The sequence below is a fragment of the Olivibacter sp. EAT-5 genome (genome assembly GCF_044784325.1).
Taxonomy (GTDB): domain Bacteria; phylum Bacteroidota; class Bacteroidia; order Sphingobacteriales; family Sphingobacteriaceae; genus Olivibacter; species Olivibacter oleidegradans.
Genome location: NZ_CP173028.1, coordinates 5,188,228 through 5,245,898, shown reverse-complemented (window position 1 = coordinate 5,245,898; position 57,671 = coordinate 5,188,228). Strand labels below are relative to the sequence as shown.

Below are 57,671 nucleotides of genomic sequence, written 5' to 3'. Positions count from 1 at the left end.
GCGTGTCTAGAAAACAATGATAGGCTGTTTGAACAGCAAGATCACTCGTGATTTTATAATCAAAGACATAGTTAACCATGTCAGTAATGACTTGATCTACAGGTGGACGTATGTTAGAATGGTGCATTTTTTAAAGTAAAAAGTAAAAAGTAAAAAGTAAAAAGTAAATTTTACTAACAACTAACAACTAACAACTAACCTTACCGTTTATCAAGTGGCACAAAGGCTCTGTTTTCCGGTCCGATATAATTGGCGCTGGGGCGGATGATTTTACCGTCCAACCGTTGTTCAATAATGTGGGCGCTCCAACCACTCACTCTTGAAATAACAAATAAGGGCGTGAAAAACAAAGTAGGGACGCCCATAATATGATAAGAGACGGCAGAGAACCAATCGAGGTTGGGAAACATTTTTTTCTTTTCCCACATCAGGGTTTCGATTCGCTCCGCTATCTTATACAGTTTGAGATCGCCAACTTCTTCCGATAGCGATTTGGCTACTTTCTTAATAACAATATTGCGTGGATCGGCAATGGTGTACACGGGATGACCGAAGCCGATGATCACTTCTTTTTGTTCCAGTCGAGCTTCAATATCTCTTGCCGCTTCTTCTTCATTGGGATACCTACTTTGTATGTCATACGCCACTTCATTGGCACCTCCGTGTTTTTGACCACGTAAAGCACCGATGCTTCCCGTAATGGCCGAATAAATATCCGAACCGGTACCCGTGATAACCCGGCCGGTGAAGGTTGAAGCATTAAACTCGTGCTCGGCGTAGAGATTTAAAGAAATCTGCATTGCCTTAATCCATGATTCGCTCGGTTCTTTTCCGTGTAAGAGATGTAAAAAGTGTGCGCCAATACTGTCGTCATTCGTTTCCACCTCGATGCGTTTGCTGTTGTGCGAATAGTGGTACCAATACAGCAACGCAGAAGGGTAGGAGGCCATTAGTTTGTCGGCGATATCTCGAGCACCCGAGATGTTATGATCGTCTTTTTCGGGCGATATGGTGCCTAAAAGAGAAGTGTACGTACGGAGGATATCCATCGGGTGTGCCGCAGCGGGAATCTGTTCCAATACATTTTTTGCAATAATGGGCAAACCACGCAAGGCTTTTAATTTCGCCTTGTAGATATTAAGTTCTGCGGCATTTGGCAATTTTTCATGGATGAGCAGATGAGCGACCTCTTCAAAAGAAGCACCCTCTGCGAGATCTAAAATGTCGTATCCCCGATAGTGGAGATCATTACCGCTTCGTCCGACGGTGGATAAGGCTGTATTTCCCGCTAGGACGCCTGATAAGGCAACTGACTTTTTTGGTTTAAATGGTTGGTTCTCTTCTGTTGTCATAATTATGGGTTTTTCATGTTTATAGGTGACGATAATGCTGTCTCAGCCAAAATTACAGCTCTTCATGTCTTTTTGAATAGCTTATCAAGTTTCGTCTCGAAATCATAATATCCAATACTTTGATAAAGTTCCTCCCGTGTTTGCATATCTGCTATGACCGCTTGCTGCGAACCATCCTGCAGCAAATGTGTATACACTTTTAAGGCCGCTTTATTGGCCGCCCGAAAAGCGGATAAGGGGTAAAGAATAAGACGAACATCGGCGGCATGCAATTCAGCAACTGTCCATAAGGGTGTCATACCAAATTCGGTTATATTGGCTAATATAGGCAAACCGCTCGCTTTGGCGAATTCTGCGTATAGCCGGATTTCGTGTACAGCCTCTGCAAAAATAAAGTCGGCCCCGGCCTCTTGATACTTATTTACTCGATCTAGTGTTTTTTCAATTCCTTCTGTCGCAAGCGCATCCGTGCGCGCACCGATCAGGAAGTTGGGGTCAGTCCGCGCATCTACGGCCGCTTTTATCCGATCGACCATTTCGTCCGTACTCACGACTTCCTTACCTGGGCGATGGCCGCAGCGTTTGGCTCCTACCTGATCTTCGATATGAAGGGCCGCCGCGCCGGCCTTAATCAAGGACTTTACCGTACGGGCAACATTAAAGGCCGAAGGTCCAAAACCCGTATCCACATCCACCAACAAGGGCGTGTCGGTAACATTGGTAATCCGATTGACATCAATTAAGATATCTTCGAGGTTGGTGATTCCTAAGTCAGGAATGCCTAAAGAACCTGCAGCTACACCACCTCCTGATAAATACAATGCCTGAAAACCAGCTTGTGTAGCCAATAAAGCATGATTGGCGTTAATGGCGCCGGCAATCTGTAAAGGTCTATTCTTTTCCATCGCTTCTTTAAAGCGTAATCCCGCAGAAGAATTGTTCATAATAGGGTGTTTAAAAGATTGGCCACCGAACACAAGGTAAGGTGGCCAAACAAGTTACAAATTTTATTTAAGAAGCGTATAAGCTAATTATAATTGTCAAGAATTTTACGCTTATAAAAGGAACGATTTTTTTAATCAACTTTTTTCATCACTCGTTAGTTTTTAAAGGCATTTAACTTTTGGTTTGATCCAAAAGTTACAAAAGATCAAGGCTGTGTAGGCTACCTCGCAACCGATGGCAAAGCATTCGTGGCGCGTATTGGAGCCGTTTCACTTCCTCAATCCGCTTGTGTGCTGCAAGATGAACAGGCGTGCAAATGCTATACTGCTCGTTGCTTCGGTATCCTCCAAGGCCGTTCTTCCGACGCACAAGTCTATAGTACTAAGCTAAGGCTAATACGTCGGGTTAAAAGTAGAAGCCTTCCGTTCTGCTGAAATATCGCCTAGGAAATTTGCGGTTTGCACGTTACGGTGAGGCACTACCTTTAAAGCAAAGTTCCAAGCGATGAGTTTATTCGCGTTCTGTCCATTTTTGGTACTCATGAGCTCCCTACGGTCGGTTTTGGTTACTTTTTTCATCACTCGTTCGTTTTTTAAAGGCATTCAAGCTACTTCGTGGTCTGCGGAAGAAAGTGACAAAAAAAAATCGTTCTTTTAATCTAAACACCTTCATCTATATGTTAAAGGCGAAGCTGACCAACAGGGATTCACCGAAGGTAATCCCTGTTATAACTGCTTGATTTTGATGTTTCTGAAAGAGACGACATTCCCATGATCCTGTAAGGCAATTTTTCCTTTAGGATATTTAGCGAATCCTTCCCAATCGTGGAATTTACTTTTGGCAATCAATTGATTCCATTCTTCAGAACCTTTTTTGACATGAGCAGTTTGTACCCCGTTTAACCACAGAGTAATTTCTCCTTGATTATACAGAATACGCGCTTGGTTCCATTCGCCAACTGGCTTTGGTTTGGAAACATCAGGTCCGCCGATTAAATCGTATAATGAACCTGCTAAGTGATTGGGAATAAAGCGATCACCCGCATTGATGTTGTCCAATACTTGCATTTCTATTCCTGTTTGGTAAGTTGCACCATATTTTGGATCTTCATGGATACCAAATATAACACCACTGTTTCCGCCGTCACTTATTTTCCACTCCAAGGTCAGATCGTAATTTTCATATTCGGCGTCGGTTACCAAATCGCCTTTTTCCGCCTTATCAACGGTTGGATCGAAAACTAAGGCACCGTCTTTGACAGACCATGCGGCAGTGGCCTTGTCTTTTTGATAGGTGTGCCATCCTGTAGTGGACTTTCCATCAAATAGAAGCACCCATCCATCTTTCTTTTCTTTAGAGCTTAAGGCATTTGGCTTTTGCGCAAAGGTAGCTGTAGCCAGGAATAAACAGGCACAGATACTTAGTGAAATCTTCTTCATTTGTTTTTTCTTAATGTTTTTGTTGTTCTTTAGTTCTGATTCGTTTACTGTGGTTAACTGTTAAAACGTTTTTGCGCAAGATATAAAAATCTCCGGAAAATTGAAGTTGTTTTGTCATATTTAAGGATTCATTAACAACTTTGTTTCATTCACCTTGACTGATATTTTCAATTTGTATAAGTTTGGCTCTTCTTCATGAGCTTACGATCGATCAGCCATACGCAAGTCCTATTGATGGGCGTGTGTATTTTTTTATGTTTAATTGCGTATAAAGGACGTGCGCAGACTGAACTGTTACATGAATTGTCTATTCATAGTGATAACGATGCCTATTTGTTCATTAATCAGGACCAATACTATACTAACGGAATATCCTTTAGCTATCGTCAATTAGTCGACAAGGATTTTAGTGCTGCGAGTGCTAAGAAGAAGATCTGGGGAATAGCGATAGGCCATAAACTATATAATGCATATAACGGTTTCAGCGAGTTGGTATTGATGGACAGGCCTTTTACAGCCTACTTATATGGAAGAGCAAGTAAGGCATGGCTCTATCGGGACGAATCGAGCTTAAACCTTGGTGCAGAAGTGGGCTTATATGGTAAAGGTGCTTTTGGCGAGGCGCTACAGGAAGGTTTTCACAATCTGTTCGGCTTTTATGAAATCAGCGGTTGGGAGTATCAATTGCGCGATCATGTAACACTGGATTTGCGGGCGAAGTATAGTCGACTGCTACTACGAAGTACCTCCGGTAAAATGGATCTGCAGCTTCAATCAAGCATGTCTCTGGGCTTAAATCAAAGTTTTATCGGTGCGGGCCCGGTATTGCGGCTTGGCAAATTGAACGCTTTGTACGCGTCTGCTTATAACGGGAGTCGGTTATTTCGAAAAGGCGAGGTCGTCAATAAAGAGCGTTACTTTTACTATCGGCCAATGCTGTTTTACCGATTATACGATGCGAGCATACAGGGAGGGATGTTACTGGATGACAAAGGACCTGTTACCTTTGGCATTAAGCCTTGGATGCTTAGTCAAATTGTTGGCTTCACTTATGCGCATCGTCACGTAACGATCGACGCGCATCTCCAGTTTAATACCAAAGAAGTTAAAAGTAATGCCACTGCCCATCAGTTTGGCTCCATTTCGATTGGATATGCCTTTTAATACGCACAATAAATTTGTAATTTATTTGTAACATTTTAAAGTGCCCTGCGTCTATGTGGAATAAAGTGCACGCAAAAAAGCTCATAAATTCATATTAAACGCAAGGCCTTGAAAGCTTTTATTTTATCAATTACTATTTCTCTCTATTTCTTTTCCTTTTCCTTCGCCCAACAAATAACGCTTAGTGGCACCGTGAGAGACGCTTCCAGTGGTGAGACATTGATCGGCGCCAGCATCAAGGTGAAAGAGAGCGCTTCCGGTGTTAGCGCCAATTCGTATGGCTTTTACTCATTAAGCCTGGCAAAAGGAAGGTACACCATTCAGGTATCCTCGGTAGGCTATACCATGCAAGAACGAGCGGTTGAATTAAGCGGGGATCTCCGCCTGGATTTTTCACTGGAGCCGGCTAATCAACTCGAAACAGTCGAAATCAATGCCGTTTCGAGTAGGGAGCAAATCGAAAGCCCGCAAATGGGTGTCAACAAAATTAGCATTAAGGAAGTGAATAATGTGCCCGTATTGTTTGGGGAACGCGACGTGTTAAAAACCATTCAATTGCTCCCGGGAGTGTTAAGTGCGGGCGAAGGGAATAGCGGTTTTTTTGTGCGGGGAGGAACAACCGATCAAAATTTGATTTTACTTGATGAAGCCATGGTTTATAATGCATCCCATTTGATGGGCTTCTTCTCCACCTTTAACTCCGATGCGATCAAAGATGTTAACCTGTATAAGGGTGGAATGCCTGCGCAATACGGTGGGCGCTTGGCGTCGGTACTGGACGTCAATATGCTGGATGGTAATAATCAACGTTTCGGTATGGATGGCGGCATCGGCCTAATTGCTTCTCGATTAAAGGTGGAGGGCCCCATAAAGAAGGGCAAGGGGTCTTTTATGTTAAGCGGTAGGCGTACCTACGCTGATTTATTTCTGAAGCTTTCTTCGGACACTTCGGTAAACAGCAGCGTTCTGTATTTTTATGATTTGAACTTAAAAGCCAATTATCAGCTTGATCAAAACAATACACTCTATCTTTCAGGTTATTTCGGAAAGGACGTGCTGGGCTATGCAAACGACTTCGATTTCGATTGGGGAAATGCTACCGGAACCTTACGGTGGAACCATGTCTTCAACAGTCGACTTTTCTCAAACACCTCATTTATTTACAGCGACTTTAAGTACAATGTGGGCGTGTATACCGATAACAATGATTTGAAAATCAACTCGCGTATACAGAATTTGAACTTGAAACAGGATTTTCATTACTTTTCAAGTAGTCGCAGCAATCTACGTTTCGGATTAAACCTAATGCGGCAGGAAATCTCACCGGCGGGTATCGACGCCTCGGAAGAATCGGATATCAATTCGTTGCGAATTGAAAATAGGCAAGGCTATGAGCTGGCGGCGTACCTCTCGCATGAATGGAAACCTAGTAATCGGCTCAGCTTTATTTATGGCTTGCGATTGAATTCCTTCTTATTAATGGGGCCCGGTGAATTTAATACTTATGATTCAGAAGGTGATATTATTCAAACCGATATTTATGGAAGTGGTAAATTGGTAAAGAGCTACATTAATCCGGAACCGCGATTTTCCGTCAACTATATGCTCAATGAGAATAGCAGCGTGAAAGCTTCCTATAACCGCAATACACAAAACTTACATCAGCTCACGAATACAACCTCATCGTTACCGACGGATGCCTGGGTATTGAGCAGTAACAATATAAAGCCCCAAATAGCGGATCAGGGTGCCTTGGGGTATTATCGGAATTTTAATGATGATCAGTACGAGTTTTCTGCGGAGGTGTACTACAAGGATATGCAAAATCAGATCGATTATAAAAATGCTGCTGATTTACAGGCAAACGCGCATGTAGAAGCGGAATTGGTATATGGTGTGGGTAAGTCTTACGGACTGGAACTTTTTATGAAGAAAAGAACGGGCCGCTTGAATGGGTGGGTTAGCTATACATTATCCCGAAGTAAAAGAAGATTTGATGAAATCAACAATGGTAATTGGTTTGCTGCCCGCCAAGACCGTATCCACAATATTGCGATTGTGGGTATGTACAAATTTTCCGATCGTTGGAGTTTCTCCGGAACCTTTGTATATTACACGGGTAATGCCGTTACCTTCCCAAGTGGAAAATATAGTATCGGTGGTAAATCCACTTGGTACTATACGGAGCGAAATGGTTATCGTATGCCGGATTATCACCGGTTGGATTTAGGGGCGACGCTGGAATCGAAACCCGGAAAACGTTTTAAGTCGAGCTGGACCTTTGGTCTCTATAATGCCTATAACCGGAAAAACGCTTATATTATTGATTTTAGGGAAAATGAAAATGACCCGAATGTTACGGAAGCCTATAAAGTGGCCTTGTTTGGTATTATACCTTCAGTAACGTGGAATTTTAAATTTTAAGGATGATAACTATGAAAAAATCCCTTTCTTTTTTAAATAAGCAATTGTATATAAATGTTTTAACTGTTTCAATGATTCTTTTTGGTTTAAGTTCCTGTGAAGAAGTGATTGATATTGAATTAAAAGAAGCTGATCAAGTGTTGGTGATAGAAGGCGGGGTGTCGAATACCGAAACAACGCATTATGTTTATATATCCAAAACGGTACCCTTCTCATCAAACAGTACCAATAACCCGCAGTCCGGTGCCGTTGTGAAAATCCAAGAAGAAGGAACGTCCGCGGAGCGTACCTTTACAGAGGTGAGCCCGGGACAATATCGAATAAACAACTATCAGGCGAATCCAGGCCGGACTTATAGATTGACAGTCGACTTTGAGAATGAGCAATATATGGCTAGTTCAACGATGCCTGCCCCTATTGCCATTGACTCCATCGGGACGGTGACCGATAGCTTTTTTGGCGACGAGGAGAAAACGGTGGGGGTTGTATATCAGGACCCACCCGGCGAGAAGAATTATTATCGGTACCTGGTTGCCGTGAATGGAAAACCCTCGAACTTCGTTTTTGCTTATAATGATAAGTTTAATGACGGCAAGAAGGTGCAAAGAAATTTATATCATGAAGACCTGGATTTAGCTGTGGGCGATTATGTAGAGGTGGAGCAGCATTGCATCGATCAAGCTGTTTATACCTATTTCAACGGCATTCAGTCGAACAACCCGGGCTCTGCCGCACCCGCCAATCCGAAATCAAACTTTAGCAATGGCGCTTTAGGGTATTTTAGTGCTCATAGTATAACACGGGCATCTACCACGATTGAGTAGGGGGGATAACGAGTGATGAATGATGAATGATGAATGATGAATGATGAATGATGAACGCCCATTATCACATAAGTTAATTCCTTACTCAACTACTCAACGATTTAACTATTCAACTTAACCCAGACATAAGACAAAGGTATCAGGACACAAGATTTTATTAAAGGATTTAGGCGATAAGCCATAAGTAGGCTTTAGGCAATAAGCTATAAGCAGTAAGCATTAGGCTTGCACAAACCACCTATTATCACATTGTCTAACCGACCGTAGGGAGCTCATGAGTACCAAAAAAAGCAAACACTTACGAATAATCGGCTAATTTCCTACTTAACTACTTAACCACTCAACCACTTAACTACTTAACCACTCAACTACTCAACTACTCAACCACTTAACTATCACTACAAAAGCTTAAATTCATAACCCTTATCCAGCCAATAGTCAATGGCTTTTGGGAGGGCGTAAAGTAAGCGCGGTACAGCTTTTATATTGTCGTGAAATACGACGATAGAACCGTTGGTAACATGCTGTATGGCATTTTGGTAACAGGCTTCGGGGCTCAATTTGTGATCAAAGTCGTAGGTTATCACATCCCACATGATGATTTCGTATGTATCTCTTAGTTTTTTGAACTGTGGAAGGGTGCACTTACCATAAGGAGGACGAAATAGATTCGTTTGGGTAAGCTGTTGGCATTTCTCTACATTTTCCAAATAAGTAGCTAAAGGTGTTTGCCAGCCTTTTAAATGGTTATAGGTGTGATTGCCTACTCGATGGCCTTGAAGCTTGACTTGCTCAAAAATTTCAGGATGTTTAACAATGTTTTCGCCAACGCAAAAGAAGGTGGCTTGAATGTTATATTTTTTTAAGATATTTAATACCTGTGGTGTAACATCAGGTATGGGTCCGTCGTCAAAGGTTAAATAAATATGCTTTTCTTTCCGATTGCGATTCCAGGTGAGTTTAGGTAGAAGTAAGCGTAACCATAAAGGTGATTTGACAATATTCATTTTACGGCGCAGTGATTTGTTTAGGGCGAAGGTAAAACAATTAAATACATTAATAAGAAGTTGAGAAAAATTTACTAGATGATACAACGTAAACCCGCAATGAAATATTTTAAATATGGCTGCTTAGTACTAATTGCATGTGCCATCTCCGTTTCTGCCAATGCGCAGAAAACCATTACCATCCGAGAAGCTCTAGATCAGGCTTTACGTAATAATTTACAGGTTAAACAGGCTGTCTTTCAAAGCTCGCTGAGTGAAGAGGATGTGTTGCAGGCGAAGATGGATCTTTATCCATCGGTAAGCGGTACCGTACAAGGTTCTAAGAATTGGGGTTTAAGTTTTGACCAAACATCAGGACAATTGATTAATACGTCTATTACTTCAGCTGGAGCAAGTTTATCTGGTAACATGGTACTCTTCGGTGGTTTTCAGAAGGTAAACCAAATTAAAGCGAATAAATACCAGCTCCTTTCCAGCCAAAGTAATGTAGATAAAGTAAAAAATGATCTGGTGCTACAGGTAGTAACCAAATATTTGGAAGCCTTAAGTAACAAGGATATGGCCACGGCAGCCAAACAACAAGTAGCTTTATCGACCGAGCAATTAGAAGCGCAGAAATATAATTACGAGGTAGGTAATAAGACGTTGGCCGACTTATCCCAAGCGAAGAGCCAATTAGCCACCGATGAATTAAATCTCGTTACAGCCCAAAATGCTTATGATTTATCCATCCTGGATTTGAAACAGTTAATGGAAATGAATCCGGTGAATGATATTGCCCTGGAAAAACCGCCCTTGCCGGATGTGGCAAAATTGGTTTCCAGCTATGTAGCAGAAGACATTTATCAAGAGGCCGTGCAGCAATATCCCGATATTAAGGTAGCGGAATACAATACATTGGTGGCATTAAAAAACATAGACATCGCCAAAGGTGGTTTTTATCCGCAATTATCGATCGGAGCAGGCTATGGGACGAACTATTCGTCGCAGGCAGTGAAAGACTTTGTAACTAGAGAACCTATAAGCTTTGGACGTCAGCTCGATCAGAATAAAAACACTAATGTCTTTGCACAATTAAGTATTCCCATTTTTGACAATTACAGAAGAAACATCACCTTAAGAAAAGCCAAGATTTCTTACGAAAGTGCGGTGAATGATGAACGCTTAGCGAAGAACAACCTGAATAAAGTGGTTAATCAGGCGGTATTGGATCTAAGAACGGCTGAGAAGAAGTATTACTCTACGCAAGAAAATTTTAAATCGGCTTCGGATGCTTTTGAGGTGTTGAAACAGCGTTACGATGTAGGTTTGGCAAATGCGGTAGAGCTATCCACACAACAAACTGCCAAGAATAAGGCTGAATTTGATTTTATTCAAGCACGATACGACTTTATTTTTAGAAGCAAGGTGATTGACTTTTATTTAGGTCGCCCCATCACCTTTAATAATTAATGGGCTATTATATTTATCATAACATCAAAATAAACCATGGCGAAGAAGAAAAAAGGTACACTTAAATATATCATCATTGGTGCAGTTGTTTTGCTTATCCTGGTGGTTATAGCCGGCAAGATGGGCTGGATCGGTGGGCCGAAGAAAGAATTGATTGCCACCGAGAAAGCGGAGAAGCGGACGGTTCAGGAAACGGTATCGGCTAGTGGCAAGGTACAGCCTGAAAAAGAGGTGAAGCTGAGCTCGGAAGTGTCCGGAGAAATTGTGGAACTGAATGTGAAGGAGGGAGAAGTGGTGACGAAAGGACAAATTTTATGTCGTATTAAGCCGGACATTTTACAATCAGGGTATGACAAAGCCGTTGCTTCTTTAAATTCACAACGTGCTGCATTAGCTTCTGCACAACAACAATTGAAGCAATCCGAAGCTTCCTTAAATATTATGGAAGCTACTTTTAAACGGACGCAACAGCTTTACAATCGGAAAGTAATTTCGGCCGCCGAATTTGATAAAGCCAGAACCGACTACGAAAGTGCCCTCGCGAGTGTAGAAGCACAACGGCAGAATGTAATTGGCTCCCGTTATGGAATTGACCAATCACAAGCAGCGGTGAAGGAGGCGGGCGATAATTTGGCGAGAACGACCATTTATGCACCGGTAGATGGCGTTATCTCCTGGTTGGGGGCTGAGCAGGGAGAGCGCGTGGTAGGAACTGCGCAGATGGCGGGAACCGAGATTATGCGCATTGCTAACATGAGTTCAATGGAAGTGAACGTGGATGTAAATGAAAGTGACATCAACCGGGTTTCGTTGAACAATGAAGCTACCATCGAAATCGATGCATTCCGAGGTAGAAAATTTAAGGGCATTGTAACGGAGATTGCAAGCTCTTCGTCGGCAAATGCCTTGTCTTCTTCCTCTACCACAACCACTTCCAACACGGATCAGGTAACGAATTTTACGGTGAAAGTTCGAATCTTACCGGAGTCGTACGAAGATTTGTTAAAACCGAACCGGCCTAATCCATCTCCTTTTAGACCGGGATTGTCGGCTACAGTTGATATCTTGACGGAAAAAGATACCGGTTTAGCCGTTCCTATCCAAGCGGTAACAACGCGCGAAGATGCAACCGCGAAGAAGGACAGCACGGCCAATGACGCTAAAAAAGACGATGGATTTAAATCGAATGTAAAGGAATATGTATTTGTTTATGATCCGGCCACAACCAAGGTGAAACAAGTCGAGGTAACTACCGGTATTCAGGACGATGCTTATATCCGTATCTTATCAGGACTGAAAGAGGGGCAGGAAGTAGTAATACGGCCGTTCAATGCCATCAGCAAAACCTTGAAAGACGGTGATCTGGTAGAAAAAACAACAAAAGATAAAGTGAATTAGTAGATTGAGTGTAGAATGTTATGATTGTTTTCCAAGCTGAGATACTAAAATTTAGCAGAAAAGGTGAAAAGAGCGGCTGGTCTTACATCGAAATTCCGCGAGCGCTTGCTGAGCAGTTAAAATCAGACTATCGAAAGAGTTTTCGTGTAAGAGGGAAGATCGATCAAGAGCCTGTGCAAGGATTAGCCCTTACCCCCATGGGTGAGGGCAATTTTATTTTAGCATTAAGGGCATCGCTGCGAAAAAAAATCCGTAAAGAAGAAGGTGATATCATCCAACTGGAGCTGGAAGAGGATACCGACTTCAAAATGGAAATACCCGAAGATCTTGAGTTATGCCTTTGTGAGGAGGAGACTTGGATCAACCAATTTCTATCCCTGGCAAAGTCGCACCAGCATTACTTTATCAAATGGATCAATGAAGCTAAAACGGAAGCAACGCGTACCAAACGGATTGCCTTAACGGTAGAAGCAATGGAAAAACAGCTCGACTTTGGTGCAATGATCCGTATGGACAAAGCGAGGAGGAATAGTTAAAATGCCTGTTAAATAAAAGATGGCGTACATTTTGATAGGAGGTTATGAGCAATGATATTTAAATTCATCGCTAGAAATTATCTCCTAACAAATAAGTATCTTTGTGTATGTCAATAATAAGCATGGAAGCCGAAAGTGCTGACACAATTGTTGCACTTGCGACACCCACAGGAAGCGGTGCTATTGCCGTTATCCGTTTGTCGGGACCACAAGCAATTGAAATAGTAAACGGCGTCTTTAAGGGAAAAGATTTAAGCAAACAAGCAAGCCATACAGTGCATTTTGGAACCATCCACGACGAGGATGGGAAAATTTTAGATGAAGTGCTGGCTTCTGTTTTTATTGCACCCCATTCTTATACGAGAGAAAATGTAGTAGAGGTTTCTACGCATGGTTCCAAGTATATTGTAGAAAGCATTATTAAGCTTTTTATAAGAAAAGGTGCCCGTGCTGCAAAACCGGGGGAATTTACACTTAGAGCTTTTTTGCATGGAGGAATGGATCTATCACAAGCGGAGGCTGTGGCAGATTTGATTGCTTCTAATTCGGCCGCTTCACATCAAGTTGCAATGCAGCAAATGCGTGGTGGCTTCTCCAATGAATTAAAACAATTACGGGAACAGCTGATTCATTTTGCTTCTATGATTGAGCTGGAGCTCGATTTTTCGGAGGAAGATGTCGAATTTGCAAACCGTAGTCAACTCAAGGATCTCATCCTGGAGATCATTAAAGTGTTACACCGACTTATTTTATCGTTTGAGCAAGGTAATGTGCTAAAGAATGGCGTTCCGATCGTTATTGCCGGTAAACCAAATGTGGGTAAATCCACGCTGTTGAATGCTTTGCTAAACGAAGAAAGAGCGATTGTGTCTGATATTGCCGGTACAACGCGGGATACCATTGAGGATGAAATCAACATTCAAGGAGTAAGCTTCCGTTTTATCGATACGGCTGGCATTCGGGATACGGAAGATATTATTGAAGCGAAAGGGGTAGAACGTACGCGCGAGAAAATGAAAAAGGCCCGATTGGTTATTTATTTGGTAGATCCGGTTGATGATGCATTTGAAGAGGTTTCCATTCAGGTGGCGGATCTGATTTTACTGAGAACGCCTTTTGTTCTGGTCATCAATAAAAAGGATCTGTTATCACCCGATGCGTTAGCCCAATACGAGCCGCTTAACCCGGTATTTATATCAGCTAAAAGTGGAGATGGGGTAGAGGCGCTGAAAGAAGAGCTCTTAAATCAGGTAAGTCTCCGAAATATTAATGTAGATGATGTAATGGTAACCAATATTCGACATGTAGAGGCGCTTCTTAAAACGCAAGCATCGCTGGAAAAGGTTTTGTACGGAATTGATAACCCGATTACCTCAGACTTTCTAGCGATGGACATAAGGCAGGCACTCCATCATTTAGGAGAGATTACGGGACAAGTAAGCACGGAAGACCTCTTGGATAACATATTCAGTAAGTTTTGTATCGGCAAGTAAGTGCCGTAAATAGAAACACAAAAACCACCTATCGCGCTGATAGATGGTTTTTATCTAGAAAGTATAGCACGTAACTAACGTGTACAATCGGCTGTCCACGTACCATTATCGTTTGATACCAGCATTTTCAAGGTATTCGCGGTTATGGTAATGCCGGTAAGTCCATCGCCTATACTAACGTAAGTGTTGTCCCCCTGTTGCTGGAACTTAACGCCATTAATGTTGGGGATGCTACTACCAAAATCGAAGGTATACGAATCATCGACTTTGACAACAGTTACACGGCCATCGTCATCCGCAATGGTCTCGCTTCCGTTGCTGAAGGTGATGGTTCCGTTGTATGTCCCTACAAAGAAATCGTTGTCTGCCGGATCGTCGTCTTTACTACACCCCACAGTAAACAAGAGCATGGCAATGGCCAACATGCCTAAAAATTTAATTTTGCTTTTCATAGTAATATAGATATTTAGCACTAGATAAGGCAAGCACCATGCCAAATGCAGTTGATGCAAATTTAAATGGCAAGAAGCTGTATTCGATTATCAAAGCCTCGGTTTTTCTAGGGAATCGTTTGGTGACTGATCCGGGATAATGAACCGTCATCCATGTATATGTTCTCTTTTTCCGTAAGATTGAATGAGCTTACCTTCAAATTCCAACCATTCTTTCCAGCGTTTATCCACATCTACATCGAGGGTGTATTTACGTGCAAAATTTAAAAAAGTAGTATAATGATTGGCTTCTGAGACCATGAGGTCATAATAAAATTTGGCCAATTCTTCGTCCGCTATATTTTGGGATAGCACGCGAAAACGCTCGCAACTGCGAGCCTCAATCATGGCTGCAAAGAGTAATCGATCAATAAAAGCGGTGTTTCGGCTGCCGTCTTTTTTAGAGAATCGCATCAGCTGGTTTACATAGTCGTCCTTCCGCTCTCTGCCGAGTGTATAACCTCGTTTTTTGATGATATCAATTACCATTTGGAAATGTTGCATTTCTTCAATAGCAATCGCCGTTAATTCGTGCACTAAATCTTCGTGTTCGGAATTGTTGGTAATTAACGAAATGGCGTTAGAGGCTGCTTTCTGCTCGCACCAAGCATGGTCTGTTAAGATCTCTTCCAAATTTGTTTGCGCAATATTCGCCCAACGGGGGTCTGTCAGTAGTTTTAATCCAAGCATAGCAAAGTCTTTTCCATGCAAACTTAGGGAAAAGCTTTTAATTTAGAAGGGACGATTGAATCGTTAAGTGGTTGAGTAGTTAAGTGGTTGAGTAGTTGAGTGGTTGAGTAGTTGAGTGGTTGAGTAGTTGAGTGGTTGAGTAGTTAAGTGGTTGAGTAGTTAAGTGGTTGAGTAGTTAAGTGGTTAAGTGGTTGAGTGGTTGAGTAGTTAAGTAGTTAAATGGTTAAGTGGTTAAGTAGTTAAGTAGTTGAGTGGTTAAGTAGGAAATAGCCGATTATTCGTAAGTGTTTGCTTTTTTTGGTACTCATGAGCTCCCTACGGTCGGTTAGCCAATGTGATATAGGTGGTCTGGGCAAGCCTAATGCTTACTGCTTATAGCTTATTGCCTAAAGCCTACTGCTTATAGCTTAATGCTTATTGCCTATCGCCTAAAGCCTTTAATAAAATATGTCCGGATTATTGTAACATCCCTGCCTATCGTGAAGATTCTCGATAGGCAGGGGGGGAATATTAAACAATACGTTTAACTGATGGTATCCCGCTTAATACTTGTATTGTTGATTATACTGTGTACCGGAACCTGCAATTGTTTGCGAGTCTTCTTTGACTACTTTTCCATCAACTTCTGCTTTATAGCTGAATTTAATTGGAACCTCGTCGAAGTTTTGGCAGGAAATGACGACTGCGGCTTGAGCCAGTGGAATGTTTGACTCAATTACGTAAGTACGTTTGCTTGGAAAATCTTCTATTCTTACGGATGGTTCGTTGGTTCTAACCTGACCATCCACTTTCCAAAGAGTTGATTCTTGATAGTTTGTAGGTACACCGCCAAAAGAAAAACTTGCAGTTTCATCTTCGCCCAACCCTTCCGCCGTAACCGTGAATTTGTATTTATGGGTGTCAAAATCCTGCGGTTGTGGATCATCGTCGTCCGAGCAGGCGTTCATGGCCAATACACTGGCCGCTAAAAAACAGGATAGAAAAAATCGTTTCATAAGTGTAATTAATATGTTTTAAACTTTTGTTCTTAATTATCGAGGGATATAACTTCTTTATAAAGGCCCGAAATAATTTTCCCAAAGGTATACAGCTGAGAAAAGCTGAGCAATTCCGGTTTATGGGTGTTTTTTTCTACTGGTTTTCCGGTAGCGATCCACATCAGCAGTCTTTCACATTGAAGCGGAAATTTTTGAAAGGCGAGTATAAGGTCAACGAAATGTAATTCAATCCACTTATTATCAATGTTTCGTCATTTACATCTCTATCAATAGGGATATCGGGAAAAGTCGATATATATTTGCTGCATGGATCAATTGGCGATTTTCAAAGCACTCTCTAATAAGACCCGGTTGGATATCCTCCAATGGCTTAAAGACCCTGAGCTGCATTTTCCTCCACAGGAGCATGCCGACTTTATGGAAGTTGGGGTTTGTGTAGGGAAGATACAGGAGAAGTGCGGCATGACACAGTCCACGGTGTCAGAATACTTGGCCCTGTTATTAAAGGCCGGTCTACTGGAAGCAACAAGAATAGGACAGTGGACCTACTATAAACGTAATGAGAAGGCCTTTGAATTGTTAGGAGACTTTGTGAAATCGGCGCTATAAATAAAAAGTAAAAAGCTTGCCTCCCGTAGGGAGGGTAAAAATTCAAAAGAATGAGTACCACAAAATTGTTTGAACCTTTTCAACTGAAGTCGTTGAATTTAAAGAATAGAATCGTTATGGCGCCTATGACACGGTCATTCTCGCCGAATGGTGTGCCCACAAATGCAGTGGCTGCATATTATAGCAAGCGGGCTGCAAGTGATGTAGGGTTAATTTTATCAGAAGGTACGGTGATTGACCGCGTATCCTCTTCGAACGACCCAAATATCCCGCATTTCTATGGCGAATCGGCCTTGGCCGGCTGGCAGCAGGTGATTAAGAGTGTACAGGCAGCAAGAGGCAGCATGGGGCCGCAGATATGGCACATGGGTATTATGGAAAATCACCATTCCGGTTGGGTTCCTGCAGCACCTTTTGAAGGGCCTTCAGATTTGGCAAGGCCGGGGTTTTCCAATGGGAGAGCCATGAGTGAAAAAGACATTGAAGACACCATACGAGCTTTTGGTAGCGCGGCAGCAGACGCAAAGCGTTTAGGCTTTGATTGTGTTGAGATACACGGGGCACATGGTTATTTAATCGATCAATTTTTCTGGGAAGCCACCAATAACCGAACAGATATTTATGGGGGCAAAACCTTATCCGAACGTTCACGTTTTGCCATAGAAGTCATCAAAGAGGTTAGAAAACAGGTTGGGGAACATTTTACCATTATTTTACGCCTATCGCAATGGAAAGGGAGCGATTATAGCTATAAACATGCAAAAACACCTGCTGAGATGGAAGCATGGTTGCAGCCCTTAGCCGACGCAGGTGTTGATATTTTTCATTGTTCACAACGTCGTTTTTGGGAAGCAGAGTTTGAGGAATCTGACTTAAACTTTGCGGGTTGGGCGAAAAAGTTGACAGGAAAGGCTACCATTACGGTTGGGTCTGTTGGCTTGTCCGGTGAGTTTTTAGCCGCGTTTAGAGGTGAAAGTTCCAACCCTAGTTCGTTGGATGAGCTTATCCGCCGATTGGATAGGGGGGATTTCGATCTTGTGGCTGTAGGACGTGCACTTTTAGCGGATCCACTCTGGGTTACGAAAATACGAGATAATCGTTCGGATGAATTAAAGGGTTTTACCCGAGAAGCCCTGGTTGAGTTGATTTAATTTAATCATGCTTTCTGATAAGAGACCTGCCGGTAGCGATTTTGTAATGACATCTGCGGTGCATTAGACATTGTTAATGCCGACGGGTCCTTCTATTTATAAACCTCGCCGTATCTCAGGCAACACCCAAAATTTCTCAAAAAGGGAGCAAAAGATTCAAATATTATATTGAACTAACAAAAGTGTTGCCATAAATGCAATAATTTTCCGTCCTTTACAATAACATTATGCCACGGGAAGAAAGTTCTTTGTGGTTGAGAAGAGATAGATGAAAGGCCAGCTTTCATGAATACCTTATAAAATAAACGTGGATGGCTAATCGCTTTTATGTGCTAAAAGGCATTATACGTAAAAGCGTTGCTCGCTTGTTCTATTTTGTATGTCAGATTCACGATGGATAGGCTAATTATCAAAGTTTATATAATCAGAATAAAACCACATGAGCGAAGATTTTCTTCAACACATTTATGAGAAACAGCATCGGGTAGAAGTAGTTCCCTCCAATAAAGTAATAGCGGAATGGGCCTTTAATTTATTGGATTTAATTTATCCGGAACGACTTACTTCTCCTAAGCAGAGTTTAACGGGGATACGGGAACGTTTTTTAAGTTTGCAAAGCGATTTGGTGAAACTTTTGGACGCAACAAAAGCTTGCAAAGACTGTAATAATCAAGCGGTAGCAGCAATTTTTTTTGAGCGCGTTCCTGACTTGTATCGTGTAATGAATACCGATGTGGAAGCTATTTTAAATGGTGATCCGGCTTCGCGGAGTAAGTTTGAAATTATTCGTACCTATCCGGGGTTTTTGGCAATTTCTCTCTATCGTATTGCTCACGCTTTGTTCAAATTGGAGGTGCCATTAATACCTCGGATATTAACAGAGCATGCACATTCGCTTACGGGGATCGATATTCATCCGGGTGCGGAAATCGGCGAGTATTTATATATCGACCATGGTACAGGGATCGTAATTGGAGAAACTACGGTTATCGGTAATCATGTTAAACTTTACCAGGGGGTAACTTTGGGCGCGTTAAGCGTGGAAAAGTTTATGGCTAATACGAAACGACATCCGACCATTGAAGATTATGTAATAATTTATGCAGGAGCTACGATTCTGGGAGGAGATACGGTGGTAGGAACACACTCGACAATCGGCGGTAATGTTTGGCTTACGAAAAGTGTTCCTGCGGGATCTACGGTGTATCATCAATCGACTATCAAGGTAGTGGAAGCGGGTATAGGAAGTACCATCGTTGACCCTGGAAAGAAATAGGTATTTAAATCAAACAATGGGGTTAAGAGCATTAGTTTATTGAAATGGACATTATAGAAAGTATAGGTAATACACCGCTGGTTGAAATCAAGCGTTTAAATAAAAATCCAAAGGTAAAGTTATTCGCTAAGTTAGAGGGGAATAATCCGGGTGGAAGCGTGAAAGACAGAGCTGCCTTGAATATGATTCGCAGTGCGATGGAACGAGGTGAAATTAAAGCAGGTACCCGCCTTATTGAGGCTACTAGCGGAAATACAGGTATTGCTCTTGCCATGATTGCGGCGATCTATGGACTGGAAATTGAACTGGTCATGCCGTCTAATTCTACGAGAGAGCGTGCACTTACGATGGAAGCATATGGGGCAAAAGTTACTTTACTTGAATCAATAGAGGTTTGCCGGGATTATGCCGAGGAAAAAGCAGCAAATGAGAATTTTTTTATCCTAAATCAATTTGCTAATCCCGATAACTATATGGCCCATTATAAAACTACAGGACCGGAGATCTGGAACGACACGGCAGGAACCATTACCCATTTTGTGAGTTCAATGGGTACTACGGGTAGTATCATGGGCAATTCTATGTATCTGAAAGAGAAAAGTAAGGATATACAGATTGTAGGTTGCCAACCTACTGAAGAATCGTCTATACCGGGCATAAGGCGTTGGCCGGTGGAATACTTACCGAAAATATTCGACGCTTCGCGGGTAGACCGAATTATTGACGTGTCTCAGCAGGATGCTACACTTCGTGCAAGACAAATGGCCAAAGAGGAAGGCATTTTTGTAGGAATGAGTTCCGGTGGTGCGCTGCAGGCAGCACTTCAGGTGGCGGATGAGCTAGAACATGGGGTTGTTGTCTTTATAGCTTGTGATCGGGGTGACCGTTATTTGAGCAGCGATTTGTTTGGGTAGGGAGAGGGTATGACCTCCATTAAATGAAAATAAAATTGTAAATGCGATTTTATTTTTGTTAACTTTATATAACCAATTAGAAAGGAGGTTATTATGAACCTAATCCACAGAATCGAACATTGGGGTGATGCACATCACCCTCGCTGGATGGATGCTGTTAGAATTGTATTGGGTGTTGTTATTTTTGCTAAGGGTGTAAGCTTTATAGCTGATACGGATTCGGTAGCGCGTTTACTGGAAAATACCCATTTCCAATTATCCATTTGGTCGGCTGTGCATTATATTGCTTTTGCGCATTTGGTTGGCGGGATTTTTATCGCGCTGGGATTAGTAACGCGAGTGGCCATTGCCTTTCAGCTGCCAATTTTATTCGGTGCAGTGTTTTTTGTAAACATTACCAACGGTTTTAGTTTCTTAAACTCAGAATTCTGGTTCTCGCTAGTGGTTTTGCTATTATTAATCGTTTTCTTCATTGTCGGTTCAGGACGGTATTCGCTTGATCATGAAATGAGAAGGCCAGGTAATAAAAGATGGTTTTAGAAAATTACCTGAAAACAGGTATTTCGAGACCGAACAGCTTCTTTTAGCTTTGCTGTATAAACAAAGCTGTCTACATGTATTATATCAAATTTCATAACATTGATTAAGCTACCTTCTTAAGGAGGTAGTTTTTTTATTGTCTGTATTTAAATGGCTATCAAAAACCTTATATGTATCTTCCGGAACTGTTACTAATATCCGATCAGACGCATTATGGTTTTCACAATTTGCTCTATGAAGAAAAAATACCTATTCATTTATTTTCTTTTCCTCTTGGTTGCCTGCGCAAAAAAAAACGGAAAAGATTTCAATTCTGACTTTTCATTATATAAAGATTATATCACCGAATTTACGTCAGGCATTATATCGGCGAAGTCAACGATTCGTATCGTGCTCAATTTCAACAGAAAGGAATGGATGCCGAATCAGGAATTGGAATCCAATCTCTTTGAGATTACACCAAAGGTTGAAGGGAAGGTTATTGCTTTATCGCAAAATACGCTGATGTTTAAACCGAGTAAACGATTAAAGCAGGATACAGAATATCAAATTTCATTTAAGTTGAAGGAGTTGATTGATGTGCCTAAAGAACTGAAAGAGTTCAATTTCACAATAAAAACGATTAAGCAAGATTTTGTGGTGCTTAGCAGAGAATTGCAATCCTACAGTTCGGAATATCAATTTCAACATGCCGTTTTGCGGACAAGCGATGAGATGGACGTACAATCAGCGGCAAAATTGATATATGCCAAACAAGGAACGGGCAAGTTGCCTATTCGCTTTGATCAGATCAAGTCGGGGACTGAATTCCGCTTTATCGTAGATAGCATCAAAAGACCGGAAAAGGATGGATCGATTCAGTTAATGTGGGACGGAAGCGACTTGGATATCGATCAAAAAGGGGAGGAAGAAATAGAAATAGCCGCAAAAGGCCATTTTAAGGTGATGAAGGCTACAGTGGCTGAGGAGAATAATCAACTGCTTTTGATTAATTTTTCAGATCCACTCAAAAAAAGTCAAGACTTTGAAGGCTTGGTGACGATTGACTCAGCAAAAAGTTTGACGTATACTGTAGACCGGAATGTGCTCAAAGTGTTTTTGAGCGAGCCCCTTAAAGGGGAGCGACTCTTAGAGGTTTTCCAGGGCGTGGAAAGTGCACAAGGGACGAAGCTTAAAAAGGGTTATACAAAAAAAGTATACTTTGAACAAACAAAACCCGGTGTGCGACTGCTTAAAAATGGGACCTTACTTCCAAGCTCGAATAACCTAAAGTTGAATTTTGAAGCGGCTAACCTAAAGGCTGTAGATGTAAAAATTTACAAGATTTATCAAGATAATATTTTGCAGTTTTTGCAGGATAATGATCTAAATGGCAGTTACAATCTGCGAAAAGTTGCTTTGCCTATTGCGAAGAAGAAAATTGAACTGACGCAAAACCGATTATATAACAATGGGAAGTGGAATGTTTTTGCCTTAGATCTCGCTTCACTGATTAAGCCGGATCCAGGTGCGATTTATCATGTCGAATTTAGCTATAAAAAAGCCTACTCTATTTATCCATGTAGTAGCCAACCGGAAGAAAACCGAGAGGAGCCGGAAGAACAAAGCTTGGAAGACGAGCAAGCGTCTTTTAGAAGCAATGAGTCTGAAGACTATCCTTACTACGACGACTATAATTGGCAAGAGAGAGAAGATCCATGTGCTAATTCATATTATTATTACGACAACAAAGTGTCAACCAACGTCTTGGCTACCGACTTGGGTGTGATTGCTAAAATGGGTAAAAACGGCTCTTATTTTTTTGCCGTGAATAACATTGTAACAACCGAAGTGGTACCGGGAGCACATATCGAACTTTATGACTATCAACAACAGAAAGTTGCTGAGGCTACTACGAACGACGAAGGAATAGCGCACTTAGACCATACAAAAAGAGGATATTTTGTTATCGTAAAGAAAGATAATAGTAGTACCTATGTAAAACTTGAAGAAGGGCTTTCTTTATCATTAAGCAATTTCGATGTCGCCGGTAACGAGCTTGAGAAAGGTTTGAAGGGGTACATTTATGGAGAACGGGGTGTTTGGCGTCCCGGAGATACTTTGTTTCTTTCGTTTATGTTAAATGATCAGGCTAATAAGCTACCGGCAAATCATCCTATAAAGCTGCGGCTAACCGATCCTAACGGAAAGTTGTTTACCCAGCTAGTACAACGATACAATGAGCGTAATTTATACCGATTTGTTATTGCTACAAAAGATGAAGCTCCTACAGGAAATTGGGAAGCTGTTGTGAGTGTTGGTGGTGCCCGGTTTTATAAAAGTATCAAAATAGAAACCATTAAACCCAACCGTTTAAAGATAAAGAACAACCTGGCCGGTCGGGTGCTACAAGCAAATAGTGCAACAACTGATGAAATTTCGGTAATCTGGTTGCATGGAGCTGTGGCTAAGAATCTGAAAGCAGAAATGCAAGCCAAGTTTTATCAAATGAAAACTACATTTAAAGGCTTGGCTAACTATGTTTTTGATGATCCGGCACGCAGCTTTAGCACCGAAGAGGTGAACGTGTTCTCCGGAAATGTTGATGAAAACGGAAAAGCAACGATTGGTATCAAACCGCAGTTACATGGGCAAGCGCCCGGTATGTTGAAGGCTTCCTTCATTACAAAGGTATATGAAAATGGCGGCGATTTTAGCACGGATGTAGCAACAGCTACTTATTCGCCTTATCAAACCTATGTGGGTTTAAAATCGCCGGAACCGAATAAATACGGTATGTTGGAAACAGGTAAAAGCAATCGATTTGATATTGTAACGGTTGATGAAAAGGGAAGACCGAAGGCAGTAGCCAACTTGGAAGTGAAAATATATAAAGTGGATTGGCGATGGTGGTGGGATGCTTCGAACGATAACCTATCAAGCTATAGTGCTTCTTCCAGCAAAACACCTTTTAAAAGTTATCGTATCAGCACCGGTACGAGTGGTAAAACGAGCGTGCAGTTTGTTGTGAACGATGAGGACTGGGGTAGATATTTTATACGTGTAACCGACTTGGACGGGGGGCACGCAAGCGGTGAGACGGTATTGATCGACTGGCCTTACTGGTCGGCTAAGACTAAAAATACCGATGGGACAAATGCAAATATGTTGGTGTTTTCTACCGATAAGCCAAAATACAATGTAGGGGAAAAGATGAAGATTTCCTTTCCTTCAAGTGAAGGGAGCCGAGCCTTGGTATCAATTGAAAGTGGCGCGAAGATTGTAAACACGTATTGGGTAGAAACAAAAAAGGGTGAGACGCAGCTAGAAGTACCTGTTACTTCTGAAATGGCACCCAATATCTATCTTTTTGTGACACTCTTACAACCACATGCTTCCACGCTGAACGACGCGCCTATTCGTTTGTATGGTGTGGTGCCTGTAGAGGTGTTGGATAAAGAAACCATTTTACAGCCCGTTCTTTCCATGCCGGATGTATTACGCCCCGAGCAAGCGGTTAATCTGCAGGTGAAAGAGAAAAATGGAAGGGCTATGAGTTATACGATCGCTATTGTGGACGAAGGCTTACTGGATCTTACTCGTTTCAAAACACCAAATGCTTGGGACAAGTTTTATGCGAGAGAAGCCTTAGGTGTTAAAACATGGGATGTATATAATGACGTTATAGGCGCTTATGGTGGCAAGATCAATCAGGTATTTAGCATAGGCGGTGACGAGGATATTGGAGGTGGCGAAAATAAACATGCAGATCGCTTCAAACCGGTTGTGATTTATCTGGGCCCGTTCCATCTGTCGAAAAATGAAAGCAAAACCCATCGTGTCAAATTGCCGAACTATATAGGATCGGTTCGTACGATGGTGGTTGCCGGTGATGCTAAAACGAGCGCTTATGGAAGTACAGAAAAGGCGACACCCGTTAGAAGCCCATTAATGGTATTAGCATCGCTGCCTCGGAAGATTTCTCCAGGGGAAAAAGTAACTTTACCAGTGACCGTTTTCGCTATGGAAAATCAGATAAAGAATGCACGGGTCCAGGTAAAGGTAAGCAAAGGAATAAAAGTGCTGGGGTCGAGTGCCAAATCGCTTAGCTTTAGTCGTCCGGACGAGAAGATGGTGTACTTCGATTTGGAAGTAGGTGCGTTAACCGGAATGGCAAAAGTGGAAGTCGTGGCAAGCTCGGGTAATGAAAGGGCATCATATCCGGTGGAGATCGATGTCACAAATCCGAATCCGGTAACCCACGATTATAAAGAACTGGTGTTGAAAGCCAACGAAGAGCAGACACTCACTTGGGAGCCTTTTGGTGTAGATGGTAGTAACAAAGCGCGTATAGAGCTTTCCTCTTTTCCTTCTATAGACCTTAATGCCCGGTTGAATTATTTGATTCAATATCCTCACGGTTGTTTAGAACAGACAACATCCAGTGTTTTTCCGCAATTGTACCTTGGCGATATTGTTGATTTAGAAGCTGCCAAGCGCGAAGCTATTCAACGAAATGTAGTTGAAGGTATCAGCAAACTCGCCGGGTTTCAATTACCGGACGGGGGATTTGTTTATTGGCCCGGCTTATCGTCAGCCGACGATTGGAGTACGTCCTATGCGGGGCACTTTTTGTTAGAGGCGGAGACAAAAGGATATGTTTTGCCGATTGATTTTAAAAACAAATGGATAAGCTATCAACAGCGAGCGGCAAGACAATGGCGTATGGAGACACATCCCGGTAGCGATTTCGCGCAGGCTTATCGATTGTATACCTTGGCATTAGCAGGTGCTCCTGATTTGGCCTCGATGAACCGTTTAAGGGAAACGGTAGGTATTTCTAATGAAGCTCGTTTACGTCTTGCTGCCGCCTATGTATTGGCGGGACAAAAGCACGCCGGTAATGAATTGCTGAAAATTAGCAGTATCAATAACGTTAATAATGCTTATAGCTATTATTATTACGGTTCACCGGAACGCAATCGAGCAATGGTGCTGGAAACTCTGTTATTGTTGAACCGAACGGTCGATGCATTTGCGCTTGCTACGAAAATAGCAAAAGACCTGTCGTCCGGTGCATGGATGAGTACCCAAACCACTGCTTACAGCTTATATTCGATCGCTAAATTTGCAAAATTGAATGGCAAAAACGGTGTTAATGCTCGTTTTAGTTACCATGGGCAAAGTGCGGATGTCAAAACTACAAAATCGTTTATAGACAAGGGCTTACAAATAAATAAGGGACTGAATAGTATCAAAATTAGAAACAATGATAAAAATACTTTGTATGTCAAACTCTTAAAAAGTGGTGTTTTACCGGTTGGCCGAGAACAGATAATTCAGCGAAATTTAACCGTGCAGGTTGAATTCGTAGATAGGGCCGGTAAGGCATTAGACATACATACCCTTAAGCAAGGTACGGAATTTGTTGCCTTGGTAGCCGTTAAGAACCAAAGCTTGGATCGTGTGGAGAATTTGGCATTGACGCAGATTTTACCTTCCGGTTGGGAAATTGTAAATACTCGATATACTGATTATGGGGCTTTTGGACAGAATAAAGCGGATTATATTGATATACGGGATGATCGAAGTTCTTTTTATTTTTCGTTAAACGGCAACGAGAGCCGCACGTTTAAGATTTTATTAAATGCATCTTATCTTGGTAGATATTATTTACCGGGGGTACAGTGTGAGGGAATGTATGATCATTCTTTCTTAACGCGAACAAAAGGAACTTGGGTAGAAGTTGTTGATTATTAGTTATTAGGTGTTAGCGGTTAGGTGTTAGGGTTTAGTTATTGGTCGTTAGTTATTAGTTATTAGGTGTTAGCAGTTAGGTGTTAGGGTTTAGTTATTGGTTGTTAGTTATTAGTTGTTAGGTGTTAGCAGTTAGGTGTTAGGGTTTAGTTATTGGTTGTTGGTTGTTAGTTATTAGTTGTTAGTTATTGGTTATTAGTGATTAGTGATCGGAATTTAGTTGCTGGTTATTGAACGACTTAACTACTCAACCACTTAACTTAATTCAGGCATAAAATAATAGTATGGAGACAATAGGCGTTAGGCTTGCAGACCGCCTATTATCACATTGGCTAATTACGCACTCAACTACGCAAGCATTTAACTACTTAACGTAAAATAAAAATTGAATTGTTGAAAAAAAAGTTACTACTTGTTAAGCAATGGATTGGGCAAAATAAAAAGAAGAGTATAGCTGTTTTATTCATCCTGTTGGTTTATTATTTTTCGTTGCCCCGAAAGCTTTTTGACGATCCGTATGTGACCGTAATTGAGGATACGCAGGGACAGCTCCTCGGAGCGAAGATTGCATCTGATGGACAATGGCGTTTTCCTGAGCGGGATTCGCTTCCTGAAAAGTTTAAACAGTGCATTGTCAATTATGAAGATCAGCATTTTTATTACCATCCGGGCTTCAATCCAGTGGCCATGTTCAAGGCACTGGTTCAGAATACTAGAGCCAAATCCATTGTACGTGGAGGTAGTACGCTTACACAACAGGTAATCAGGCTTTCAAGGAACGGAAAGCGCCGTACTTATTGGGAAAAACTAATTGAGCTGTTTCTAGCCACCCGACTTGAGCTTAGGTATTGTAAAGATAAAATCCTGAATTTATATGGTGCGCATGCCCCCTTTGGAGGTAATGTTGTAGGACTTGAAATGGCTTCCTGGCGTTACTTTGGAACAGACCCAAACCAGCTTTCGTGGGCAGAGGCCGCTACATTAGCGGTCCTTCCCAATGCTCCCGGTCTTATTTACCCGGGAAAAAATCAACAGCTATTGCTCAAGAAAAGAAACCATCTTTTACATAAGCTCTATCATGAAAAACTGATTGACTCGCTTACTTATACGCTTTCTCTTGCGGAACCACTGCCTCAAAAACCGTATGATCTACCGCAAATTGCTCCACATTTACTGGCTAAATTAACCAAAACAGACCGTGGAAGACGGATAAGGACAAGCCTGCAATTAGGTCTTCAACAACGTGTTAATCAACTGGCTAAACAATATTATCTCCAATATAAACAAAATGAAATTTACAATCTGGCAGTTTTAGTGGTTGATGTCAGGAGCAGAAACATATTGGCTTATGTGGGAAATGCGCCGACTGATAAATGGCATCAAAAAGACGTCGATATCATAGAAGCACCAAGAAGTACCGGGAGTATATTGAAACCGCTACTTTATGCCGCAATGCTCAATGATGGCAAGCTACTGCCAAATACCTTGGTGGCTGACGTCCCAACCCAGATAGCTGGATATAGTCCCGAAAATTTTAATAGAACTTACGATGGAGCTGTACCAGCCCATAGTGCTTTGGCGAGATCGCTAAATATTCCTGCGGTATTAATGCTTCAACAGTATGGTATCTATAAATTTTATGAAGAATTACAGAAGTTCAAGTTAAAAAATATCAATAAGCATCCCGACCACTATGGTCTTTCTTTAATTCTAGGTGGAGCCGAATCCAACCTGTGGGATTTATGTCGCACCTATGCTAACTTATCCTCTACCTTGAATTATTACAACATCGGTAGCAAATATCGTAAAGATGAATTTACGGAATTGAATTTGTATGCGAATAATCAGGTGATGTTTGGTGAAGAAACCAGGCAGGAACCGGTTTTGGATGCAGGCTCTATTTGGCTGACTTATAACGCGATGAAGGAAGTGAATAGGCCCAGTGGCGACGAAGCTTGGAAATTTTATGATTCAGCTTTGGAAATTGCTTGGAAAACAGGCACCAGTTTTGGAAATAGGGATGCGTGGGCTATTGGTACCACCAAGAACTATGTGGTGGGCGTATGGGTAGGGAATGCAACGGGGGAAGGGCGACCGCTTCTAACGGGAGTTGGAAGTGCAGCTCCTTTATTATTTGATGTCTTTCGGCTCCTGCCCAGAACAACTTGGTTTACCGGTCCGGTCGATAACTTAATAGCAGAGGAAGTGTGCACTGTAAGCGGTTATTTGGCAACCGACCATTGTCCAAAACAAAGGGCTTATATTCCGATTAATGGTATACGAACAAAAACCTGTCCGTATCATCAATTGATTCACCTCGACCGTACCGGCCGATTTCGCGTGAACAGTAGTTGCGAAGCTGTTGACCAGCTAGTTACCCAAAGTTGGTTTGTTTTACCACCGGTTATGGCGTGGTACTATAAAAGTAAACACGCAGATTATAAAGTGCTTCCGCCCTTCCGAGCCGATTGCCTGGGAGCACAGATAGCACGTATGGATTTCATTTATCCGAAGGATTATGCTAGTAAAATCTATTTAACAAAAGATTTTAACGGAATTGTGCAACCTGTAATTCTGAAAGTAGCGCACGCCTTGGATCATACGAAACTCTTTTGGTATGCGAATAAGGAGTTTCTGGGAACTACCGAGACCTTTCATGAGATGCCGTTAAATTTAAAATCAGGCAACTATTTTATCACTGTAACTGATGAAAATGGTATGGAGATAAATAGGAAAATTGAGTTAATTAATGAATAGCTTAGCCCTAAGATGTTAAGCTTTACGCAAAAAACTATTTCCCTATTTAACAAGCAAGGAAAAAACGCTCAAGTAATTACAGCAAACGATAATCAGTTGCTAATTTTATGACGGAAATAATATTGTTTACTTCAAATTTTTCCATCAATTTTTTTCTGTGACTCTCTACGGTATGTGGACTGATAAAAAGTTGATCAGCAACTTGCTGTGTTGTCAGACCTTTACCGATAAGCTGTAAGACTTCCTTCTCCCGTCGGGTTATCAGTGGAACCGTTATGTGTTGATCGGCTTCGGCATTGGCCATTGTCGTACGCGTAGCAGAGCATAAATACTTTTGTCCTCGCGCAACCGTTCGTATCGCTTCCAGAATTTCGTCGCCAGGGGCATTCTTGATAACATAACCTAAGGCACCATTCTGCAGCATGCTCCGAATTACTGCATGTTCGTTGTGTAAACTTAGTGCTATTATTTTTAAACCGGGATGGTTTCGCTTTAAATCACTGCATAAGTTAATTCCGTTCATATCAGGTAGGTTGATGTCTAAAAGAATGACGTCTACGTCCATTCCTTTCAATGCATCTATGGCCTCTTTTCCTGATTTGTACGACTCAATCAGGGAAATATCTTCATGTGTGAAGAACAAATTCTTTAAACCGTCAATTACGATGGGATGATCGTCTATTATAATAACCTTTATCATGATTTAATATTACATTCTATAGTGAAAGTGGTGCCATTGCCGATTTGCGAGTGAACATCGAGCTCGCCTTGAATATATTCGATGCGGGAAAGTATATTGGTAAGGCCGTTGCCCGCTCTGTTTTTAACCAATAGTGTTTTATCAAAGCCGATCCCGTTATCTTCTACAGTTAACGTTACCTTGTCTTCGCTTTTCAAGAGTTGGACAAAAATGGTACTGGCCTTTGCATGACGAATGGCATTCGTTACCAATTCTTGCATGATTCGATATAAGATCAATTCCTTTTCCTGTGTTAGTTCATTATTATAGTGAAATATCTGACAGATGAGTTGTATTCCCTTGTTTCGCATACGTGAGCAATACGACTTAATGGCTTCGCCAAGACCGTATTTTAAGAGCGTCTCAGGCATCAAGTTCTGCGAGATGAATCGTAGCTCATCTACGGCATAGTCAATTTTTTTTAAAGGGTCGGTAAGCTTGGTATATTTATTTTCCTTTTTTAAAGCACTGGACAGCTCGATTTTTAATGCTGATAACAAGCCTCCCAGACCATCGTGAAGATCACGTGCGATTCGTGTTCGCTCGGACTCTTGCCCGTTTAACATTGCTGATAACAAGGATATCTGATTGTGCTGACTGATCTTATCCATCTCCAGTTGATGTAGCTTTTTATGTTGTATTAACTGCTTCTTATGATGACGATTGGATTGAAAATACAAGACAGCTAAGGTCAATAATAAAAGAGATGTGGCCGTCAATAAGCCGGTATAAAGGCGATTTTTTTGCAAGGCAAAAGATTTAACTTCGTTTTCATGTTGTAATTGTAAAATTTGTTTTTGCTTATTTGCGTTTTGGAATTTCTCCTCAATTTCATTCAGGTTCGCCTTTTTTTCCGATTCATTTAGGCTGTCGGCGAGGTGCGCATATAAGGATTTAGCTTCGTATGCATGCTTATAATCACCAATTTTTTCATAGATGTCAGCTAAATCATCCAATGCACCTAACTGGCTGCCTTTTAAATTTAGGCGAACGTTCTCCTGTGCATAGGCTAAAGCTCGTTGATTATCACCCATGGCCTGCTTCAGCTTTACCAAAGTTCCTAAGATATTACTCTGGGCAAGCGCATCGGTCTCTTTTTTTGCGATGGAAAGCCCCTTTAGTAAGTCTTTCTCCGCCGGTTGATATTGCTTCTTTTCGAAGGCGTACAGTCCGCGATAGTTGTAATACCAGCTCCACACTTCCTGACGATCATTGGCCTTTAATAAATAATTTTTGGCTTCGTCCAGGTACGGTTTCATCTCGTCAATTCGATCGCTTCTATAATAACAAGCGGCTAAGTTTACGTAGGAATAAGCGAATCGCGCATATTGTTTGCGTTCAACTATTTTTACGGCTACGCTTTTCTTAAAATACTGTATCGCTTTCTCATATTGGCTGATATTCATAAACCAGACTCCGATATTATTATATAGATTTCCCAAGGTGACCTGATCACCTACTTTGTAAGCCAGTGGCACGAGAGAAAGCGCTTCGTTGAGGGCTTTATCCGGTTCCTTACTGATTTTTAACGTAAGGTGATTCTGCTTAATAAAGAGCAGTAGCTTCTGATTTCGGACATTGGAATACTGTAGCAATAAATGCTCGGCCTTTTGATAATAGCTTTCAGCGCTATCTTGCAAATAATAAATTTGAAAGAATCTTGCCAACGATGCATACGCGTTGGCAATGTAGTAGTCTTCTCCGCTTGATAAGGCAAGACTTAACCCTTTTTTTAGGGCTTGAAAACCACCTGAACTATCGGACGAGGCTAAATGACTGCCAATACCAACATATAAACGTGCTTTTAAAGTATCGGAATGAGCATTTTTGAGTTCTCTTTTTAAGCTGTCAATTAATGGGGATTGCTGTTTACCGCGCAAGGGCAAAACAATCGTCATAATCAACAAGCTAAAAAGCGTATATCTAACCGTGGACCTCATATTTTTGGCAAGTTAGTTTTTTTGACGAAGTGGAACAAAGCAAATAGTAAAACCCCGATTTTCAGGGAGCTTATAAAAATACATGATTTCTGCTAGTTTTTTTAGTCTGTGACATGGGCTCATTTGTACGAATGAGGAAAATACCTGAAAACAACTATTTTATGTATGCATAATAAATTATATCTTTGCAAGGTTGAATCGAGATTAGATTAAACACACATGAAAAACCGGGCAAGTGGCTTCACTTGCCTTTTTTGTAGTCTGCACATTTGCTTCGAAGACACTCGTTTGTGAAATCCCGATTTTCAGCTATTTTGCTACGCTCGCTAAAACCTTACTTTTGTGCAAGTGACAACATCCGTTGTCACATTCTTTTAATTGCAAATAATGAGAAGTAAATTAACGATCTTGCTGACGCTAACACTGGGAATGGCTTACGGACAAAGCCCCTTTATCGGTAGTTACAATGGATCACAAAGAGAGGCTGCCTTAGAGCTATACATCTTGCCGCAACATCATTTTGTTTTTGCTATGAGCTATGGTGCAATAGATAGAACAATTGTTGGAAAATGGGAGCAGAAAGGCGAAAAGATTTTCTTCCAAGAAACAAAGAGCGCCGATCGTGATGCGTTTATAGTCTATGAAGGAATTGATAAAGAACTTTTAGCGGAAAGTGAATTTGTCTTCAAAAATTTTAGCCAAAATACCGGCACTGCATTTCGGATACTTCCTGAGTTTCATCCCGATAGTATGAAGCTAATACATCTAAGAGATGAAAATACATTTAGTATGACCAATAGGCTAAGTGTTACACCCAAAGCGCATTCTTCGTTCTTCCTGAGCGCCCCCAACAATAGTGTGGAAAATGACGTGTATGAATTTAAGCCGGCAACCACTTCAAATACCCTGTATTTGTATTATAATCACGACACGAATTACGATACCTTTCAAATGGAGGCCTATCTAAAAGGGGATAGTCTTTACATGAACGACGGTGCGGGGGAAAGATTCTTTGCTGTGAAAGGTACGCTAAATTCCGACTATGAAGCTTTGTTATCCGATGCTACAGAAAATCAGCGCATTCCGCTGCAACTTGAGGTAGAAGGACTTAATGGCAAAAGAATAATCCTTCAACGTTTAAGGCCCGTAAAACAGTTTAAGTGTTTACTCCATCTAGATGAAAATTCAGCCTATTTTTCCGATCACGAGAACGGAGCAGCTCCTACATCGCCTCCGATATTACACTAACTTGCTATGCATTTGCAGTTGAGCAGTATACTAACTGCAAAAGCTCAGAAATTATCTGCTTCTGAGATAGAGAATATCGCAACACAATTAATATGCCTTACGTTAACAATCAGTTGAAGTCAATATACCGTGCCAAAAGGCTGGCGAATGTATCGTTGACACTGTCGGCCTTCGCAGCACTGTGGTTTTTTCTCTTATTTGTTGTTGAAAATACAAATTTGTGGGTATATGGTGTATTATTACCTGCACCAATTGCTTTGGTCTCAGCCATTGCATCGTTAATGATTAAAAAAAGCGACAGAGCCTGGTGGGCATTAATTGTGGCTTTAGGTTATAGCGGAATTTTAATTTTTATCGCGTACCTGCTTAACCATATGTGTGTGATTTGCTAAATAGTTAATTCCACAGGGCCGCCAATAGGATAGCCCGTGCAAGTTAGTACGTAACCTTCAGCAAGCGCATGCTCTCCTAAAACCTCGTTATAGCGCATCCACACGTTACCGGTAGAGCAGATTGCGGCGCAGGTACCGCATTGTCCGGTTTCGCAGCTATAGGGTAAGGCTTTGCCATGTTTTTTAGCGGTTTCTAAGATGGATATAGGATATTTAACCTGAATGGTGAAAGTTTCTCCCTTATAATGTATGGTAACAGGATACGCCTTCCTTTCAGGTGGTTCCGGCAGTTGATAGAGCGGAGCGTCCACAATAAAAAGTTCTTTTTTTATGTGGTCGGACCGCACACCTTCAGCACGTAACTTAATATTGATCATGCGCATATAAGCGTTCGGTCCACATAGATAAAAAAGAATATGATCATCCTTATAAAGGTTGTACTTTTGCGCCAGTTGATCCAAAACGCCTTGGCTCAGCCTACCCTCTGTCAACGGAGCTGATTCGCTAAAAAGTAATTCGAGCATAAAACGCTCTTTAAACACGTCTTTCAATCGCAAAATTTCGTTCAAAAATATGGTTGAAAACGCGTTCTTATTACTATAAATTAAAATGACACTGTTTTCTGATCCGTAAAGAATAGATTTAATCTGGGAAAATATAGGCGTAATACCACTGCCGGCAGCTAAAAAACAAAAAAGCAGATGACGGTCATAAGAATCCGGTAGAACAAAAAGGCCGCTGGCACCGATGCTATTAAGTAGATCCCCCTCTTTCGCATGGTCTACCAGCTTTCGAGAGAATTCGCCATTTGGTATTTTTTTTACCGTTATCGTGAGCGGTTCGCTCAAAAGAGGGGATGAGCTGATTGAATAACTTCTCCTTACTTCTTCACCATTGTTGTGCTTAAATAATAATGTCAAAAATTGGCCTGATTTATAAACAAGCGGCTTACTTTCCACTGATTCCAAAACGAAGGACTTCGTGTCAGGCGCTTCTGTTTTAATAGATTTTATGCGTAAAACGATCGAAAGATTGTCCATAACCTTCTTATCCACCCAAGATAGCAAATCCTTTCTGTTGAACAAAACTATTCCTTTCGAATCCTAACTTTATCCTCGATGGCCTTTATGACGGGAGTATAGAAGTCGGCATCATACAATTCACAAGCATGCACTAAACCGCCGGGGCTAAAGACATTTACTTCCATTAGCTTATCGCCCACCACATCCAAACCGGTTAGGAACATGCCGTCCTTTTTAAGCTTGGGCCCTACCAGTTCTACAATTTCTTTAATTCTCTTTGTCATCCTCGCTTTACCTGCGGTACCGCCCTGATGTATGTTACTTCTGATTTCGCCTTTTTTTTGTTGACGATGAATGGCGGCGTAGTGGCCATTTACTACAATTGGGTCACCGTCCAGCAAAAACAAACGGATATCGCCGTTTTTTGCTGCGGGAAGATATTCTTGCGCAACAACAAATCCGTCGCGACAAATGGCATCGACAATTTGATTTAAGTTTTTTACTTCTTGTTTATTGATAAGAAACACGTTCCTCCCTCCGGATCCTTGAAGTGGTTTTAGAATAATTTTATTACCGTTGGCCTTATAAAATGCCTCGATATCCGCTACACTTCTGGTTATAATAGTTTCCGGACGCACTTCCCTTGGAAAATACTGGAAGTACATTTTGTTGGATGCCTGTGACAAGCTAGTGGGGTCATTTAAGACCAAAACGCCTTGCTTTTGCGCTAATTGGCCAAATACTATGCCCGCGTTTTGTGCCCAGGGACGTTTGTCGATATCAGCGGAAGGATCATTTCTTAATAGTAGCACGTCAAGATCAGCTGCTTTTATCTGAATTTTCTCGCTCTCTTTAATGGCTTGTAAGAAGGTGTCAGGCGAACGAAATTGTTTAGAGGGTACCTTCCGCGCAAGTCCACCCATTTGCTCGTCGCTAAAATAAGCAAGATCACCCACGCCCAGATAATAAACTTCGTGCCCCATTTTATGGGCTTGTAAGGCCAATCCTGTTGTTGTGTATACAGCAGTTTCCTTCATTAGTTGGTTCACAATAAATGCGATTTTCATCAGTAATAGTTTTAAGGCATTGATTTTTTAAGATAACAGGAATGATGTTCTTTAGTTTAGCATGGTGAAAATATTTCCCCCTTTTTTAATTGTCTCAATATGCTTTAGATACGGACGACTCAAGTAGCGAGGTTTGATCGGTATTTTTGATAATAAACCTCTAAATGTCAATTCGTTAATAACGGGTATGTAATCCTGGCGAATTTTGCCAATGAGCAAAGGTGCAATGTCATTACCTTGTTTGATATACTCGATTAGATTAAGCAACCCTTTTAAATAGACGGCGTCTTTAGTGAGCCCGCCGCCGCGATATACACGCATCGTAATATGAAAAGCGGCCTCAGGAGTAAAAAGATATTTGTCGGTTAACAGAAAAAAGGTATCAACAAACGAATTCCCTGTTATCATGGAATTGACAGCTACTACGCGAGCTGCAAGAATACGCATGCGTTGATTGGTTAATCCGCCACACAAGTATTCTGAAAAGACGGCCAATCCTTCTTGCAGCTGTTCATAACCCGGCACGCCTATATAGAAGAGTTTGAGTGGTTGCGCTTTGCCGTTATAATATGTGACCACATGTGTTCCAATTTCATGCTGAATGAGGGCAAAGGCCCGTTGCTTCGAAATTTGGTAACTTTTATTGATGTTCAGTATGCCACGTGAGACCATGACTCCATCAACATCGTCGCGTACGCGTACGGCGGTTAAGATGGATGCGTCCTGTTTTTTAAGCCATATTAATTCATTTTCAGCCATTTGTGCGAATTCCCAGGCGTTTAATAAATCTTGATTCTCTTGTTCGTAATTTGGCTCGGCGGCAACAAGGATGGCGCGAGCAACATCCAAAAGATGTTCGTCTATATTGCCGAATATTTGTAAGCTACTGTGCATAAAATCCGGTTTTTCCCGCTCTAACATCATATTCAGCATCCGATCTATCTCTTTTCGTTTATCCCGGAAAAGGAAGGCGATAGTGGGATCAGAAATATCCTCAATAGGTAAGTTGTATATTTTACGCTTGATCAACTCAGGCTCTATCGGCATCGGCCGATAATGAAAAACGGGTGCTTTTAGATACTTATTTTCTGCAAAATTTTTCCATGCATCCATGGTGTTAATAGGCGTCACTAACAGGAGAAAATCAAAAAGATTACTGTATTCTGCCAACTCATTATCAATTTCCCAAACTTTGTCGTCTAACACTGTCGTGCCGAGCATTTCAAAGTGAGTTGCATTATATGAGGTATTTGTGCGAACGAACTCAAATAGGCTTTTGCGTAGCGATTTACCAAAAGCGGCTCGTAATTCGCGCATAAACAAGGGATAGGGCTTGCCGGTTTTAACATCGTTGTAAACAGGTGCTATTTCCACACCGACTAATACAATTTCAGATTGTTTAGCTACATTTTTGTCAATAAGTGGCGAACGTCCCGGGGGAGCAACAGCCGTTTTTTGTTTATCGAGTGACGCCGTGATTTTTTGATTACCTATTCGTAGTGCATTCAGTTCTTCAGTCAATTTTGTCGCCATACTCAACGTCCCTTTTTGGTTGACCCTTATTGTAAAGGCTTTATCGTCCAGTTTGGCTTGATGCCAGATCTCTACGAGCATGAAACCACCGAATTGGTCTGCTAAATATGCAGAGATGAGTTTCAAGAGCTCAGTCAGACCGCTTCCTTCATAGTCGGACGTAATTAAATAGGATGATTCGGTTTTAGCAAGGTTATAAGCAAAGTTGTCTTTGCCCTTTTTAGGAACACGGTATACCAGGAGAAAAGGAACGGGTTTGTCTATCTTGAGTATGCCTTTGTCCGGTAAGGAAAGTCTAATCGGTTCACCTTTTTTCAACTTGTCCTGAATCTGATTCAAAACCTTTTCTTGCTTTTTCTCCATATGATCATTTATCTGTTGAGGCTGTTTGGTATAACTTCTTTAGTTCGGTTTCCAGAGGCAGGATGCTGGCTTGTAAAGCGCGTTGTATGTCCATCAAATGGCTTATGTTGACGCGACCTGTCCACTCGTCCATGAAAGTCTTTTTAAACTCCACGGATAGTACACAGCCAAATTTGCTATATTGAGAGCATATCCAGTTGGAAAATGTGCCACCTTTAAACTTTATGTTCTCTCTAACGTCCGGAAAATGGTCATCAATTGTTGTTTTTGAAAGGGAATCAATAAATGTGTCTATTATCGGCCTCCATTTAGAAATGTTGTTGGCCGTTCCAATATTTATTTCCGGATTTTCGCTGGATATAGCTTCTATATAAGGATCTTTTCTTCTGTGGTTGTAGCTATGAACGTCTAGAACAATGAAATATCCGTAGCTTTGAATAAGATCAAGCAGTACCTTCTTTACCTCTGAATAAAATGTATCGTAAAAAGTTAATATTTCCTCTTCCTGTTCTTGTGTAAGCTTCGTTGCCCATACAGCTAGCCCCCAGGCATCATTAGGTGAGCGGTAGATGGCACGGTCCCTCGGCCTATTCAGGTCCACCATAAAGCGTGAATTGTCAACAACGATTCGATTAACCGGAAAATTTATCATCTCTGCGGTATAGGGGTCTTCTTCGCGCATACGTTCGTGTTCAGATAAAAGCATATTAGACCGGAGCGACGGCGCTATACTATGCCCGTCATGAATGGCTGTGGCAATGATCGGACTTTTAGCTCTGTATATATGAATTTTAGACTCCATAATAATTTAGGGAAATAACAGGTAAAAGAAAGCATTGTTTCACTTTGCTTTCTTATCGTTTAAAACCATTACCTTTAGCCTATTCCTTTAGGAACGATAGGTTGTATAAGATCCATAAAAAGAGAGAAATCATTATATGAAAATATTTGCGAATCGAGTCTATACAGGTGAAACGGTATTGACGGATCAACTGATTACTTGCGAAAAAGGTTTAATTGTAGGAATAAATCGAGGAAATGCCGGCAATGCGGACGAAAGGGTAGCGCATATAGCTCCGGGATTTTTTGATATTCAGGTAAATGGAGGGGCGAGCTACCATTTTACAGCTCATCCGAATGAGCAGTGTTTATCAGATATTGAAGAGGCGTGTTTGACTGATGGGACGGCGTTTGTATTGCCAACCCTTATTACTTCTTCCATCGATAACATCTTAGCAGGCATTGACGCTGTTAGAAAATACATAGAAAAGCATCCACAATCCGCCATTTTGGGAATGCATTTGGAAGGCCCTTTTATTAATCCGATAAAGAGAGGCGCACACCTGTTGAAATATATTAAAAAACCCGAAAGAGCGGTGGTTGAGGAAATAGTGAGATATGGAAAAGGCATTATCTTACAGATGACGATTGCACCGGAAATGTTTGACGACCATCTACTCGCTCTCTTGCAGGATTCTGAAATTGCATTGGCTTTGGGGCATAGTAATGCCTCATTTGAAGAAGCAAGAAACGCTTTTAATCTGGGAATTACCCAGGTGACGCATTTGTTTAACGCAATGTCCCCTTTCCAGCATCGGAACCCCGGACTGGTAGGAGCTGTCTTATCCGATGAACGCATCTATGCTCCCCTTGTGCTCGATGGAAAACATGTTGACTTTTCAGCAGCCACAATCGCTTATAAATTAAAGCGAGATAAACTCTTTTTGATTTCAGATGCCTTATTCCTTGGAAAAAAGAAAGCCCGTTTTCAGTGGGAAGAATTTGATGCAACATTAATTAATGGAGAATATGTAAATAGTGAAGGAAATCTTGCAGGAGCTAATATATCTCTCATGGATGCAGTCCAAAATGCAATTAAAGAGCTGGGTGTATCTGTACAAGAAGCTATTGAAATGGCAAGCCGTCGCCCTGCGGAAGCTATAGGCCTTCATGATCGTATTGGAAAAATAGCGCTCGGTTACCCTGCTCGATTTACGTGTTTTGATGCTGAATTAAAAAATGCCCGGGTTTTAAAAGGCTAAAATTCGGGAAAGCAAGATATTTTATAGATATTATTTTTAATAAATCTAAATAACATTATCTTTGAGCTCTTAATCAATTAAAATGAGCACAAAGGTAAGGAAATCCGCATCACGATCACTTTTTTACAGAATAGCAGCCTGGCTTCATCTTTGGTTAGGGCTTATCACGGGTATTGTGATGATAATTGTATGCCTAACCGGTTGCATTTGGGTTTTCCAGGATGAGATAACGACTTATATCCTTGAACCGGAAACGCGCGTTACTCACCAAGCAGCTCCTGTGCTGACTCCGTCTCAGATTCAACGCATAGCCACAGCAAAGTTTCCGGATAAAAGGGTCTCCTATGCAACTTATCAGCAAGGCCGAGCCATTTATGTAGGGATGGGAGAGGGGCGTCGCGGGGGTACGTCCCTGCGTTTGAACCCTTATACCGGTAAAATTATCAGCGTAAGTGAAAGAAAAGAGGGGGAAGTTGATTTCTTTCGATTTATATTAAATGGTCACCGCTTTTTGTGGTTACCTTATGAAATTGGTCGCCCAATTGTGAATTACAGTACATTGGTATTCGTTATTACTCTTATAACGGGGATGGTACTTTGGTGGCCGGCGAAATGGACAAAGAGCGCACGAGCGAAGAGCTTTTTTATTAAATGGAAAGGTTCGTTTAAACGGGTTAACTATGATTTACACAATGTACTGGGCTTTTATTCATTGTTAATTGTTTTCGCAATCGCTTGTACCGGCATGGTGTACGGTATACAATGGTTTAGCAAAGGCTTGTATTGGACAACTTCAGGAGGAAATTCGTTACCCGATTTTGCGCGTCTTGAGTCGGACTCTCTTCAGATGGGGAAACATTTTACAGGAAAAAATGCAATGGATATTGTATGGAGCAAAGTGATTAGTGAACATTCGCGAGCGGAAGGATTTTATTATAGCTTTCCGGATTCAACAAAACCTAAATCTACCATTAATGTGACTATTTATCCGAGTGCAGGGCAGTACTATAACCATATTGCCTATAGCTTTGACCAGCACACATTAAAACAGCTTCCCCGGCATGAGGTATACGGAGCAAACTTCGCTACGTCCTCGTTTGGCGTAAAACTTCGCAAAATGAATTATGATATCCATGTCGGCTCTATTTTGGGATTGACAGGAAAAGTCATTGCCTTCTTTGCATCCCTGATCGGCGCTAGTCTGCCAATTACAGGCTTTATCATTTGGTGGGGAAAGCGAAAAAAGAAAACGAAGAAGCGAATACCGCGTGAAATACAGAGGTCTATTTCAAGCATCGAACTAAGTGAGAAGCTTATGCCCGAACGGGGTCAAAAGCGACCTATTCCCAGACCTTATAAGCCGGCGTTGAATATCAATAAAGGATCTAAATACTGAGGTACGTTATTGATTAGCGGGAAAATAAATTTTCGTCACTGCACAACTTTTACTAAAAAATTAATGGAGTTTTTAAAACACTGATACTAAAGCATTTGTTGCTAGGAAAGCAATGAAGAAAAAAATGGGTATAAATCGCTAATCGTTATTTTATATCCATATGTGTATATTTGTTTTCTATATGGAAAATACCATGCAACCGATACACGAGGGATCGAGAAAAGAAGTAATGACCTATCTTGAGCCGTTTATGCTCAACGAAATGAGTGAATATTTGAAGCCCGTTGAGGAAATGTGGCAGCCGGCTGATTTTTTACCCGACGCATCGCGAGATACTTTTTTTCAAGAAGTTAAGGATCTACAAGATAGCGCAAAGGAACTACCTTATGATTTAGTTGCCGTTTTAATTGGTGATACAGTTACAGAGGAGGCTTTGCCAACCTACGAATCATGGTTGACTATGGTGGAAGATGTTGAAAAACACGAGCAGGGTGGGTGGATGAAATGGGTTCGGGCATGGACAGCAGAGGAAAACAGGCATGGGGATCTCCTGAACAAATATATATACTTATCCGGAAGAGTCGACATGAAACAATTCGAGATTTCGGTTCAATATCTGTTACAGGATGGCTTTGATATTGGTACCGGTCGGGATCCTTATAGAAACTTTATTTATACCTCGTTTCAGGAGCTGGCCACCAACGTCTCGCATCGAAGAGTGGCCGGTTTAGCGAAACAAGCAGGCGATAAACTACTGGCAAAGATGTGTGGTGTTATTGCTTCGGACGAGGCGCGCCATGCAAAAGCTTATATGTCATTTATTTCCAAAGCAGCTGAGGTTGATGCCAGTGAAGTATTGGTTGCATTTGAAGATATGATGAAAAAGAAAATTGTGATGCCGGCGCATTTCCTAAGAGAGGCGGGGGAGCCACAAGGAGAACTTTTTTCGCATTTTTCCGATGCAGCACAGCGTTTGGGAGTCTACACAGCGATTGATTATGTTGATATTTTAAAAGACCTGTTGAACGAGTGGAAAGTAGATACGATGACCAATTTGAATGAAGCCGGCGAAAAAGCTCGGGATTACCTTATGCGTTTACCCGATCGATTGCTTCGTATTGCCGAACGGATGAAAAATCCGGTGAAACAATACAATTTTAAGTGGATTCATGGCGATAGGTAAATGAAAGAGTAAAATATGGGATGGGGATCTAAGAAGTGATACTTTTAGATCCCCTTTTATTTGTTGAAATTGGGCAATCGATTGCGTTTATTTTTGGTATTTATAAACTTTGTTTGTTAATATTAAAACATTAGTTTAGTCGTTCGAATTATATAAAATATTCAGATGAAGAAACTAATCATTTTAACGCATCTATTGTTCTCTGTATTTGCGCTGAATGCGCAAGTGAAACAAGCCAAACATATTATTCTTATCGGATGTGATGGATTTGGAGCATATGCCCTACCGGAAGCAGATATGCCGAATCTTAAAAAGCTCATGGAAACAGGAGCTTGGACATTAAAAGCCAGGTCAGTATTGCCTTCTTCGAGCGCGGTCAATTGGGCTTCTATGTTAATGGGAGCAGGGCCAACATTACATGGCTATACGGAGTGGGGAAGCAAAACACCGGAAATCCCTTCAATTTATACCACACGCTATAAACTATTCCCAAGTATTTTCAGCATCATTCGAGATCAACGGCCTAATGAATATACCGCTGCTGTATATAGCTGGCCGGGAATTGGTTATTTGATTGAAAAGGCTGCCATAAGCAAGGCGTTTCCTGCGAACGACGACGAAGAACTTTGTTTGAAAGAAGCCGTAAAGACAATTACGGAAAACAAGCCCCTATTTACCTTTATTCATTTTGACGAACCGGATCACACGGGACATAATATAGGCCATCGCACACCGGCTTATTACAAAGCGCTTCATAAGGTAGATGAGCGAATAGGAGCTATTGTAACGGCGGTACAGAAAGCTGGTATTGCTGATGAAACGATTATAATAGTTTCTGCAGACCACGGCGGTAAAGATAAGGGACATGGTGGAAAATCATTGGATGAGGTTCAAATACCTTGGATCATTCATGGTGTAGGCGTTAAAAAAGGACACGAGTTATCTAGTCCCATCATAACCTACGACACGGCCTCAACCATAGCCTGGATACTTGGACTGGAGGAGCCTGCTGTTTGGCGTGGGAAAGCCGTCAAGGAAGCATTTGACTAGTAGTCCAACGGGTTTTCGTATATAAATTGGTAGTTTAAATCAGAGATTAATTTTGCGGGAGAAATGACCTTTTTATCAAATGAAACGTTTTCGAACGAACTCGGAGGTGCGAAGCCATATTTCTCCGCCATTTGTAGTGTGATTTCTTTTTTACTTGGATGGAGTGGTGAGACTGCATTAAAGAGTTGGCCTTCGATACGTTGATGATACAAGCATAAAATGATTGCCATGATATCATCTAGGTGGATATAATTTGCAAATTGGTTGCCAACTTCGCATACTTTAGCGCTGAAGTGTTTGCCGGGAATGCGGTTATCGCCAAATATACCGCCTAGGCGCAAAATATTCAGCTTATTAACCCGCATCGCGAGCGTCTGCTCTGTTTGGAACAATTTGGGATCGAGTGATGAATTTAGAATATTTGTCTCATTGATGAGATAAGGTGCACTCGGATAAATACCAACAGAGCTTAAATAAATGATCGATTTTGCTTGGATCTTTTGAAGAAACTTAGCCAGGCGCTCAAATTTCATTAGACAAGTCTGCTGATGCTCACGTTTTTTAGCGGGCACACTTACGAGTACAAGATCATAATGTAGACTACTAATAACAGCTACTGTTTCTGAATCAGTTTCGAAATTAAAATCTAGCAGTAGGGGCGAAATACCTTCAGCCTCCAACGCATTTATTTTGTGCTCAGAGGTTGTGGTGGCGGTTACTTCAAAATTTAATGTCAGTAGCTTTTGGGCAAACCGAAATCCAACCCATCCACAACCGATGATGAGCGCTTTCTTTCTTCGGAACATATAACGTATTTGAAACTTTATTAATACCTTGTCGGTAAAAGTAAAAATAAAGGTTCAAAGTAATGATCTTATCGAATCATATCGTTGTCAGTTCTTGTTTTTCTCATTATCCGTTCGGGCGCCTGAATCGGCCGAGCGGGCGCCTGCGTTTGGCAAGCCTTGATGACGTTTTAATACTTTTTGATCTTTGAAAGACTTGTCAGCTGTTGTCGTTCCTACAAATGGGGTCTTTTGCGTGGCTGATTTTTGTCCTGACTTCATGTTAAGCTCCTTTCTTTTGACGTTTAACCTGATTTGTTTTTAAGTAACAGGCAGCCGGTATAATTGTTTATTACAAAGTGAAATATCCGAGAAAGGCTGCCCCGTATTATGAAAAGTTTAGATTGTTGACATTTCCTTTCCAGGATCGAGGTCTGATAGAAAAACGATTTATTTACACATGAAATAACTACCTTTGCGTTTATTATGGGAACTCTATTAGATTCGGGAATAAAGCCTTACAATCATTATGGCGCATATCTTAAAAAGAAATATGATGATAAGCGCGTTTTTAAAATTATCGTCGACGGTAATTTTACTTGCCCTAATCGTGATGGGAGTAAAGGATTTGGTGGTTGTTCTTATTGCAATGTTGATTCCTTTACCCCGGAAAGCGCCCGAAAGATGCCGACAATTCGCGAGCAGGTAGAACAAGGGATTGAACGGGCCATCAAGGGTTACGGCGCTGAGAAATTTGTCATTTATTTTCAGCCGAATACAAATACCTACGCCCCTGTTCATTATTTGAAAGCCATGTATGATGAAGCTTTGAGTATTGCACCGGAAAATGTAGTAGGATTATCGGTAGGTACGCGGCCGGATTGCATAGATTTTGAGAAGGTTGCATTGTTGGAAAGTTATACCGATAGGTTTGATGTGGATTTAGAGATGGGCATGGAATCGATCTATAATGATACATTAAACCGAATCAATCGGGGATGTTCGCATGAAGAGCTCGAAGTGGCACTCAATCTGGTACAAAATAGCCCACTTGATATTTGCGTTCACACCATCTTTGGTTTTCCCTGGGAATCAAAAGAGATGATGCTAAAGTATGCTGACGAAATTAACCGGTTTCCGCAAATCAAATTTGTGAAATTACATCACCTGCACATTGTGGAAGGATCCATTATGGGTGTTCAGTATAAACGCAACCCCTTTCCACTCTTTAGCTTGGAATCTTACACCGATTTTCTCTGTGAATTTATTCCGCTATTGCGTCCTGATATTATTATACAGCGCCTTTTTGGGCTGGCTGATCAAGAGCTGCTTATTGCGCCTAATTGGGGACTTGGTAAATCAAGTATCCAGACCTACATCGACAAACAGCTGGAAAAAAGGGAGGCGGTACAGGGATCTCGATTCATACCTGTTCAAAACACTGCTAATACGTTTTAAATCGATTTATTCGCATTAATTCAATTGTTTTTAAAATCCAAAAATGTATATTCGTAGCATACTTTCAATGCGTATTGGAAAAAAACTATATTAAACGTACTATTCATGAGTAATATCCAAACCCCTTCCTCCGGCCAGCGCTATGTGGTGCCACTGATTACATTAACGATATTATTTTTTATGTGGGGATTTATAACCTGCATGAATGATATCTTAATACCCTATTTAAAGCAGTTGTTTAGCTTGAGTTTTTTTGAATCCATGCTGGTGCAATTCTGTTTTTTTGGTGCTTATTTTATTGGCTCATTGATTTATTTTGTCGTGTCTTCCAAGTGGGGTGATCCGGTGAACAAAATCGGTTATAAAAAATCTATTATCGCCGGCATTATCTTGTCTGCGGTAGGCTGTGTATTGTTTTGGCCCGCAGCTACTACCTCGTTATATGGATTGTTTTTAACGGCGCTCTTTGTATTGGGTTTGGGTTTTACTATATTACAGATTACCGCGAATGCGTATGTTTCTTTGTTAGGCCCCGAAGATGGTGCTTCTAGCAGACTCAATATGACACAGGCTTTTAATGCGCTGGGGACTACCATTGCCCCTGTATTAGGAGGACATCTTATATTTGAGTTTTTTGCAGATGGTGACTCCATTAGTCCGCAAGCTACTCGTATTCCTTACCTTATTTTCGCTATAATTTTATTATTGGTAGCCGTCTTTATCTCGACCGTTAAGCTGCCTTCTTTTGAGTCAAGTGATGAAGAAAAAGATGTTAAAGGATTAGGTGCATTAAAATTTACACATTTGCGTTTAGGTGTCCTCGGAATTTTTTGTTATGTAGGTGCGGAGGTAGCCATCGGCAGTTTTATCATCAGTTTCCTTGAGCAAGAGCAGATTATGGGCTTTACCGAATCTATAAGTAAAAACTATCTTTCACTTTATTGGGGAGGGGCGATGATTGGCCGATTCTTAGGCGCTATCTATCTTAATCACAATATCGATTTCGGCAAGAAACTTATTTATATGGTAGGAATGGCAACGCTTGTATTTCTGTTAATTTTTAGTTTAGTCGATCTGACCTTTTCGCAAGTAAGCTTCTTCCTCGTATTCATAGTGTTGAATTTGCTTGGTTTTTTAATTGGAAAGGCAGCGCCGGCACGTACTTTAGCTATATTCGCCGGCATTAATGTTTTGTTGCTGATTTCCAGTATTGTAAATACAGGCGCTTATGCGATGTATTCGATTTTAGGAATTGGTATATTCAATTCGATCATGTTCTCTAATATATATACCTTATCAATCGCGGGCCTTGGTAAATATATAAGCCAAGGGTCTTCGCTATTGGTTATGGCTATTTTAGGTGGTGCCATTGTTCCTGTAATTCAAGGCGCATTAGCAGACCAATTAGGTGTTCAACTTTCATTGATTTTACCGGTCGTTTGTTATGTTTACATTTTTGGTTTCGGTATCTACTGTTCAAAAAAGCTTAAGCATGTCGAGCAAACAGGGCCTGTGGCAGGTGGGCATTAACCGATTGAATCGTCTAATAAAGTCGTTGAGTAGGGGAGTAGTTGAGTAGTGAATTAGTAGCAGCAGCGGTACAGGCCTAGTTGAATGGTCATGATCTTAATGTCTGACCATTTAACTACTTAACGTATTACCGACTTTATGATGACGTCCTTATGGCAAGAAGAAACGACGAGTAGTCTTTAACTTCTCAACAACCTGACTATTTAACTACTTAACGTATTACCGACTTTATGATGACGTTTTTACGTCCTTACGGCAAGAAGAAACGACGAGTAGTCTTTAATTTCTCAACTACCTGACTACTTAACTACTTAACTACTTAACGTATTACCGACTTTACGATGACATTCCTACGTCCTTACGGCAAGAAGAAACGACGAGTAGTCTTTAATTTCTCAACTACCTGACTATTTAACTACTTAACGTATTACCGACTTAACTTACTCACAAATCGGTTTATTGTTCATCGTTAATTTCTATCCAATGCCCGTCCGGATCCTGAAAATATATCTGATGGATACCATCTACCCTCGTTGTAACTTTGCCTTTGTTTCCGGGCCAGTCGAAATAACTGATTTGATGACTTTCCAGGTTGCGAATAAATTTGTCTATATCATTTGTACTAAAACATAGGTGATCATTCTTTTCTCGTTCCACGCCTCCTTTAGCACCTTGAATAAGATGTAAACTTCCGGCTTGGCCTAAGGTAAACCAAGTATGTAGGCCATCATGGAAGGGTTCAGGAATCTCGGTAAGTTGCAAGACATTTTTATAGAAAGCAGTACTCTTTTGTAGGTTCTCTACGTATACCGCGATATGATTCAACTTTAGCGTGTTCTTTTCTTGGGCTTGCAACATACCTGTCCCAAAAAACAAAAAGCTTGTCAATAGAATTCCAGTAATTTTCATGTTAATTTTCTAAATGCAAGGCCAAAAATTCGTTAGTAAATAGCCTTCAATGTATAGAGCGAGTCGGACCCCGCTCACTCATCGAAGGTAATTAGCATAAATTCATTTTATTGCCTTGCGGTAATTACATTATAAAGTGGTTTGTCGATCTATCGTTATAACCGGGCGGCAATATAAGGAAATTTATGCAAACTGGTTTCTATGTTTTCGTTCAATCAGATGTTTCGCAAAAAAATAATTACTGTTGTTGTTTTGCTATTTTTTTTAGTAAATTGCCTGCTGAAAGAATTTGATATGAGAGGAGGACAGGCAGATTTGCCCTTACATTATGGGCATGTTCCCAAATGGTTAGCGCAACGGATGAGTCTTTTAGGCGGTGCGATTGCGGAAGCCATTGTAGTGGAATACGGACGAGATATGTTTCTTCGTAAATTGAGTGACCCCTGTTGGTTTCAATCGCTGGGTTGTGTATTGGGGATGGACTGGCACTCTTCCGGCATTACGACTTCCGTTATGGGAGCATTAAAAGCTTCTATAAACAAAAGAGCACAAGAGTTAGGCATCTACATCTGTGGTGGGAGGGGCAAACATTCTTTGAAAACACCGGATGAGCTTCTCCGCATTGCGTCTGCAACCGGTTTGGATGGCACCAAGCTTGTACAGCATAGCAAGCTTGCTGCAAAGGTCGACAATACAGCCATTCAAGACGGCTTTCAGCTGTATTTACATTCTTTTGTACTAAGTATTGATGGAAGCTGGGCAATTGTTCAGCAAGGAATGAATACCGAAACTCGATTGGCTCGACGTTATCATTGGCATGCTCCGCAGGTTCATTCTTTTATCGAGGAGCCGCATACTTTCATTTATGGAGATAACCAAGGTCAAATATTAAATCTGACCGACCGAAATGCCGCATTGACAAGGGAAGCAATACTGGCGATTACAAAGGAGCGCCCGAATTATATTCTACAGGAGGCTAGAAAAATTATCATGCCTTCTCATCATGATGTAAGGAAAGAAGATGTAAACCTAAAGCGTCTAGGTACTGTGCTGGCATTGGCTGAGGAGCAAGCCGTGCAGACGATGGAAGAGTTGCTTTTGTTGGAAGGACTCGGGCCCAGAACACTGCAATCGCTCACATTAATCAGTGAAATTATTCATGGTACAGCTAGTCGTTTTGAAGACCCGGCACGTTTTTCTTTCGCTCATGGTGGTAAAGATGGGCATCCTTTTCCTGTACCGACAAAAATATACGACGAATCCATAGCCATTCTTCAACAGGCATTGGAGAAGGCAAAAATCGGATTCAAAGCGCGTTCAGAAGCCATTAAGAATTTGTCGAAAGTAGCCTTGCAAAAAGAAAAAGACTTTATACCTAACCATCAATTGGATCAGCTAGTAGCTAAAGAGAAGGCTGTTTCTTGGCAATATGACGGACGAACCGTTTATGGAAGAGAACAGAAACCAAAACAAACAAAGATTCAGTTAAGTCTGTTTTAGATACCTATGAATAACAAACAATTGGATTATACCAACATAACCATATCCGAAGCAACTGCCATGCAAAAGGAATTACAGAATTCCTTGGTACATTCACCCTTGGAGCAGGAGATAAAAACGATTGCCGGTGCTGACATATCACTTAACCGCTTCAGTGATATTATTTATGCAGGAATTGTCACGCTTGATTTTAACACGTTAAAGCCTTTAGCTTACTCGTTGGTAAAGAGCAAAACTTCGTTTCCTTATGTTCCCGGTTTTCTGGCCTTTAGGGAGGTTCCTGCTTTAGTGGAGGCTTTTCTTCAAATGACCGTGAAGCCTGATGTCATCATGGTGGACGGTCATGGCATTGCCCATCCCAGAAGATTGGGCATTGCAGCGCATTTAGGCGCTTTAATTAACATTCCCACGCTTGGTTGTGCCAAGAAGAAACTATATGGAAATTTCGAGGAGCCCTCGGCCGTGAAGTATAGCTTTAGTCCACTTAAGCATAAGGAGGAACTGTTGGGGTATGTATTAAGAACCAAAAACTACGTTAAACCGGTGTATATTTCGCCGGGTAACCATCTCAGTATAGAAGACAGCTTGCACATCGCCATGCATTGTATAGGCACTTATCGACTTCCTGAACCAACAAGGAAAGCGCATGAATTTGTCAACTTATTTAGAACGGGTCAATTGAAAGAAGGATTCTTTCAATTGACGACAAATGACACTTTATTTTAAAAGTTATGAAGGCAGTTTAAAGGCCTGTCTGGCAAATAACTTCCAATTTCCACTTTGCTTCTGAAAAACCAGTAATACGCCGATTCTTACGGTGCCGGGTTTACCGCCGTCGTTCGTTTCTCCGCTCAAGATGTGGTGAACGGTAGCCACGTCCCCTGATATATTGATTGTTTGTTCGCTTAAATTAATGCTTAAAAAATCCGATTTTCCTGATGTGAGACTCTCTATAAAAGCCGCCTTATCTTCATGTTTGCCGCTTGAATGCCAATAATTTAGCTTGTCGGCAGCTATCGCGTCGAGCGCCTGCCGGTTACCACTGATCATGGCTAAACGAAGATCTTCTACGGCTTTTAAAAGCTGTTTTTCCTCGGCAGTTTGACCATAGGCCAATGTACCTGATACAATCATAGTTAAGAATAGGAGAATTTTTGGTCTTAGCATAAGTGCTTGTTTTTTTAACAAACATATGCAATTTTACTTTTTTATTCAACCTAAAATATGGCCATCGCTATTTAGCAAGCCCGGGATGATCCTCTCGAAGTATGTCGGGTCTGACAGCCGAACCTGCGGGATTAGCACCTGTAATGTCATCTTCCAGGTTGTGTCCGGTAATAGCGGAGCGATTGGTTTCTGGCGGATTGCTTTTTTCTTGCCGCTTTTTGTGCGCTTTTTGTTGTTTACTCACCTTTCTTTTATTCAAATTGTCCATATTACAAAGTATTATGCCTGTCTTTACTAGTAACATAATTATATCTCCCCGGTTTGTTCTTTTATCATTATTTCTTCCATTGGCAGAAATAGGAAGATAAGCAATGCCTGTTCGTAGAGAAAATTATCCTGTTGGTAGAAAAGACCATAAAAAACGAGAAATTCCTGCAACGTTTCTACATCAAAAGCGTCTTATATACAAAAAGCGTAACAGCTTAGAGGGGTGATAAAGATTATTAAAACGCTTAATATGCCCGGCCGGCAAATATATTTTACCATTAAATAACAGGAATGAAAATCGTTCGGTCATGAACGTTAAAAAATTAAAATCAGTAAAATGAAAACATTATTAATCGTAGCGCTATTGGGTACTTCTGTACTGAGCGCGCAGGCCAGTGCTTTAGTTTTAAGCGATGTATCGCATGTCGGTAAAATCGAAGAAAAAAAGAGTGAAGCAGAAGAACTGAAGCAAAAAGTGGAAGTACAACTTTATAACCTAAATATGCTGAATAAACAATTTAAAATGGCACAGGAAGCCATTAAGAATTCAAAAGGAAGCCATAAAGATATCGATAAAGATTTTGAGTATTTTCACAGTTTATTATTGGAAGATTCAAAAACACAGGATAACGCAAAGGAGATCGATGAATCCGTGCAACGCCTTAAGAAAGAATATGCACGCAAACATAAAAATAGAGCTGCGTATGAACTTAAAGAACAAAAGAGCTTAGCTACGAGCATGCAAAAAGAATTGAATAGCCATATTCGTGAATGCAAATCTTTGAAGGCCAAGTACAAAAAGTACTTAGATGGAAATGTAAGCCCTGAATTGCGAGACCTGGAAACTAAGCTGGAAGAGACGGAAAAGATACTAAAGGAGAGCACCGAAAGTAATATTCAAAATGCGACATACTATGATCGGAAGCTTGAAGATATCAAGAAGGTGTAATGTGTTAAAAACTCAAAAAAGGAAATCACAGCGGCTCCCTTTTTGTAACAATAGCCACCTTTCTACATCTAACTAGAAAAAAGCCATGCTAATAACAACAACACCTAATGTAGAAGGTAAAAAAATAGTAAAATATATCGGCTTGGTAAGTGGCGAAACCATTATAGGTGCTAACTTTTTTAGGGATATATTTGCGGGAATAAGGGATTTTGTAGGAGGCAGATCCAATTCATATGAAAAAGTGTTAAGGGAAGCAAAAGATACCGCAGTTTTTGAAATGCAACAGTACGCCGCATCCATTGGAGCAAACGCAATCGTAGGTGTGGATCTTGACTATGAAACGGTGGGAAACGGAGGAAGTATGCTTATGGTTACTGCGAGCGGAACAGCTGTTGTAATAGAATAAGAAGCAAAGAAATGTTAAAATTTTGTTAAAGTCGCAAGGCTTTTTGTCATCGTGTCCAAAATCGGTTATCTTTGTATCATCATAATTTAGGTTTATAATTGGTTAATGAAAGTCCTTAATCTCCCCGGTTAAGGACTTTTTTTTTTGAATACAATACGGGCCGGAATCGCATCATTCGTTTATGTTTGCTGATTTTTGATATGCTGTAGTAGGATATTCGCCCGATTTTCGACGCTAAGTTTTGGTATAGTAATAAGTTTATAACCGCATGAGGTATAGATACTTCGCATCATGCGATACGTTTCCATTGCTAATGAAAAGCTCTGCTTTCGCTCAGCATCTTGATGATAGATGGCCCGCCAGGGGGGGAGGATAAATACAAAGGCATTATATCGAAAGGAATTAACACTCTGTTCTAAACAAGGAAAGGGATCTAAGTGACATAGTTTAACATAGCCCAGGATATCCGGTATTCCACGATCAAAAATGACGGGTGCTTGTGTTGGTAGATTTTCTCGATAATTTTTCATATCAATTTCCAGCATTTTTTTAGCGAAGTGTAATTTATTCTTCCAAGGCAGTGCATCGCCGTCTATTTTTTTCTGTTCCTGAATGATGCGTCTACCGGATTCGTTTATAGTTAGAAACCCCTCTTTATGTAGCTGCTGTATTAATGACGTTTTGCCCGAACCAGGGCCACCTGTTAAGACAAAGAAGTTCGTCTTGTTATATATTAATGGTTTCATTTAATAGTTTATTGAATTTAACATTATGTTCAGCAGGGATAGCCTTCATAAGCCGATCTTTGCCAAGTACTTTAAAACTAGGGGAGGGATTAATTTGTGCAGGTAAAATTAGGCACGATAGAAGAGATATGGGCTATAATAAAAAAGAGAGGTTAATGAGGTAAAGGTTCACTTATTAAGTCCAACTGGGATGATTATACCAAAGACTCCGCAAGATACAAATTTTTCTATTTTTGTTATGTTTTAGGCGACTGAAAAAGAATATTTACAGGGTGTCCTCGGTGCTTGCTGCGCTATTTAGAATGATTTTAGCGGTTACCAATGCTTGTCCGACATGACGTTGCGCATGCTCTACTGCGTGAAAAAGCAAACCGATGAGTGTGGTTGGGATTTTTTTTCTTCCAATACCCCTTGCTTCTGTTAGTGAGGCAGGATCTATCTTTCTCAGCTCCTGAATAGCATTTGAAATGCGATTATCAAGTTGCTTCAATAATTGATGGGTATCAATCGATTCTTTTTTTTGCCCTTCGTTTTGGAGGTAAACAAATTGTTCGTCTGATAAGGCCCGCTGTTGCGCGTAAGTGAACATACGATCAATTACTCCCGTAATGTGTTGTAAATGAAAGGCAACAGAAGCGATGTTTGCGGGTCTTTCCCAAAGTTTTTCTCTGGGAAAATCAGCTAGCAAGCTTGTCAATTCTTCCTTTACCTGAAGCAATGCATGTGCTACCGGTTGCAATAAAGGAGGAACACCGTCAATGGGTCCCCGCATCCAAACCTCTAACGTTGATTCCATTTTATGTTATTGTTACTATGTTTGACGTTTTTGGGCACACCTTCTGTGCTTACCTGACAAAAATCATGTAAAGCTGCCAACGTTCTTTGCCTTCCTATTTCGATAAGATAATCCGCCTTATGGTAATCCCAAACACCTACTACATTCCGAGGTATATGAACGACAATATCCGGTTTATATAGGTCAATGGAAAGTTCTGTAATCTTTCCAAGCATGGTCAATATTGCTTTTTGTGTAATAGTGAGGTAGCCACCGTATTTACTATTAGCCTTTGCCAATGAAAAAGTTGTTTCCTCCGGCGCATTTAGGTTTATGGCTACCACCAGCGCGTCTCCCTGATTAGGAAGATGATTGAGTGGTAATGGATTTATCAAGCCCCCATCTACAAGGATATTGTCCATATGATTAACCGGCGTAAAAACACCTGGGATAGCGATAGAGGCTCTTACGGCGTCAAAGAAGCTCCCTTGTGTAAAGGTTATTTCTTTTTGATGAAGTATATCAGTAGATACAGCAATGAAAGGAATGGGCATGTCTTCAATATACATATCGGGAATAAAGCTCTTAATTTTGTTAAAAACGCGTTCCCCTTTCATGACACCTGAACTACTCCACGTGAAATCCATTAAGTTAAAGACATCCCGTCGCTTTAATGTTTTTAGCCATGAGGTGAAATCGTCCAATCTGCCCATGGCGTATAATCCGCCAATAAGGCTGCCAATAGATGAGCCTGCAATGGATTTTACGGTGAACCCTTGTTCTTCTAATACCTTAATTGCTCCAATTTGAGCTATGCCACGCGCTCCACCGCTAGATAATACCAATGAGATTGAAGTTTTCATTCAAAGCTAATATATAGATAATGTTTAAAAGACAGGAAGAAATTACATAACTTAATGTATAGAAAAAATATTTACGAGTGGAAATTTTTGATCGATTGGTAATTTGTTCTATATTGCGGCTAACTGACTAATAACTAACACTAATGACTTATTGGAAGAAATTAATAGACGCTGATAACCAGCGTTTAGCGGGGCTTGATCATTTGCGGGCGCTTGCTATTGTTCTGGTTTTTTTATGTCATTACCGAGCTTATGTCAGACCCGAATGGGTTGACCTCATCGGGAGTTTTGGTTGGACAGGTGTTGACCTTTTTTTTGTGCTGAGTGGTTTTTTGATAGGAAACCAATTAATTCGTCAAATGATATCTCTTGGACGTATAAACTTTCAGGAGTTTTACATTAGCAGAAGTTTTCGGATCTTACCTGTTTATTTCTTCGTTGTCTCGTTATATTTTTTGTTTCCTATGATTCGCGAACGCGAAGGAATCGCTCCTTGGTGGCAGTTTCTCACGTTTACGCAGAATTTTGATTTGGATTTCGGTACGGAAGGTAGCTTTTCGCATGCCTGGTCTTTATGTATCGAAGAGCAGTTCTATTTGGCACTCCCTTTCTATATAAGTGCTTTTTGGGATGAGACGCGCCCCGGTAAAGCTTTTTGGCTGTTACTGGGATTTTTTTTGCTCAGCGTTTTATCGAGGGCCCTGAACTGGTTTTATTTTGTGGAACCGTTTTATGCAAATAATATAACTGATGGAAGATTTGTAGCTTATAATAAATGGGTGTATTATCCCACTTATAATCGTTTCGACGGTTTGCTGGTAGGAGTGGGGATTGCGGCCTTGGTAAACTTTTTCCCAACATGGATAAAACGAATTGAAAAGCATGCAAATGCCTTATTCATAATAGGTGCATTGTTGATTTCCGTTGCCTATTTACTATTAAAAGAGGATCGGCTCGGTTTTTGGCCTACCGTTCTCGGTTTTCCGTTGATTTCTGTTGCCTTTGGTTTTATGGTGTTAAGTGCCATTTTGCCTGCAAGTTTTTTATATCGGTTTAAATGGCGGACTAGCGCGTTAATCGCTACTTTATCGTATAGTATTTATTTGTGCCACAAGTTTGTTAATCATCTACTTCAGGCTCCTCTTAACGCATTAGATATCCCAATTGATAGCAACTGGCGTGTTGCTGTCTGCGCCTTAATGTGTATACTGATTGCACTTCTTTTAAATCGGGTTATTGAGTATCCATTTATGAAACTAAAGAGCACGATCCTAAAAAAGCGGCGACAAAGGACCAAGAACCCTTTGTTAGTCACTTAAACGCAGCGTGTATATACCACCAATTAGTTTTTCAGAATGAGCTGTTGGGATTGCATTTTCCATAAATGTGCATAAAGCGAATCCGTGCTTAGTAGTAATTCTTGATGTGTTCCCTGTTCGATGACCTTACCTTTATCGAGGACGATGATTTTGTCGGCACTATAAAGTGTGCTTAGGCGATGTGCTATGACAATAATGGTTTTATTTTCTTTTTTCAGATGTTCGATGGTGTTCAATACAAATTTCTCTGAAGCGGAGTCGAGTGAAGATGTTGCTTCATCAAGGATTAAAATCTCCGGATTTCGATATAAGGCTCGGGCTATAGCGATCCGTTGGCGTTGCCCACCGGAAAGTGACAAACCATTTTCCCCTATAGAGGTGTAGAAGCCTTGGGGTAACGATTCAATAAAATCTATAATTCCGAGCTGAGTGGTAATATCGATGATCCGCTGCATATCAGGGGTATAGTCTCCCAGCGCAATATTACTTACTACATTGCCCGAAAACAAATCAATATGTTGAGGTACAACAGAAATCGTTTGGCGAAGAGAGGTGTTTTTTATGTGCTTTAAATCGTATTTGCCAATGGTAATAGTTCCACTTTGAACGGGATAAAGATTTTGCAAGATAGAAATGAGGGTCGACTTGCCGGATCCACTTTCACCAACGATGGCGGTAAACTTCGCCTTGGGAATTGTTAAGCTTAATTCGTCAAAGACGTTATCTCGTGTTCCATACCTAAAGGATACGTTCTTAATTTGGATGTCGCCTATATTTTCTTTCGTTAATTCGAGGTCACTGCTGTCTTTTTCGCGCTCCAAATCGAGTATTTCAAAAAGACGGTCGGTAGCGATCATGGCATCCTGGACTGTTTTGTTCATGGTGATTAGCGACGTGACGGGCCCCGTAAAATAACCGATGAGCGCATAAAATGAAAGGAGTTCGCCCGGCGTAATTTGGTTGCTCAAGACATACGTGGCTCCTACCCATAAAAGAACAATTGTAATCAGTCTTGAAATCAATTCCGAGGAGGTAGTAGAAAACACCCCATTCAAATTGGAACGGTATCCTGTTTTCAACAACTTTACGAATCTTGTTTCGGTTTTTTCATTGGCGTAGCTTTCGGCGCCGAACTGTTTAATGGTCCGAATAGAATTTAGGCTCTCAACAAGTTGAGATTCGAGTTCAGCAGAATCCTCCATTAATGTTCTTTGGGCCTTTTTATTCAGTTTATTACTTATAAAATAGACTACTAGATACATTGGAATCACGGTAAGTATAAGTAAGCCCAGTTTCCAGTAGTAGGTAAACATCATTAAAAAAGAAAAAGTTACAATGAAAATGTTTACCAAAAAGTTAACGCTTACTTCATTGAGAAATATCCTGATTTTTACAGCATCATTGATTCTTGAAATAACCTCACCGACTCGCATGGTGTCAAAGAATTTTTGAGGCAATGTTAACAGGTGCTTATAGTAACCAAGTATAAGTTGAGCATCAATAATTTGTCCCATTTTTAGTGTGAAAATGGTTTTTGTGGCACCAATAAATAGTTGAAATCCGAGCAAAACCAGCATCATTGTACTCATGAGATTCAACAGGTTGACATTTCTGTCAACCAAAACGAAATCTACGATTTTCTGTACAAATATGGCCGTAGATAACCCCAAAATAGTATATACGAGGGCTCCCATCAATATTTGGATCAGCGTTCCGGTTTGTGGCTTTACAAGATTCCAGAAACGGTAAGAGGCACTAGCTGTTTTCCTGCCTTTTTCGAATGATTCCGAAGGAATCAATAAGACAAGGGCACCGGTCCATATCTT

The 57,671-nt window shown here is 41.0% G+C and carries 50 protein-coding genes (2 of these 50 only partly in view); 26 read left to right on the top strand and 24 right to left on the bottom strand.

Going from position 1 to position 57,671, the window contains the following annotated elements; genetic code table 11:
* The 5 genes from ACH11B_RS21935 to ACH11B_RS21915 all read right to left on the bottom strand — a co-directional run.
* Positions 1–127, bottom strand: partial view of a bifunctional 2-methylcitrate dehydratase/aconitate hydratase gene (locus ACH11B_RS21935; protein ID WP_377608595.1) — the 5' portion only. The gene continues 1,319 nt to the left of window position 1, outside the view; the window shows 127 of its 1,446 coding nt (coding positions 1–127); it begins with the start codon at positions 125–127; the stop codon falls past the left edge of the window.
* Between the two features lie 73 nt (positions 128–200).
* Positions 201–1,352, bottom strand: coding sequence for a 2-methylcitrate synthase (prpC, locus tag ACH11B_RS21930; protein ID WP_130855544.1), 1,152 nt, complete (start codon positions 1,350–1,352; stop codon positions 201–203).
* Positions 1,353–1,414: 62 nt separating this feature from the next.
* Positions 1,415–2,296: a methylisocitrate lyase gene (gene prpB / locus ACH11B_RS21925; protein WP_377608597.1), complete on the bottom strand. Its 882-nt coding sequence runs from the start codon at positions 2,294–2,296 to the stop codon at positions 1,415–1,417.
* Between the two features lie 393 nt (positions 2,297–2,689).
* The gene (locus ACH11B_RS21920) at positions 2,690–2,875 is read right to left on the bottom strand and encodes a hypothetical protein (protein WP_377608599.1); all 186 of its coding nucleotides are present in this window, start codon (positions 2,873–2,875) and stop codon (positions 2,690–2,692) included.
* 147 nt (positions 2,876–3,022) lie between these two features.
* Positions 3,023–3,736: a DUF1080 domain-containing protein gene (locus tag ACH11B_RS21915; RefSeq protein ID WP_013667389.1), complete on the bottom strand. Its 714-nt coding sequence runs from the start codon at positions 3,734–3,736 to the stop codon at positions 3,023–3,025.
* Between the two features lie 195 nt (positions 3,737–3,931).
* On the opposite strand from ACH11B_RS21915, the gene ACH11B_RS21910 reads away from it, so the two are divergent.
* The 3 genes from ACH11B_RS21910 (at position 3,932) to ACH11B_RS21900 (ending at position 8,148) form a co-directional block, all read left to right on the top strand.
* The gene (locus tag ACH11B_RS21910; RefSeq protein ID WP_377608601.1) at positions 3,932–4,900 is read left to right on the top strand and encodes a lipid A deacylase LpxR family protein; all 969 of its coding nucleotides are present in this window, start codon (positions 3,932–3,934) and stop codon (positions 4,898–4,900) included.
* Between the two features lie 108 nt (positions 4,901–5,008).
* The gene (locus ACH11B_RS21905) at positions 5,009–7,324 is read left to right on the top strand and encodes a TonB-dependent receptor (protein ID WP_013667387.1); all 2,316 of its coding nucleotides are present in this window, start codon (positions 5,009–5,011) and stop codon (positions 7,322–7,324) included.
* 2 nt (positions 7,325–7,326) lie between these two features.
* The gene (locus tag ACH11B_RS21900) at positions 7,327–8,148 is read left to right on the top strand and encodes a DUF4249 domain-containing protein (protein WP_049795083.1); all 822 of its coding nucleotides are present in this window, start codon (positions 7,327–7,329) and stop codon (positions 8,146–8,148) included.
* Between the two features lie 398 nt (positions 8,149–8,546).
* On the opposite strand, the gene ACH11B_RS21895 is transcribed toward ACH11B_RS21900, so the two are convergent.
* Complete coding sequence (locus ACH11B_RS21895) at positions 8,547–9,155, bottom strand: polysaccharide deacetylase family protein (protein ID WP_377608603.1); 609 nt, start codon at positions 9,153–9,155, stop codon at positions 8,547–8,549.
* A 99-nt stretch (positions 9,156–9,254) separates the two neighbouring features.
* Here ACH11B_RS21895 and ACH11B_RS21890 point away from each other — a divergent pair, with 99 nt between their 5' ends.
* The 4 genes from ACH11B_RS21890 (at position 9,255) to mnmE (ending at position 14,034) form a co-directional block, all read left to right on the top strand.
* Entirely contained in the window at positions 9,255–10,607 is a 1,353-nt protein-coding gene (locus tag ACH11B_RS21890) for a TolC family protein (RefSeq protein WP_404273988.1), read from the top strand.
* 36 nt (positions 10,608–10,643) lie between these two features.
* A complete protein-coding gene (locus tag ACH11B_RS21885) occupies positions 10,644–12,005 on the top strand; it encodes an efflux RND transporter periplasmic adaptor subunit (protein ID WP_013667383.1) in 1,362 nt (453 codons plus the stop codon).
* A gap of 20 nt (positions 12,006–12,025) precedes the next feature.
* Entirely contained in the window at positions 12,026–12,541 is a 516-nt protein-coding gene (locus ACH11B_RS21880) for a YdeI/OmpD-associated family protein (protein WP_377608607.1), read from the top strand.
* Positions 12,542–12,648: 107 nt separating this feature from the next.
* The gene (gene mnmE, locus ACH11B_RS21875) at positions 12,649–14,034 is read left to right on the top strand and encodes a tRNA uridine-5-carboxymethylaminomethyl(34) synthesis GTPase MnmE (protein ID WP_377608609.1); all 1,386 of its coding nucleotides are present in this window, start codon (positions 12,649–12,651) and stop codon (positions 14,032–14,034) included.
* Between the two features lie 74 nt (positions 14,035–14,108).
* Here the strand turns inward: mnmE and ACH11B_RS21870 are convergent, their stop codons facing one another.
* From ACH11B_RS21870 to ACH11B_RS21860, 3 genes are all read right to left on the bottom strand, one after another.
* Positions 14,109–14,486: a hypothetical protein gene (locus ACH11B_RS21870; RefSeq protein WP_013667380.1), complete on the bottom strand. Its 378-nt coding sequence runs from the start codon at positions 14,484–14,486 to the stop codon at positions 14,109–14,111.
* A gap of 147 nt (positions 14,487–14,633) precedes the next feature.
* Positions 14,634–15,215 (bottom strand): tRNA-(ms[2]io[6]A)-hydroxylase, encoded by a 582-nt coding sequence (locus tag ACH11B_RS21865; protein WP_130855688.1) that lies wholly within the window; start codon positions 15,213–15,215, stop codon positions 14,634–14,636.
* Between the two features lie 542 nt (positions 15,216–15,757).
* Positions 15,758–16,210 carry a hypothetical protein gene (locus tag ACH11B_RS21860; RefSeq protein ID WP_130855689.1) on the bottom strand — a complete coding sequence of 151 codons (453 nt, stop codon included), beginning with the start codon at positions 16,208–16,210 and terminating at the stop codon, positions 15,758–15,760.
* A 309-nt stretch (positions 16,211–16,519) separates the two neighbouring features.
* On the opposite strand from ACH11B_RS21860, the gene ACH11B_RS21855 reads away from it, so the two are divergent.
* The 7 genes from ACH11B_RS21855 (at position 16,520) to pbpC (ending at position 29,196) form a co-directional block, all read left to right on the top strand.
* Positions 16,520–16,822, top strand: a complete 303-nt coding sequence (locus tag ACH11B_RS21855; RefSeq protein ID WP_041387630.1) for a helix-turn-helix transcriptional regulator — start codon at positions 16,520–16,522, stop codon at positions 16,820–16,822.
* Positions 16,823–16,872: 50 nt separating this feature from the next.
* On the top strand, positions 16,873–17,973 hold the full coding sequence (locus ACH11B_RS21850; protein WP_377608611.1) for an NADH:flavin oxidoreductase: 1,101 nt from the start codon (positions 16,873–16,875) through the stop codon (positions 17,971–17,973).
* A gap of 439 nt (positions 17,974–18,412) precedes the next feature.
* Entirely contained in the window at positions 18,413–19,249 is an 837-nt protein-coding gene (gene epsC / locus ACH11B_RS21845; protein WP_130855692.1) for a serine O-acetyltransferase EpsC, read from the top strand.
* A gap of 44 nt (positions 19,250–19,293) precedes the next feature.
* Entirely contained in the window at positions 19,294–20,163 is an 870-nt protein-coding gene (gene cysM, locus ACH11B_RS21840; RefSeq protein ID WP_377608613.1) for a cysteine synthase CysM, read from the top strand.
* A 93-nt stretch (positions 20,164–20,256) separates the two neighbouring features.
* On the top strand, positions 20,257–20,703 hold the full coding sequence (locus ACH11B_RS21835; RefSeq protein ID WP_013667372.1) for a DoxX family protein: 447 nt from the start codon (positions 20,257–20,259) through the stop codon (positions 20,701–20,703).
* A gap of 234 nt (positions 20,704–20,937) precedes the next feature.
* Entirely contained in the window at positions 20,938–26,442 is a 5,505-nt protein-coding gene (locus ACH11B_RS21830) for an alpha-2-macroglobulin (RefSeq protein ID WP_377608615.1), read from the top strand.
* A gap of 390 nt (positions 26,443–26,832) precedes the next feature.
* Complete coding sequence (pbpC, locus tag ACH11B_RS21825) at positions 26,833–29,196, top strand: penicillin-binding protein 1C (protein ID WP_377608617.1); 2,364 nt, start codon at positions 26,833–26,835, stop codon at positions 29,194–29,196.
* A gap of 76 nt (positions 29,197–29,272) precedes the next feature.
* Here the strand turns inward: pbpC and ACH11B_RS21820 are convergent, their stop codons facing one another.
* Together ACH11B_RS21820 and ACH11B_RS21815 are read right to left on the bottom strand one after the other, a co-directional pair.
* The gene (locus ACH11B_RS21820; RefSeq protein WP_377608619.1) at positions 29,273–29,896 is read right to left on the bottom strand and encodes a response regulator; all 624 of its coding nucleotides are present in this window, start codon (positions 29,894–29,896) and stop codon (positions 29,273–29,275) included.
* Positions 29,893–31,833 carry an ATP-binding protein gene (locus ACH11B_RS21815; protein ID WP_404273987.1) on the bottom strand — a complete coding sequence of 647 codons (1,941 nt, stop codon included), beginning with the start codon at positions 31,831–31,833 and terminating at the stop codon, positions 29,893–29,895. Before ACH11B_RS21815 ends, ACH11B_RS21820 begins: the two co-directional genes overlap by 4 nt.
* Positions 31,834–32,262: 429 nt before the next feature.
* On the opposite strand from ACH11B_RS21815, the gene ACH11B_RS21810 reads away from it, so the two are divergent.
* Positions 32,263–33,123, top strand: coding sequence for a hypothetical protein (locus ACH11B_RS21810; protein ID WP_377608623.1), 861 nt, complete (start codon positions 32,263–32,265; stop codon positions 33,121–33,123).
* Positions 33,124–33,511: 388 nt separating this feature from the next.
* On the opposite strand, the gene ACH11B_RS21805 is transcribed toward ACH11B_RS21810, so the two are convergent.
* Genes ACH11B_RS21805 through ACH11B_RS21790 form a run of 4 tightly spaced genes read right to left on the bottom strand, consistent with a single transcriptional unit; the run spans position 33,512 to position 38,302 of the window.
* Entirely contained in the window at positions 33,512–34,555 is a 1,044-nt protein-coding gene (locus ACH11B_RS21805; protein WP_149105731.1) for a flavin reductase family protein, read from the bottom strand.
* 47 nt (positions 34,556–34,602) lie between these two features.
* Complete coding sequence (locus tag ACH11B_RS21800; protein ID WP_013667364.1) at positions 34,603–35,604, bottom strand: glutathione synthetase; 1,002 nt, start codon at positions 35,602–35,604, stop codon at positions 34,603–34,605.
* A gap of 51 nt (positions 35,605–35,655) precedes the next feature.
* Positions 35,656–37,500, bottom strand: a complete 1,845-nt coding sequence (locus tag ACH11B_RS21795; protein WP_289553346.1) for a flavohemoglobin expression-modulating QEGLA motif protein — start codon at positions 37,498–37,500, stop codon at positions 35,656–35,658.
* 4 nt (positions 37,501–37,504) lie between these two features.
* On the bottom strand, positions 37,505–38,302 hold the full coding sequence (locus ACH11B_RS21790) for an N-formylglutamate amidohydrolase (protein WP_377608628.1): 798 nt from the start codon (positions 38,300–38,302) through the stop codon (positions 37,505–37,507).
* Between the two features lie 136 nt (positions 38,303–38,438).
* On the opposite strand from ACH11B_RS21790, the gene nagA reads away from it, so the two are divergent.
* The 4 genes from nagA (at position 38,439) to ACH11B_RS21770 (ending at position 43,171) form a co-directional block, all read left to right on the top strand.
* Positions 38,439–39,542, top strand: a complete 1,104-nt coding sequence (nagA, locus tag ACH11B_RS21785) for an N-acetylglucosamine-6-phosphate deacetylase (protein WP_377608630.1) — start codon at positions 38,439–38,441, stop codon at positions 39,540–39,542.
* Positions 39,543–39,624: 82 nt separating this feature from the next.
* The gene (locus ACH11B_RS21780) at positions 39,625–40,938 is read left to right on the top strand and encodes a PepSY-associated TM helix domain-containing protein (protein ID WP_377608632.1); all 1,314 of its coding nucleotides are present in this window, start codon (positions 39,625–39,627) and stop codon (positions 40,936–40,938) included.
* A gap of 181 nt (positions 40,939–41,119) precedes the next feature.
* Complete coding sequence (locus ACH11B_RS21775) at positions 41,120–42,121, top strand: acyl-ACP desaturase (RefSeq protein ID WP_041387628.1); 1,002 nt, start codon at positions 41,120–41,122, stop codon at positions 42,119–42,121.
* Between the two features lie 165 nt (positions 42,122–42,286).
* Positions 42,287–43,171, top strand: coding sequence for an alkaline phosphatase (locus ACH11B_RS21770; RefSeq protein WP_130855706.1), 885 nt, complete (start codon positions 42,287–42,289; stop codon positions 43,169–43,171).
* Here the strand turns inward: ACH11B_RS21770 and ACH11B_RS21765 are convergent.
* Positions 43,168–43,977, bottom strand: coding sequence for a hypothetical protein (locus tag ACH11B_RS21765; RefSeq protein WP_377608635.1), 810 nt, complete (start codon positions 43,975–43,977; stop codon positions 43,168–43,170). The genes ACH11B_RS21770 and ACH11B_RS21765 overlap by 4 nt on opposite strands.
* An 87-nt stretch (positions 43,978–44,064) precedes the next feature.
* A complete protein-coding gene (locus tag ACH11B_RS21760; RefSeq protein ID WP_013667357.1) occupies positions 44,065–44,238 on the bottom strand; it encodes a hypothetical protein in 174 nt (57 codons plus the stop codon).
* 204 nt (positions 44,239–44,442) lie between these two features.
* On the opposite strand from ACH11B_RS21760, the gene ACH11B_RS21755 reads away from it, so the two are divergent.
* The gene (locus ACH11B_RS21755) at positions 44,443–45,414 is read left to right on the top strand and encodes a TIGR01212 family radical SAM protein (RefSeq protein WP_289553340.1); all 972 of its coding nucleotides are present in this window, start codon (positions 44,443–44,445) and stop codon (positions 45,412–45,414) included.
* A 105-nt stretch (positions 45,415–45,519) separates the two neighbouring features.
* A complete protein-coding gene (locus ACH11B_RS21750) occupies positions 45,520–46,944 on the top strand; it encodes a sugar MFS transporter (protein ID WP_377608638.1) in 1,425 nt (474 codons plus the stop codon).
* Positions 46,945–47,400: 456 nt separating this feature from the next.
* Here ACH11B_RS21750 and ACH11B_RS21745 read toward each other — a convergent pair whose 3' ends face one another.
* Positions 47,401–47,853: a VOC family protein gene (locus ACH11B_RS21745; protein ID WP_130855709.1), complete on the bottom strand. Its 453-nt coding sequence runs from the start codon at positions 47,851–47,853 to the stop codon at positions 47,401–47,403.
* Positions 47,854–48,147: 294 nt separating this feature from the next.
* Here ACH11B_RS21745 and ACH11B_RS21740 point away from each other — a divergent pair, with 294 nt between their 5' ends.
* A complete protein-coding gene (locus ACH11B_RS21740) occupies positions 48,148–49,353 on the top strand; it encodes a DUF763 domain-containing protein (RefSeq protein ID WP_377608641.1) in 1,206 nt (401 codons plus the stop codon).
* Positions 49,354–49,359: 6 nt separating this feature from the next.
* A complete protein-coding gene (nfi, locus tag ACH11B_RS21735; RefSeq protein WP_130855711.1) occupies positions 49,360–50,079 on the top strand; it encodes a deoxyribonuclease V in 720 nt (239 codons plus the stop codon).
* 3 nt (positions 50,080–50,082) lie between these two features.
* Here nfi and ACH11B_RS21730 read toward each other — a convergent pair whose 3' ends face one another.
* Positions 50,083–50,520, bottom strand: coding sequence for a nuclear transport factor 2 family protein (locus tag ACH11B_RS21730; RefSeq protein ID WP_013667351.1), 438 nt, complete (start codon positions 50,518–50,520; stop codon positions 50,083–50,085).
* Positions 50,521–50,587: 67 nt separating this feature from the next.
* A complete protein-coding gene (locus ACH11B_RS21725) occupies positions 50,588–50,788 on the bottom strand; it encodes a hypothetical protein (protein WP_013667350.1) in 201 nt (66 codons plus the stop codon).
* A 336-nt stretch (positions 50,789–51,124) separates the two neighbouring features.
* Here ACH11B_RS21725 and ACH11B_RS21720 point away from each other — a divergent pair, with 336 nt between their 5' ends.
* Positions 51,125–51,736 (top strand): hypothetical protein, encoded by a 612-nt coding sequence (locus ACH11B_RS21720; protein ID WP_130855713.1) that lies wholly within the window; start codon positions 51,125–51,127, stop codon positions 51,734–51,736.
* Positions 51,737–51,821: 85 nt separating this feature from the next.
* Positions 51,822–52,142 carry a heavy metal-binding domain-containing protein gene (locus ACH11B_RS21715; protein WP_013667347.1) on the top strand — a complete coding sequence of 107 codons (321 nt, stop codon included), beginning with the start codon at positions 51,822–51,824 and terminating at the stop codon, positions 52,140–52,142.
* A 179-nt stretch (positions 52,143–52,321) separates the two neighbouring features.
* Here ACH11B_RS21715 and ACH11B_RS21710 read toward each other — a convergent pair whose 3' ends face one another.
* From ACH11B_RS21710 to ACH11B_RS21700, 3 genes are all read right to left on the bottom strand, one after another.
* A complete protein-coding gene (locus ACH11B_RS21710) occupies positions 52,322–52,888 on the bottom strand; it encodes an AAA family ATPase (RefSeq protein WP_013667346.1) in 567 nt (188 codons plus the stop codon).
* A gap of 265 nt (positions 52,889–53,153) precedes the next feature.
* Positions 53,154–53,684, bottom strand: coding sequence for a DinB family protein (locus ACH11B_RS21705; RefSeq protein WP_377608643.1), 531 nt, complete (start codon positions 53,682–53,684; stop codon positions 53,154–53,156).
* Positions 53,669–54,526, bottom strand: coding sequence for a patatin-like phospholipase family protein (locus tag ACH11B_RS21700; RefSeq protein WP_013667344.1), 858 nt, complete (start codon positions 54,524–54,526; stop codon positions 53,669–53,671). The genes ACH11B_RS21705 and ACH11B_RS21700 overlap by 16 nt, the downstream gene beginning before the upstream one ends.
* 143 nt (positions 54,527–54,669) lie before the next feature.
* On the opposite strand from ACH11B_RS21700, the gene ACH11B_RS21695 reads away from it, so the two are divergent.
* Positions 54,670–55,845, top strand: a complete 1,176-nt coding sequence (locus ACH11B_RS21695; protein ID WP_377608645.1) for an acyltransferase family protein — start codon at positions 54,670–54,672, stop codon at positions 55,843–55,845.
* A 23-nt stretch (positions 55,846–55,868) separates the two neighbouring features.
* Here ACH11B_RS21695 and ACH11B_RS21690 read toward each other — a convergent pair whose 3' ends face one another.
* Positions 55,869–57,671, bottom strand: partial view of a peptidase domain-containing ABC transporter gene (locus tag ACH11B_RS21690; protein ID WP_377608647.1) — the 3' portion only. The gene runs 363 nt beyond the window's last position; only the last 1,803 of its 2,166 coding nucleotides appear in the window; its start codon lies off the right edge, out of view; it ends in the stop codon at positions 55,869–55,871.

Excerpts from the sequence above, each read along its gene's own strand:
- prpC (WP_130855544.1), bottom strand. The coding sequence starts at position 1,352 with ATGACAACAGAAGAGAACCAACCATTTAAACCAAAAAAGTCAGTTGCC.
- prpB (WP_377608597.1), bottom strand. The coding sequence starts at position 2,296 with ATGAACAATTCTTCTGCGGGATTACGCTTTAAAGAAGCGATGGAAAAG.
- ACH11B_RS21920 (WP_377608599.1), bottom strand. The coding sequence starts at position 2,875 with ATGAAAAAAGTAACCAAAACCGACCGTAGGGAGCTCATGAGTACCAAA.
- ACH11B_RS21915 (WP_013667389.1), bottom strand. The coding sequence starts at position 3,736 with ATGAAGAAGATTTCACTAAGTATCTGTGCCTGTTTATTCCTGGCTACA.
- ACH11B_RS21910 (WP_377608601.1), top strand. The coding sequence starts at position 3,932 with ATGAGCTTACGATCGATCAGCCATACGCAAGTCCTATTGATGGGCGTG.
- ACH11B_RS21900 (WP_049795083.1), top strand. The coding sequence starts at position 7,327 with ATGATAACTATGAAAAAATCCCTTTCTTTTTTAAATAAGCAATTGTAT.
- ACH11B_RS21895 (WP_377608603.1), bottom strand. The coding sequence starts at position 9,155 with ATGAATATTGTCAAATCACCTTTATGGTTACGCTTACTTCTACCTAAA.
- ACH11B_RS21890 (WP_404273988.1), top strand. The coding sequence starts at position 9,255 with ATGAAATATTTTAAATATGGCTGCTTAGTACTAATTGCATGTGCCATC.
- ACH11B_RS21885 (WP_013667383.1), top strand. The coding sequence starts at position 10,644 with ATGGCGAAGAAGAAAAAAGGTACACTTAAATATATCATCATTGGTGCA.
- ACH11B_RS21880 (WP_377608607.1), top strand. The coding sequence starts at position 12,026 with ATGATTGTTTTCCAAGCTGAGATACTAAAATTTAGCAGAAAAGGTGAA.
- mnmE (WP_377608609.1), top strand. The coding sequence starts at position 12,649 with ATGTCAATAATAAGCATGGAAGCCGAAAGTGCTGACACAATTGTTGCA.
- ACH11B_RS21870 (WP_013667380.1), bottom strand. The coding sequence starts at position 14,486 with ATGAAAAGCAAAATTAAATTTTTAGGCATGTTGGCCATTGCCATGCTC.
- ACH11B_RS21865 (WP_130855688.1), bottom strand. The coding sequence starts at position 15,215 with ATGCTTGGATTAAAACTACTGACAGACCCCCGTTGGGCGAATATTGCG.
- ACH11B_RS21860 (WP_130855689.1), bottom strand. The coding sequence starts at position 16,210 with ATGAAACGATTTTTTCTATCCTGTTTTTTAGCGGCCAGTGTATTGGCC.
- ACH11B_RS21855 (WP_041387630.1), top strand. The coding sequence starts at position 16,520 with ATGGATCAATTGGCGATTTTCAAAGCACTCTCTAATAAGACCCGGTTG.
- ACH11B_RS21850 (WP_377608611.1), top strand. The coding sequence starts at position 16,873 with ATGAGTACCACAAAATTGTTTGAACCTTTTCAACTGAAGTCGTTGAAT.
- epsC (WP_130855692.1), top strand. The coding sequence starts at position 18,413 with ATGAGCGAAGATTTTCTTCAACACATTTATGAGAAACAGCATCGGGTA.
- cysM (WP_377608613.1), top strand. The coding sequence starts at position 19,294 with ATGGACATTATAGAAAGTATAGGTAATACACCGCTGGTTGAAATCAAG.
- ACH11B_RS21835 (WP_013667372.1), top strand. The coding sequence starts at position 20,257 with ATGAACCTAATCCACAGAATCGAACATTGGGGTGATGCACATCACCCT.
- ACH11B_RS21830 (WP_377608615.1), top strand. The coding sequence starts at position 20,938 with ATGAAGAAAAAATACCTATTCATTTATTTTCTTTTCCTCTTGGTTGCC.
- ACH11B_RS21820 (WP_377608619.1), bottom strand. The coding sequence starts at position 29,896 with ATGATAAAGGTTATTATAATAGACGATCATCCCATCGTAATTGACGGT.
- ACH11B_RS21815 (WP_404273987.1), bottom strand. The coding sequence starts at position 31,833 with ATGACGATTGTTTTGCCCTTGCGCGGTAAACAGCAATCCCCATTAATT.
- ACH11B_RS21810 (WP_377608623.1), top strand. The coding sequence starts at position 32,263 with ATGAGAAGTAAATTAACGATCTTGCTGACGCTAACACTGGGAATGGCT.
- ACH11B_RS21805 (WP_149105731.1), bottom strand. The coding sequence starts at position 34,555 with ATGGACAATCTTTCGATCGTTTTACGCATAAAATCTATTAAAACAGAA.
- ACH11B_RS21800 (WP_013667364.1), bottom strand. The coding sequence starts at position 35,604 with ATGAAAATCGCATTTATTGTGAACCAACTAATGAAGGAAACTGCTGTA.
- ACH11B_RS21795 (WP_289553346.1), bottom strand. The coding sequence starts at position 37,500 with ATGGAGAAAAAGCAAGAAAAGGTTTTGAATCAGATTCAGGACAAGTTG.
- ACH11B_RS21790 (WP_377608628.1), bottom strand. The coding sequence starts at position 38,302 with ATGGAGTCTAAAATTCATATATACAGAGCTAAAAGTCCGATCATTGCC.
- nagA (WP_377608630.1), top strand. The coding sequence starts at position 38,439 with ATGAAAATATTTGCGAATCGAGTCTATACAGGTGAAACGGTATTGACG.
- ACH11B_RS21780 (WP_377608632.1), top strand. The coding sequence starts at position 39,625 with ATGAGCACAAAGGTAAGGAAATCCGCATCACGATCACTTTTTTACAGA.
- ACH11B_RS21775 (WP_041387628.1), top strand. The coding sequence starts at position 41,120 with ATGGAAAATACCATGCAACCGATACACGAGGGATCGAGAAAAGAAGTA.
- ACH11B_RS21770 (WP_130855706.1), top strand. The coding sequence starts at position 42,287 with ATGAAGAAACTAATCATTTTAACGCATCTATTGTTCTCTGTATTTGCG.
- ACH11B_RS21765 (WP_377608635.1), bottom strand. The coding sequence starts at position 43,977 with ATGTTCCGAAGAAAGAAAGCGCTCATCATCGGTTGTGGATGGGTTGGA.
- ACH11B_RS21760 (WP_013667357.1), bottom strand. The coding sequence starts at position 44,238 with ATGAAGTCAGGACAAAAATCAGCCACGCAAAAGACCCCATTTGTAGGA.
- ACH11B_RS21755 (WP_289553340.1), top strand. The coding sequence starts at position 44,443 with ATGGGAACTCTATTAGATTCGGGAATAAAGCCTTACAATCATTATGGC.
- ACH11B_RS21750 (WP_377608638.1), top strand. The coding sequence starts at position 45,520 with ATGAGTAATATCCAAACCCCTTCCTCCGGCCAGCGCTATGTGGTGCCA.
- ACH11B_RS21745 (WP_130855709.1), bottom strand. The coding sequence starts at position 47,853 with ATGAAAATTACTGGAATTCTATTGACAAGCTTTTTGTTTTTTGGGACA.
- ACH11B_RS21740 (WP_377608641.1), top strand. The coding sequence starts at position 48,148 with ATGAGAGGAGGACAGGCAGATTTGCCCTTACATTATGGGCATGTTCCC.
- nfi (WP_130855711.1), top strand. The coding sequence starts at position 49,360 with ATGAATAACAAACAATTGGATTATACCAACATAACCATATCCGAAGCA.
- ACH11B_RS21730 (WP_013667351.1), bottom strand. The coding sequence starts at position 50,520 with ATGCTAAGACCAAAAATTCTCCTATTCTTAACTATGATTGTATCAGGT.
- ACH11B_RS21725 (WP_013667350.1), bottom strand. The coding sequence starts at position 50,788 with ATGGACAATTTGAATAAAAGAAAGGTGAGTAAACAACAAAAAGCGCAC.
- ACH11B_RS21720 (WP_130855713.1), top strand. The coding sequence starts at position 51,125 with ATGAAAACATTATTAATCGTAGCGCTATTGGGTACTTCTGTACTGAGC.
- ACH11B_RS21715 (WP_013667347.1), top strand. The coding sequence starts at position 51,822 with ATGCTAATAACAACAACACCTAATGTAGAAGGTAAAAAAATAGTAAAA.
- ACH11B_RS21710 (WP_013667346.1), bottom strand. The coding sequence starts at position 52,888 with ATGAAACCATTAATATATAACAAGACGAACTTCTTTGTCTTAACAGGT.
- ACH11B_RS21705 (WP_377608643.1), bottom strand. The coding sequence starts at position 53,684 with ATGGAATCAACGTTAGAGGTTTGGATGCGGGGACCCATTGACGGTGTT.
- ACH11B_RS21700 (WP_013667344.1), bottom strand. The coding sequence starts at position 54,526 with ATGAAAACTTCAATCTCATTGGTATTATCTAGCGGTGGAGCGCGTGGC.
- ACH11B_RS21695 (WP_377608645.1), top strand. The coding sequence starts at position 54,670 with ATGACTTATTGGAAGAAATTAATAGACGCTGATAACCAGCGTTTAGCG.